Below are 55,549 nucleotides of genomic sequence, written 5' to 3'. Positions count from 1 at the left end.
GGCGCCGGCACACCGGTGCTGGTCGGCGCGCCACGTAACCACTTCCCACTGACCCGCGCGCTGAACTACGTCTTCGTCGCCGGCGGTGTCGGCGTCACGCCGATGGTGTCGCTCGTCGCCGAGGCGCAGCGTACGGGACGCCCGTGGCGCATGCTGTGCCTGGCGCGCACCGAGGCGGACATGCCGTACCTCGCGCAGCTGCGTGACGAATACGGCTCCGCAGCTGCCGGGCGCATCCGCTTCCACGGTTCGGCGCAGGCCGGACGCGTCGACCTCGCGGCGGCGCTGGCCGACCTGCCCCGTGGTACGGCCGTATACGTGTGCGGGCCCGGCAGCCTGGCCGACGACGTCGCCACGGCGGTGGCCGACCAGCCGGCCGTCGACGTCTTCGCCGAGCAGTTCACCGCCCCCGACCTGTCGGACGACACCGCGGCGTCCTTCGACGTCACCCTCGCCACCAGCGGCGAGACCGTCACCGTCGCGCCGGACGCCTCGCTGCTCGACACCCTCGAGGCCCACGGGACGCTGCTGGCGTCGTCCTGCCGCGAGGGTGTGTGCGGCACCTGCGAGGTCGGCGTGGTCTCCGGGGAGGTGGACCATCGAGACAACGTGCTGACCCCGGAGGAGCGCTCCGAGAACGAGTCGATGATGGTGTGCGTCTCGCGCTGCCGCTCCGGGCGTCTGGTGCTCGACCTGTGAGCGCCACGCTGCTGAGCGGTGCCCTGGCGGGGCCGGACGTCCTGGTGGTCGACGGCGTGATCGCCGAAACCGCCGAAACCGCCGAGCCTGCCGAGCGTGCCGAGCCGGCACCAGAGAGCGTCGACGTCTCCGGCTGCCTGGTCACCCCGGGCCTGGTCAACGCCCACCATCACCTGCTGCAGTCGGCGTTCCGCACCCTGCCCGGCACCCGCGACGTGCCCATGGCCCGCTGGCTGCAGGTCATGGCCACGGCCTACCGCGACTACGACGTCGACCCCGACCTCACCCACAAGGCGGCCTCGGTGGGCCTGGCGGAGTCCCTGCTCTGCGGGGTGACCACCGTCGCCGACCACCACCTGACCTGGCCCGCCAGTGTCGACCCGGTCGAGATGGCGCTGGCCACCGCCCGCGCCGCCGACGACCTCGGCGCCCGGCTGTGCTTCGTGCGCGGCACCGCCGGGGACTCCCCGGACGCCGCCGCCGACTCCGTGCGCGCGATCCACCGCGCGTTCAGTGCGTCCGGTGCGTCCGGCGCCTACGGGGAAGGACGCCTGCAGCTCGCCGTCGGACCGTCCGGCGTGCACGCCGACGGCCCCGAGACCTTCGCCGCCCTCGCCGAGGTCGCCCGTGACCTCGGCCTGCGGCGGCGCACCCAGGCCAATGAGCAGGTCGACGTCGCCGTCGCCGCGCAGAAGTACGGCCGCCGGCCCCTCGAGCTGCTCGCCGAGTGGGGCTGGCTGGAACCCGGCGTGACCGTGGCGCACCTCTGCGACGTCACCGCCGACGAGATCGCCGCGGTCATCGCCTCCGGGGCGGCCGTGACCCACGCACCCGGCTGCGACGTGCCCATGGGCTGGGGCGTCGTCCCCGTCGCCGAGCTGCTGGCTGGCGGGGTCGACGTCGGGCTCGGGACGTCCGGCGGCGGCAGCAACGACGGCGGCCACCTGCTCGCCGACGCCCGCCTCGCCGTCCAGGTCTCGGGGCTGGTTGGTGCGCCCGTCACCGCGTCCGACGCGGTCACCATGGCCACCGCCGGTTCCGCCGCCGGCCTGGGGCGTCCCGAACTCGGCACGCTGGTCCCCGGCACACCCGCGGACCTGTGCGTCTGGGACATGGGCGACGTCGCCGACGCCGGCGTCCACGACCCGCAGGGCGGGCTGATCTGGGCCTCTCCTGGACGACGCCCCCGCGACGTGATGGTCGCCGGACGCTGGGTCGTGCGCGACGGCGTGCTGCTCACCGCCGACTCCCGCGGCCTCGCCACCGAGCTCACCGACACACTCACCCGAAGGAGAACACCGTGAACGACTTCCACGTACCCGTCATCGACATCAGTGCCTATACCGGAGAATCTGCGGAGGGGGAACGCGACGCGGTCGCCCGGCAGGTCGACGCCGCCGCCCGCGACGTCGGCTTCATCCAGCTCACCGGCCACGGTATCGCCACCGACACCTGGGACGGGCTCGCCGATGCGCTCGACGCCTTCTTCCTGCGCGACCTGGAGACCAAGAAACGCGTGGTCACCCCGCCCGAGGTCAACCGCGGCTACTCGCCGCCGAAGTCCGAACGGCTGTCCTTGTCCCTCGGTGTGGAGTCCGCCACCGGCATGAACGACTTCTTCGAGGCCTTCAACATCGGCGCACAGGCCAGTGACTTTCCGTCCCTGGCGCTGCCGGAGGCGGACTACCCGCAGAACGTCTGGCCGGAGGAGACACAGGACGCCATGGCGTCCTTCCGCGGCAACCTGGAACGCTGGTTCGCCGAGGCGCAACGCGTCGCCGAGACCCTCACCGTGATCTTCGAGGACGCCCTGGACGTGCCGCGCGGCACCATCACCGGCCTCGCCGACCACTCCATCGACGTGCTGCGCACCATCAACTACGCCCTCGACCCCGGCCAGACCGTGGAACTCGACGGGGAGTTGACCGGCATGGGCGAACACACCGACTACGGCATCGTCACCGTGCTGTGGGCCGACCGCGTGGCCGGGCTGCAGGTCCTCGGCGAGGACGGCGGCTGGCACGACGTGCTCCCGGAGCCCGGTGCGCTGCTGGTGAACCTGGGGGACGTGACCGCCCGGCTCACCAACGACCGGTGGCGCTCCACGCTGCACCGGGTGCGTCCGCCGGTGGTGAACGGGACAATCATGCGGCGGCGCTCCGCGGCGTTCTTCCACGACGGCAACGTCGACGCCGTCGTCGGCCCCCTGCCCGGCATGGTCGACGACGACCATCCCGCACGCTATGAACCGATGACCGTCGGAGAGCACGTGTCCCGCAAACTCGGCGGCTCGCGCTCCCTGGAGTCCAACTCCGCCGACACCTCGCGCGAGTCCGGGCGGGTGCTCGCGTCGCGCAGGTGAGAACCGTTGTGGGTGCCGTGGCGCCGTGATTGCTAGCATTCCCCACGTGAACTCCCCCGAATCCGACAGAGGTGGGCTACCGGTACGCCGGTAGCCCCGATGCCACCAGTTTCCGCGCATCCGAGGCGCCGGTAGTGCCGCTCCACAGCGTCCACTACCCCCTGTTCTTCGGAAGGCTCGTTCATGCCTGCCTTGTTCTATCTCCTTGCCCTGGCCGTGTTCGCCCAGGGCACCTCCGAATTCGTCCTCGCCGGGCTGTTGCCCGGCATTGCCGGTGATCTCGACGTGTCCCTCGGCCAGGCCGGCCTCCTGACCGCGGCGTTCGCGGTCGGGATGATCATCGGCGCACCCACCATGGCCGCGGTGACGCGCCGGTTGTCCCCACGTCGCACGCTCACCGGCTTCCTCCTCCTGTTCATCATCATGCACGTCATCGCCGCGCTGACCGGCAGTTTCGTGGTGCTGCTGGTCAGTAGGATCATCGCCGCGGTGGCCAACGCCGGTTTCCTCGCGGTCGCCCTGTCCACCGTCTCCCGGATCGTGGCACCCGGACGGCAGGCCCGTGCCCTGTCGGTCATCCTCGGCGGCACGACGGTCGCACTGGTCGTCGGCGTTCCCGCCGGCGCATTCGTCGGTGGTGCGGTGGGCTGGCGGGTCACCCTCGCCGCCATCGCCGTGGCGTGCCTGCCGGCGCTGGTCGCCGTGCTCCTCGCGACGCCGGTGCGTCCTGCCGGTGGCGGGGACGGGGAACCCGGTACGCTGCGCGCGGAGCTGAGCGTCCTACGGCATCGGCCCGTCCAGTTGTTCGCGACGTTGGCCGTGCTCGTCAACGCCGCGACCTTCTGCTCCTTCACCTACCTCGCCGTGGTCGCCGACGACTCCGCCGGGCTCAGCGGGGCTCAGGTTCCGGTGCTGCTCGCGCTCTTCGGTACCGGAGCCTTCGCCGGTGTCGCCCTCACCGGTTCCCTCGCCGACGCGCACTGGCGCCTGCTCGTCGCAGTGGCGGGCCCGTTGCTCGTGGTTGGCTGGATCGTCTTCGGTGTGGGTGCCGGCTCCCTGGCTGCCGTTTGGGTGATGGCACCGGTGATGGGCATCCTGTCGTTCACGCTGGGCAGCACGTTGATCACCCGCATCATCGCCACCGCGCAGGACGCACCGACGATGGCAGGCTCCTTCGCCACGGTCGCGCTCAACGTGGGTGCGGTGCTGGGGCCGGTGGCCGGTGGTGTGGCGGTTGACGCCGTAGGACCGCGCGGACCGTTGGTGACCAGCGCGGTGTTCGCGTTGGTGGCCGTCCTCGTGTGGGCGGCGTTCAGCCGGGGAGGACGTCGACCTGCCAGTCGGTGACGTTGGTACGGGTGTACCGCAGGCGGCGCGAGGGCCCCTCGTCGTCGCCCTCCCAGAACAGGTACTCGCGCGGCACCACCGCGAACACCGCCCAGGCGTCCGGCGGGTCCTGTCCGGCCAGGTCGGGGTGCGCGTGGTCGAACTCGGCCCACCGCCGGCGCCGCTCCTCGCGCTCCTCCAACGCCAGGCCCCGGTCGTTCAACCAGGCCAGCAGCTGCAGGTAGCGCGGCTGGCCGGCGTAGACCGCGCGCTCGGTCTCCTCGTCGGTGCGCACCACGTCGCCGACCACGGTGACCTGGCGCGAGGCGTCCTGCGTGAGCACCGTCAGCGACGCCTTCGGGCGCGCGTCAAGGTCACGCACCTGGCGTGACCTGGCGTCCGTGTGGAACAGGACTCCGCCGTCGGCGCGTACGCCGTTGACGTTCACCGTGCGGGTGCGCGGGTAGCCGTCCTCGCCCACCGTGGCGAGCGTCATGAGCGTGGGCGAGTCCTCGAGGTGGTCGATGAAGGTGCGGACCGGGTCAGTCATCGCCGCCCCCGACAGTGCGGACGTCGTACTTGAGCTGCACCATCCCGTTGCCGAAGCTGCGTGACGAGCGCAACGACAGGTCCATCGTGAGATCCGGCAGCATCGCCAACCCGCCACCCACCGTGACCGGGCAGACCAACATGTGGACCTGGTCGACGACGCCGAGGCGCAGCGCCTCGGCGGCCAACGTCGGACCGTCGACGGTGATGTCGCCGGCACCGTCCTTCAACGCCAGGACGTCCTGCGCGCGGAGATCGCGTTCCAGGCGGGTGCGGCTCGTCCATACGTCATCCAGGGTGGTGGAGAAGACGGCCTTCTGCGCCGCGCACCACAGCCGCGCCCACTCCGCCGAGCGCGGTGACTGCGCGGCGGCCGCCGGGTCGGTCTCCCAGACGTGCATCATCTCGTACGTTCTGCGGCCGTGGATGTAGGTGGTGACGTCCGCGGCGTCGGCGTTGATCGCGGCGAGGACCTCCTCGTCCGGCACCGCCCAGTCGAAGTTGCCGTCCCGGTCGGCGACGAAACCGTCGACGGAGACGAGCATCGAGTAGATCAGTTGTCCCATGGCGGGTCTCCCTGGTGTCTCGCGGTGGTGTCTCGAGGTGGTGTCTCGCGTGACCCCGAGCGTACGGGAGGGCGCGGCGGCCAGGCAGGGGCCGTGCCCGCGTGCCGGATACGGTCTTTTCGTGGCAGCGCAGACGCGAATCCGGCACGCGGCGCGGGGTCGGGGATACCGCAGTCGCCGCAGCCCCTACCGCGCGAGGTAGCGTTCCCAGCCGGGGGTCAGCAGGTCGAAGGCGGCGTCGGTGAGGGAGGTGGACTCGCCGGACTCGGCGTTGAGGAGCTGGACCTGCAGGACGAAGCGGCAGAAGGCGCGGATGGTGTCGTCCGGCCCGTCGAGGCCGAGGTCGGCGGTGATGGCGTCGGCGAGGGCGTCCTCGTGGCGCAGCCACATCCGCTGGGCGTACTCGCTGAGGGAGGGGGAGTCGTCGATGAGTTTGATGAAACGTTCGTGGGAGCCGGCGGGTGCGTCGTCGTGCCAGGCGTCGTCGCGGTAGAACTGCCGCAATGCGTCGGGGATGCTCGTGCCGTCCGGCCGGTCGGTGACGGCGGCGATCAGACTCTCGCGCATCTCGTCGTCCTCGTCGACGGCGATGGCCTCCTTGCAGGGGAAGTGGGCGAAGACGGTGGTGGGGGAGACGTCGGCGGCGTCGGCGATCTCGCGGACGCTGACGTTGTCGAAGCCGCGGGCGAGGAAGAGCTCCAGGGCGGCGTCGGCGATGGCGCGTCGGGTGGCGGCCTTCTTGCGCTCGCGTCGGGTGGGGGCGGTACCTCTGCTGTCTTCTGCCATGGGCACCACACTAGCGCCGTAAGTGTAATTGATACAACACTGGATTGACTTCGAAACTGTACCGAGTACAGTTTCGAACCATGACAACCAATGACACCGCGGCGACCTCCCGCTGGGCCTGGCCCATGCTCGTCACCGTCACCATGCTCAACGTGATCGGCATGACCATCGTGCTGCCGATCCTCCCCTTCGTCGTGCGCGACGCCATGCCGTCCTTCGGCACCCTGGCCCTGTGGGTCGGCCTGCTCGAGGCGGTGAACGCGTTGTGCGCCTTCCTCGCAGTCCCCGTCCTCGGCGGGATATCGGACCGGTGGGGACGCCGCCCCGTCATCGTGATCGGGGCCTTCGGCGCGGCCGCCGGATTCCTCATCTTCGCCCTCGGCGGGTTCCTCGCCGGCTCACTCAGCGGGGCGATCTGGCTGCTGCTGCTCGGACGTGTGGTCCAGGGCGTCACCGCCGGTGACATGCCCGCCCTGTTCGCTTACGTCGCCGACATCACCCCGGCCGAGGAGCGTGCGAAGCGGTACGGGATGCTCGGCGCCCTCACCGGCATCGGCTTCATGATCGGGCCGGCCGTCGGCGGTCTGCTCGCCGCGCACAGCGTGGACCTGCCCGTCCTAGCCACCGCCGCGGTGGCGTTGACCGTCGGCGTGGTCACCCTCGTCGCCCTGCCCGAGAGCCACGCCCCGGAGAACAGGACGGACCGGCTCACCGTGGAGCAGATCCACCCGCTGCGCGTCTTCCGGCAGGCCTTCGCCCGTCCGTCGCTGCGTATGCTGCTGACCGGGCTGCTGCTCGTGGCGATCCCGTTCAGCTTCTTCGTCAACAACTACAGCGTGCTGGCGATGGACACGGTCGACTGGTCGCCCACGCAGATCGGACTGCTGAACTCCTGCATCGGGGTGCTCGACATCGTGATCCAGGGCGTGCTGCTCGGCATCCTGCTCAAGTGGGTCGGTGAGCGCGGGGTGATCCTCGGCGGCATCGTGGTGCAGGCACTCGGCGTGCTGGCCCTGGCGCTGCTGGCGTCGGTGCTGCAGCAACCGTGGCTGCTGATCACCGGCACCCTGATGCTGGGTGCGGGCGAGGGCCCGATGACCGCCACGCTCAACGGCGTGCTCTCCACCTCCGTCGGTGACGACGAGCAGGGTTGGCTCGCCGGGGTGACGCAGGGGATGCAGAACGCCGTCGGCGTGGTCGTCCCCCTGGCCGTCGGTGTGCTCTACGGCATCGGCGCGGGCGTGCCCTACTGGATCGCGCTGGTGCTGCTGTGCGCGGCGTTCGTGATCCTGTCGCGCGCCTCCTTCGCCAGCCCGTCCCGCGTGACCCCCGCTGACCCCGCCGGGACTGCAGCCTCCTCGGACGCGGCGGAACCGGGGACGCTGAGCGGGGTCGCGGCTACCGCGTCGTGAGGGGTGAGAGGAGTTCCCCGCCGCGCATGACCGTGGACACCTGGAGGGTGGTGTCGAGCACGACGAGGTCGGCGCGTCCGCCGACGTGCAGGCCGACGGTGGGGAAGCCGACGGCGCGGGCGGGGTTGACCGAGGTCTGCCGGACGGCCTGCAGCAGCGCGGCATCGCGGTCTCCGTCGGCATCTTCCCCATCCCGGGCCGCAGCCCCGTGTTCCACGGCGAAGCGGAACAGCTGGTCCATGGTCGCGGTGCTGCCGGCGATGGTGTCGGTGCCGGCGACGTGCGCCACGCCGCCGGTCACGTCCACGCCGAGGGTGCCGAGACGGTAGGAGCCGTCCGGCATGCCCGCGGCGGCCATGGCATCGGTGACCAGGGTGACCCGGTCCGGCCCGACGAGGTCGCAGACGCCGCGGTAGAGGGAGGGGTGCAGGTGGACGCCGTCGCCGATCATCTCCACGGTCACCCGCGGGTCCTCCACCAGAGCGGTGACGGGGCCGGGTTCGCGGTGGTGGACCGGGCGCATGGCGTTGAACAGGTGGGTTCCCACGCGTGCGCCGGCGTCGATGGCGGCGAGGGTCTGTTCGTAGGACGCGTCGGTGTGTCCGACGGCGGCGACCGCGCCGGCGTCGACGGTGCGTCGCACGGCGTCCAACGCCCCGTCGAGCTCGGGGGCGAAGGTGACCATGCGCACGGTGCCGCGCGCGGCGTCGAGCACACGGGTGAGCTCGCCGGCGTCGGGGTGGCCGGGGTGGCGCAGGGCTGTCGGGTCGTGCGCACCCTTCTTCGCCGGGGAGAGCCACGGCCCCTCGAGGTGGATGCCGCCGACCAGGCCGTCGCGGACGTGAGCCGACAGGACGTCGACCTCGCGCAGCAGCTCGTCGGGGTGCGCCGACACCAGCGACGCCATGATCGTGGTCGTGCCGTGTGCGGCGTGCATCGACACGGCGGTGGCGGTCTCCTCGTCGGTGGCGACGGGGAACGCCCCGCCCCCGCCGCCGTGGACGTGCATGTCCACGAACCCGGGCACGACGGTGACCTCGCCGAGCGCCAGCACGTCCTGCGCCGTCGCGGCGTCCTGCACGTCCTGCGGCGGCGCGCCGGCGCCGAGGGCGCTCACCGTGTCCCCGGTGACCTCGATCCAGCCGGGACGCAGGACCTCGTCGCCGGTGACCAGGACGTCGGCGGTGATGAGCGTGCTCACAGGCCCTGCCAGACGGGCTTGGCGGCGTACGTCGCCCGGTAGTAGTCGGCGAGATGCAGGCGTCCGGCCGCGGCCTCGTCCACCAGGACGGAGACGTGCGGGTGGTGCTGCAGGATCGTCGCCGGCCACAGGGCGCTCACCCCGCCCTCGGCGAGCTGGTGCACGGCCTCGGCCTTGTTCTGGCCGGTGGCCACCAGCACGATGTGGCGGGCCTCCATGATCGTGCCGAGCCCCTGGGTGAGGCACTGGGTGGGGACCTTGGACAGGTCGTCGTCGAAGAAGCGGGCGTTGTCGACACGGGTCTGGTGGGTCAGCGTCTTGATACGCGTGCGCGAGGCCAGGGAGGAACCCGGCTCGTTGAAGCCGATGTGTCCGTCGGTGCCGATGCCGAGGATCTGCAGGTCCACGCCACCGGCGGCACGGATGGCGTCGTCGTAGGCGCGGCAGGCCGTGGGGATGTCCTCGGCCAGGCCGTCGGGGCCCTGCACGGCGTCGTCGGCGAAGTCCACGCGGGAGGTGAACTCGCGCCGGATGACGGTGGAGTAGCGCTCCGGGTGTCCGGCGGCCAGACCCACGTACTCGTCGAGGGTGAAGGCGCGGGCGCGGGCGAAGGAGAGCTCGCCGGCGTCGTGGCGGGCGACGAGGTCGTCGTAGACGGGCAGGGGGGACGACCCGGTGGCCAGCCCGAGGACGGCGTCCGGCTTGCGCTCCAGCAGCGTCGCGACGGCCCTGCCGGCCAGCGCGCCAGCGGCACCTGCGGCGTCGGTGGCGTCCGCGCCGGGCAGGATGATGATCTCCATGGTGGGTTCTCCTACTTCTTCTTCTTGGTGACGGTGAACAGGGGACGCATCGTGGACACCGGGGCGGACGGCTCGGCGAGCTCGTCGACGGTGGCGCCGCGGGCGTCCATCACGACGACCGGCACGACGGTGGGGTACCCGGCGGCCTCGACGGAGGCGACGTCGTAGGTGATCACCGGCTGGCCCTGGACCACACGGTCACCCTTGGCGGCGTGGAGGGTGAACCCCTCGCCCTTGAGCTTCACCGTGTCCAGCCCGAGGTGGACGAGCACGGCGGTCTTGTCGTCGGTCATGATGGCGTAGGCGTGGGGCAGCAGCTGCATGAGCTTGCCGGACACCGGTGCGACGGCCTCGACGATGCCGTCGGTGGTCGTCGGCTCGATGGCCAGGCCCGGGCCGACGGTGCCGGCGGCGAAGGTCTTGTCCGGCACCTCCGACAGGGCGACGGTGCGGCCCTGGACGGGGGCGCGGACCAGCGTGGGTTCGGGGAGTGCGTCGGCGGCGACGGCCTCGTCCGGGGTCTCCTGCTGCGCAGTCTCGACGACGGGCTCTGGTGCAGCGGTGGGTGCCGCGGCCGGCGCGGGGCCGGCGAGCGCGGCCTTGATCTCGTCCTTCAGGACGTCCGACTGGGTGCCGAAGACGGCCTGCACGTTGTTGCCGACCTCCATGACTCCGGCGGCGCCGAGGGCGCTCAGCGCGCCCTTGTCCACGCTGGACTTGTCGGCGACCTCCATGCGCAGACGGGTGATGCAGGCGTCGACGCCGACGAGGTTGTCGCGCCCGCCGAACGCGGCGATGAGCTGCTCGGCACGCTGCGTGCCGGTCGCCGCGGCGTCCTGCGACTCCTGTGCGGCGAGGGACGCCTCGTACTCGTCGTCCGGCACACGGCCGGGCAGACGCAGGTTCCAGCGGGTGATCGCGAAGCGGAACATCACGTAGTAGACCACCGCGAAGATCAGGCCCTGCGCCACCAGCAGCAGGATGTTGTGTGCCGCCGGTGCACGGCCGTAGAGCAACAGGTCGATCAGGCCCGCGGAGAAGGAGAAGCCCAGGTGGATGTCCAGCAGGTGCGCCACCGCCAGGGACAGGCCGGTGAGCACGGCGTGGATCACGTACAGCGGGAACGCCAGGAACATGAACGCGAACTCCAGCGGCTCGGTCACGCCGGTCAGGAAGGCGGTGAGGCTGGCGGCGCCGAAGATGCCCACGGCCACCGTGCGCTGACGCGGCTTGGCCACGTGGATCATCGCCAGGGCCGCGGCGGGCAGACCGAACATCAGGACCGGGTAGAAACCGGAGGTCAGCAGGCCGGCGGACTGGTCGCCAGCGGCGAACCGGCTGAGCTCGCCGGTGACCAGGCCGTTGGCGCCCTCGTAGTCGCCGTAGATGAACCAGATGAAGGTGTTGAGGATGTGGTGCAGTCCCAGCGGGATGAGCATGCGGTTGGCGAAACCGTAGATGAACGCGCCCAGTGCACCCGAGCCGGCGATGAACTGGCCGACGGAGGTCAGGCCGCTGTTGAACAGCGGGTACACGTAGGCCATCGCGAAGCTGACGAAGAGCACCGTGAGCGACACGACGATCGGCACGAAGCGCCGTCCGCCGAAGAATCCCAGGTACGGGGGCAGTTCGATGTTGTGGTACCTGTCGAACAGCCAGGCGGTGATCAGGCCGACGATGATGCCGCCGAAGACGCTGTAGTCGATCATCGCCTGGTCGCCCGCGGCGTCCTCCACGCCCTCCAGGACGACGGGGGACATGGAGTCGAAGACGGAGGTCATCACCAGGTAGCCGGCGACGGCGGCCAGGGCGGTGGAACCGTCGGCCTTCTTCGCGAAGCCGATGGCCACGCCGACGGCGAAGAGGATGGCGAGGTTGCCGAAGATCCCGTCACCGGCGGCGCTCATCGAGTCGAAGAACGGGCCGATGACGGGGATGTCGGTGCCGCCGAGCATGTCGTCCTGCCCGAGGCGCAGCAGGATGCCGGCGGCGGGGAGCAGGGCGATCGGCAGCATGAGGCTCTTGCCGAGCCTCTGGAGTTGGGCGAACCCGGGGATGCGCAGGCCGCCGCGCTTCTCGGCTGGGGTTTCGCCGGTGGGTGGTCGGGGAGTGAGGACGGGCATGGGATTCTCCTCGCGTGGGTGGGGCCCAGGGTGGGCCAGTACCGCCAATATTGGACTAGACCAATTCGCGGTGTCAAGGGTCACGCCCGCGGGTGGATTGCCCGGGCTACACCCGCCCCCGGTACGGTGGTCGCATGAAGGTGCCCAAGTACTACCTGGTCAAGAGTCAGATCCTCGAGCTCATCGACGACCTCGATCCGGGCACCGCCGTCCCCACCGAACGCGAACTGGCCGAACGTTTCGGCACGTCACGCACCACCGTGCGCCAGGCCATCGGCGAACTCGTCTCCGACGGACGCCTGGAACGCACCCAGGGCAGCGGCACCTTCGTGGCCTCCCCGAAGATGATGCTGCTGCCGCAGGTCTCGTTCTCCAGCAACGCCGAGTCCGAGGGTTGGCGTCCCGGGCGCGTGGTGCTCTCGGCGCGCTGTGAGCAGGCGTCCGACAGCGTGGCCGAGCACCTGCGGCTGGAGGACGGTGCACTGATCACCCGCTTCGAGGTGCTGCGCACCGTGGACGGCGAACCGCTCGCCCACGAGACCGTGCACCTGCCCGGCGACCTCACCGAACTGACCGACCGCCTGGAGGCGCAGGACTCGCTGTACCGCATGCTCGCCGAGGAGTACGAGATGGGCATCGTCGAGGTGGAGGACGTGGTGGAGACCGTGCCCTGCAACCCGGTGCGTGCCGACCTGCTCCGGGTGGCGACGGGGCTGCCGCTGCTGCTCGTCCACCGCACCGGCTTCGGGGAGGACGGCTCGCGGGTGGAGTGGACGGAGTCGGCGTTCCGCGGCGACCGCTACCAGTTCGTGTCGCGGCGGCGGCTGGGCGGCCGCTAGAAAGTGTTACCACTTTTCGGCGGCCCCGTTTTTCGTGACCTGGGGTTTTGTCGTCCGGCGTCCCGGAAAAGTGGTAACACTTCTGCGGGACTGGAGTGTTGAGGCTACTGTGCGACCTTGCCGACGTTGAAGACACTGTCGCCGGCGATGATGCCGGCACCGAGCAGGGTCAGAGCTGTGTCGTCAGGCCCGCGCAGCTTGCGCCACACCACCCGGGTCGCCAAGGCGATGAGGACGAGCCACCCGGCCTGCGGGGTTGCCACGAGCAGTCCCGTGGCGAACAGGACGCCCATCTGCCGGGTGGATCCGCCCAGTAGCTGGATCGCTGCCCCCGGGATCGCCCACATCGCCATGGTCTTCGCAATGTCCGGGTCGGAGATACCCGCGGTGATCGTGTCGGCAAAGACGGTGGCGGACGGTGGGATGCTTCCGTCCGCGAAGAGCCCCTGCCAGGAAATTGCGACGACGCCGATTGCCACGACGATGGCGATGATTGACGCCTTGAGCTGTTCACGACGTCCGGCGAGTTCGTACTCCCGCCACGGTCGGGTCTCCCGACGCAGAATCCAGCCGGCCTTGTAGTCGTAGCCCATGTCCGCGAAAGCAGGACCGGTGGCGGAGCAGTACGCGACGAGGATGACCAACGGGACTGTCGGAATGCCGAGGAACAGTCCGAAGATCAGGAAGATCAGGGTGACGGCGAAGGCGGGGAACCAGCCGGCATGCATGGCGGCCAGGCCGACGATCAGCTCGTGGACCATGGCAGCTGCACCGGCGAAGAGAATGAACCCGAGCAATCCCCATCCGGACAGGTCGGAGGTTGCACCTCCGATGAGGGCGATGAGCAGCGCCCCTAGGACGAAGAGAATGTAGCCCGTGCTGATCGCGCGGCCAAGGGCGGCATCGGTGATGGTGTACCCGAGGGTCTCGTCCTTCGCGACTTCGTCGAGTCGGGCAGCCTCGGAGCGCTTTCCCGATGCTGTCCGGGACTTGAAGATGATCCAGACGACCTGCAACAACGCGACCACGCCGGCGCCGATCATGAAACCGTGAGCGACGTAGAGCTCACTCAGGTTGATTCCCCACAATGCCGGCGCGTACTGCGCGATCAACAACCCGAATGCGAACATCAGCAGGGCCCAGAGGTTGCCGATCAGCGCGACACCGGCCGCCGACATCGGCAAAGAGAGAAGCGAACCACCGATACCGACGACGGCACCGCCGAGGAGGATGAAGACGCGACGACCTCCGAGGACTCCGGCGCGAATGGTCTCCGCCGAGGCGACCCCGGGCGGCCACGGGGCAGATGCGGGCATGAACCGAGAGCCGAAAGCACGGAACAGCACGAACACGTCGACCGCGACTCCGATGGAGCATCCGAGAAGCATCGGCCACACGAGTTCGGGTTGACCGAGTGCATACGGGACGGCGATGGGCGCGAGCAGTGCGTTCGCTGCTGCGAATGTCGCCGTTGAGATGGCGGTCTGCAGCAGGTTCTGCCGGTGAGGGTTCCTGAACTTACGTAGCCCGGCGAACGACGCCCTGCCGATCATCATGGCGATGACAGCGCCAATGACACTGGTGTTGGCGGAGATTCCCAGCGTGGTGATCAGGTGGACACCGATGATCGCGCCGAGGAGGCTCAGAAGGATGCAGAGGATGAATACACCGGGTTCATAGGCACGGGGATGCTGTGGCGGTGCAGTAGGGGTGGCAGTGGTGTTGTCTGCTGCGGGTGGGGTTTCCATGATGGCTCTTTCTCGCAGGGGAGGGGTGGCCCGGGCGCGCGTGTGGTCGCGCGCCCTGAACGCCCTATTGTTGGAAGCGGTCCATGGGGCCGTAGCGCTCGGTCAGGGTGGCGACCTCGTCGGAATCCACGAAGCTCACCTCGCCCCGGCCGAACTGTTTCGCAGCCTGAACGGCGAAGCGGGTGGCGTCGAACAGGGCGGACTCGTAGCTGGCACCCGTGGATGATCCTGGGACTACGGCCTTGGCGGTGAGCGCGACGCCCACGACCGGGGCATCTGTGGCGACCGTCGGCTGCATGATCGAGTTGAAGTGCCTCAGCCCATTGTCGTACGGGGTGATGTCCTGTTGCGACAGAGGGAACGTCCTCGCGGGCTCGCCCGTCGCATACTCCAGCAGTGTGACCAGGTCATTCGCGACCGGCAGCAGGTAGCCAGCCTGGGCGGTCGGGGAGATCGCCACACCGCGGTGGTTGATCAGCCGATTTCCCTTGGACGTGTCGAAGGACAAGATCGCGTCCATTGAGTTGTCGACCTCGTGGGTGTTCATGACGTCCGAGGACACGGGGGTGCCCATGAAGTCGACGGGCTCCCTCGGCGTGATGCTCACATGCGTCGCCACATGGGTGGTGATGACGACGTCCCCGTCTGGTCGGCCTCCGGCGGCCGCAAGTCGGATGAGCCGCAGGGCCGCCGCCAGTACGACGATCGACCCGTCGGCGTCAGAGACGTAGCCGATCCGCTCCGGTTGTGCCTGCTGGGCGCCGAGTCTGCCGACCAGTCCGAGGGTCGGCGAGTCGCCTCCGGCTGAGGCGCCGGAGATCCCCGGGACCGTGATCTTCAGGAAGTCGCAGAACTTCGAGGTGTCCTCCGGCTCGTCGTAGCTGACCCGTTCCACGTTGACGCGGACGCCGGGCGCGGCTGGCGCGCGGAGCAGGTCGGCGATCCGCTCACCGGTGAGCCCCGGGTCGTCCATGAGGTCGCAGACGTCCATGATTTCGCGAAGTGACATCAGTTGGCCGGTCCTTTCAGGTCGGAGAGGGGGAAGCGCTTGTTCCGCGCGAGGGGGGTCGGCTCGACACCGTGGGAGAAGACGAGTGCGTCGCGCTCTCCGAGGACCTCGCCGTGGGTGCCGTCGACCAACAGGGCGCCACCTTCGTAGAGCCCCAGCACTTCCTCGGTCGGGTTGATCTCCGTGAACTCCAGCAACCTCTCCTCCCTGCTCTCTCCGTTGTGGCCCTGCGGCTTGCCGGGGATGAAGTGGGGGTTGATCTGGAAGGGGACGAGTCCGATGGAGGCTAGCGTCGGGGGTTCGACGATGGGCATGTCGTTCGTCGTGCGGATGGTGGGGGTGGCGACGTTCGTCCCCGCGCTCCAACCGATGTAGGAGGCATGGCCGCCGCCGACCCGGTCCCGGATCGCGTCGACGAGACCGGCCTCGTAGAGCCGACTCAACAGGGCGAAGCTGTTGCCCCCGCCGACTGCGACGACGTCGGCGTCGTTGACGGCGGCTACGGGGTCGTCGAAACGGTGTACCGAGGTCAGCTCGGCGTCTGCAGCGAGGAATGCAGGGGATGCCAGGTCCTCGTAGGCGTCGTAGCTAAATGACACCGCCGCGTAGGGGATGAAGAGGACCTTGCGGCTCGTCCCCTCCAGGATGGTGCGGAGCTGCGTGTCGGCGTGCTCCAGGTATCCCAGATTGTCCTTCCGGGAACTGCTCATGAGAAGTGCGCGAGTCATGCGGTTAGTCCTTCCACGTTGAGATCGCGTCGACGAGACGGTCGATCTCCTGGCTGGTGTTGAAGTAGTTGAGTGAGATCCGGGCCATCTTCTCGATGCCGTATTCCGCGAGGATCGGGCCCGCCATGAAGTGTCCTGACTCGATGATGATGCCGCGGTCTTCCAGCGACTTTGTGAGCTGGTCTGAATCGACGCTGCGGAGGTTGAAGGGGATAATTCCCAGGCGGCGGGAGTCGTCCTCGGGGCCATAGATGTCCACGTTGCCGAGGGCGCGGAGTCGGCCGGCTGCGTAGTCCGTGAGTTCACGGACCGTCTGGTGGATGTGGTCGATGCCGACGTGCTGGGCGGCCCCGACTGCACCGCCGAGGGCGAGGACGGCGGGAACGTTGGGGGAGCCCGCCTCCAGGCGTCGGGCGGTCGTGGGGAAGGCCACGTCGCCGGTGACGGGATCGATGCTGGAGTTCCACCATCCGGCGAGCGTCGGCCGGAGTTGCTCCACGAGGGAGGAACGTACCGCGAGGACTCCCGACCCTTCGATGCCGCGTAGCCCCTTGCGGGTGCACGCGGAGATGAAGTCGCAACTCCAGTCGTCGAATCCCAGCGGGACGATGCCGAGCGACTGCGCGGCGTCGACGTGGGTGAGGACGCCGCGGGCGGCGGCGACCTCGCAGATGGCCCGGACAGGCTGGACGACACCGGTCACGTTCGACTGGGATGCGAAGGTGATCAGCCGGGTGCGGTCCGTGATCGCTCGGGCGATCTGCCCGGGGTCGAGGACGCCGGTGGCCCCTGCTTCCACGGTGACGACCTTGACCCCGACCTCCTGCTCGAGAAGTCGCCAGATGGCAACGTTGCTCAACATCTCGGTGTCGGGGACGATGATCTCGTCGCCCTCGTCCCACTGCAGTCCCCGGGCTACGAGGCAGATGGCCTCGGTGCCGTTGCGGGTGAAGGCAATCTCCTCGGGTCCGGCCTGGAAGAGGGTCGCGGTCTCGGCCCGGATCTCCTCCACCCGTGCGTAGATCTCGCTCCTGAACTGGGGAAGGTAGGGGCCGACCTCCCCGGTCTTCCTGAGGTAGTTCACGGCCGCGTCGACGGCCTCCTGAACGGGTGGCGCTGCGGCTGCCGTGTCGAAGTACGCGTAGTCCGTGTACGGTTCGTCGGCTGAGTTCACGTCGGTCACGGAGAACTCCTTCCTTGGTGTCGTAGGTCTCTTCCGGTGGGTGCCACCGGTCTGGATCACTTCATAGCCTCCGGTACCGGTTTCCTAAGAGCAATAGGTTTCCCGCTATGCGGTAAGTTGGTTACATGACCGACACACTGAAGAGTGCGGAACGTGTCCTCGCGACACTTCTGTTGTTCGACGCCGACCGGCGTGAGGTCGGTGTCTCTGAGCTGGCACGTCACCTCGGGTGCTCGACGTCGACGGCGATGAGAACGATCGACACACTCACTGCGATGGACTTCCTGCGCCGGGATCCGAGACGGAGGACCTACAGGCTCAGCGGCCGGGTTCTGGGGCTCGCGCGGACCTGGCATGGGACGGCATCCCTGGCCAACCAGACCAGGGCGGTCGTTGCGAAGTTGGCGGAGGACACGGGGCTCACCGCGACTTTCGCGGTCGCCGACCATGCGCATATGCGGGCCGTGGTGGCGGTCGATGGAGTGGAAGGACCGTTGCGGAACTACCCGATGACCGGCGAACTTTTCCCTGCGCATGTGGGGGCGATCTCGAAGGCCTACTACGCGTTCCTTCCGTCGATCATGCGGAACCAGCTCACCGGCAGTCGGCCGATGGCGCATTACACGGACAAGACCAGGACCGCCGTGACGGACATTGAGGAACAGTTCGCTGAGATCCGGAAGAACGGCTATTGCTCGACGAAGGGGGAGTATGACGCGGACGTGTCCGCGCTGGCGATGCCCATCAGGACGACGAAGGACCCGCTCGGCTCGGTGTCCGTGGCGACGAAGGGGGACCTCGAGATCACCGAGCGGCTGCTGGACCGGGTTGCCGAGGCGGCGAAGGAAATCGGAGGCCTGCTGGGGCGGCGGCAGTGACTACCGAAAAGTGGTAACACTTCCGGCCGGTGGCCTAGGGCCTCAGCCTTGGCGACCCATCTTCTTGACCCGGAGCTTGGCGAGGATGCCCACGACCATGAGCAGCAGGCCGGCGGCGAGGAATCGCTCCGGCAACACGCTGGCCACGCCGAGGATCACGATGATCAGGCCGAGGATCTCGGCGACCCAGGCCAGCGCGTTCATTCGTCCGGCGGTCATGGTGGTCCTCTCGGCAGGCGGGGTCCGGCGCACGGGCCGGGTGACTGGACCAGGGTAGCAAGGGGGAGCACGCACGCATCATCACCTGCGCTTATGGTCCTGGCGGGAACCTAAACACTGACGGGCACGCTGCGCGCGCGCTGGTGAGAATGAGGAGCATGATTCGACTCAAGGTTCTCCGTCGGGCAGTCGCGCTGTCCCTCGCCGGGCTTCTCGTCCTGTCCGGCACCGCCCATGCCGTCCCTGCTGCTGCCCCCGCCTACGCCGACTACGCCGGGGGAGGACGCTACAGCGTCTCCGAGTCCGGCCAGTGGGCGCCGCCACCCTTCGGCCCCGGCGGTGTGCCGGTGCTCCAGTTCGGCCACCGGGACTACGTCCCGCGGTCGTCCGACCCGAACCAGAAGTTCCCCTTCGTCCTGATGACCGCCGGCGTGGGCGGCGACGGGCGGTACTTCGGGGAGAGCTACGCGAAGAAGCTGGCGTCCCGCGGGTATGCGGTGCGTATCGGCTACGGTGCGGCGAACCTGACCTTCGTCACCCCGGAGGCGCACCTGAGCAGCCTCGGACTGGAGATCACGCAGGGACGCGCCGGGGAGCTGGCGCGTCGGGCGGACTTCTCCCGCAGTGCGCTGGTCGGCTACTCCGCCGGTGCGGGAGCCTCGATGTGGGCGTCGGCGACGCAGGGTGGGGTGGCCCCGGCCCTCGGCGCGCAGATCCCCGGGTTCCGCCTGGCGGGCGCGGTGGCGATGGGGCTGCCGGCGAACTACTACGCCGCGGAGCCGCTGGTGCCGGACAACCTGCCGTTCCTGATCATGTACGGCGAGAACGACGCCTATGGTCTGGGCGGGGTGTCGCACCAGGCGATGCACGCGCTCGCCGAGAACAAGCACCAGACCATCGTCGGCGTGCGCGGCACCGACCACCTGGGCCCGGTGACCGGTGCGCCGGTGGACTACCAGGGCCGGTTCTTCACGCTGATGACCGCCTGGCTGGACGGCAACTTGCGTGGCGACCAGGGTGCCCGCGAGGGTTTCCGGGTCAAGGACCGCAACCTGGTCCGCGCCGACTACTACACGGTCTACGACCAGACGGCCCGGGCGCGACGCTGACTTCCGGCCCCTCGTCGGTTTGCGTCACACACTCAAACAAGTACAGTTAAGTACCTAAACTAGTTGTAGGAGCTCGAGTGACCTTTCCGCAGACGTTGTCCCTGGTGTTGTTGATCGTCGTCCTGCTGTTGGCGGTGTGGAAGAAGGTCAACATCGGCACGCTGTCCCTCGGGGCGGCTTTCGTGCTGGTGCTGGTCTCCGGCGCGGACACGGGTGAGATGTACGAGGCGTTCCCCGCCAGCCTCGTGGTGCTGATCATCGGGGTGTCCCTGATGTTCAGCCACCTGCAGCTCAGTGGTTCCATCCACTGGGTGATCGACGGGGCGTTCCGTGTCGTGGGCGACCGCAAGGCGCTGATCCCCTGGGTGGGGTTCCTGCTGGGCGGGTTCCTGTCCACGGTCGGTGTGTTCAGCACGGGGCCGATCGCCGTCCTCGTCCCGCTCGTCGCGTTCATCTCCGTGAGCTACCGGGGCACCTACCTGATCAACGAACTCGGTGTCATCCTGGGTGCGGTCGCGCTCGGGATGTCCCCGCTGAACCCCACGGGTGCCACGATCAGCCGGCTCGCGTCGGACGCCGGGGTGTCCTACTCCGAATGGGGCCTGTGGGCCGTGGCGGTCGTCGTGACCGCGGTGGCTCTCGCCGTCCTGCAGGTCGTCTTCGCCGCCCTGGGACGCAAGGGGAAGCTCCTCATCGAGCCGCAGGCCGCGCAGGTCGAGGAGGGCAAGGGCCCCGCGCAGGTGAAGAACAAGGTCTACGCCGTCAGCTCGCTGGTGGGCCTGGGTATCTTCGTCGTCTGCGTCGTGGTGTTCGGGTTGGACGTCGGTCTCACGTCCATGGCGGTCGCCGCCGTGCTCCAGCTGGTCTTCCGGCCGTCGCAGGACGGGATGTTCGACCAGGTGCCGTGGAGTGCCGTCCTGCTGATCGGCGGTCTGCTCACGTACCTGGGGCTGCTGCAGTCGACCGGCACGATCGACGCGATCCAGGACGCCCTCGGTGGTGCGGCGGCCGGTGCGCTGCTGCTGCTGGTGCTGGCGTACCTCACCGCACTGCTGTGCAACGTGGAGTCCTCGGCCCTCGGCGTGCTGAGCATGACGATGCCGCTGGTGTTCGGCTTCTTCGGCGATTCGCCGGCGATCTTCTGGGTCGTTGCCGCGGTCGCGATCCCCTCCGGGCTCATGGTCATGAACCCGATCCACATCGCCGGCACGCTGGTGGTGGGCAACGCCGAGGTGAAGCGGCAGAACGACGTCTTCAGGGCCTTCATGGTCACCGCCCTCTGCATGACGGCGGTGGTCCCGGGCGTGCTGTGCATCCTCCCGCTGGTCGTCGGGCTGTGACTCGTGCAGGATGAGCGCCATGGCAAACACGGTGGCAAACGAGATTCGCGTGTCGGTGATGCGCGGTGGCACGAGTCGGGGCGTCTTCCTGCGTCTACGTGACCTGCCGCGGGACGCCGGCGCCCGCGACGCCCTGTGCGTGGGCCTGACCGGCGGCCCGGACCCGCTGGCCGTCGACGGGCTGGGCGGCGGGGCGTCGTCGAACACGAAGGTGATGGCGGTCGGTGTGCCGGACGATCTGGCCGGCCTGCCGTGGCACGGTTCCTGCCCCGGCGACGTGGACCTCGTCAGCGTCTTCGCCCAGCCCGCGGTCGACTCCACCACCGTGGACTGGACGGGCAACTGCGGCAACCTCAGTGCCGCGGTGAGCGCTTTCGCGCTGGACGCGGGGCTCGTCGGACGGCGCGGTGACCGCACGACGCTGCGGGTCTGGAACGCCAACACCGGTGCGGTCTTCGTGCTGGACCACGCGCTGGAGGACGGGAGGCTCCCGCGCGACGGCGACTACGAGATGTCCGGCGCCGGGCGTCCCGGGCCCCGTATCGACCTGAGTTTCCTGGAGCCCGGCGGTGAGACTACCGGGTCGGTGCTCCCGCTGGGGCCGGTGACGGTGCTCGACGGCGGCGTGCGCGCCACCCTGGTGGACGTCACGAACCCGCTGGTCATCGTCGACGCCCACGAGGTCGGCGTGGATGTGACACTCAGCCGGGACGAGCTCAACACCGACGCCGGGATGCTGGAACGCATCGAGCGCCTACGGCAGGACGCCGCGAGGCGCATGGGGCTGCCCGAGAGTGCCGTCGTACCGAAGGTCGCGTGCGTGGCACGCGGGATGCGCGGTGCCGACCTGGACGTGCGTGTGACCTCGATGGGCGTCGTCCACCATGCGGTTCCGGCGACGGCGGCGCTCGCCCTGGGTTCTGCGGCGGCGTTGCCGGGGACGGTGATGGACGCCGTCCTGCCGGGCGGGACGCAGGCGGAGACCACCATCCGGCACCCGAAGGGGACGGTCACCGTCCTGGCGGAGACGGCCGACGGGGTGCTGGTGTCGGCCGGGATGGCGCGCACCGCGCGCACCATCATGACGGGGACGGCGTACCTGCCGGGGTAGGCGGGCGCGCCGTCAGGCCTGGCCCGGCTGCTCGGCCCGCAACCGCTGCAGCCATTCCTGCAGCAGGCGGGTCTCGGCGGGGCCGAGGGTGTCCGGGTGGGCCGCGGCGAGTTCCGCGACCGTGGACAGTGCGTGGGAGGACGCCGCGTCGTCCTGCTCCGCAGCGCCGGTGATGGCGCTGATGACGCCTTCGCGGACCGCCGCGGAGAGCGCGGGGTCGGGGGCGTCCTGCACGATCTGGCGCAGGGTGACGCCGACGTTCGTCGCCAGGATGTGCTCCGTCGCCTGGGCCGGGGGGACGCAGAGCCGGCCCTGGTCGGCGGCCTGGGTCGCCAGTCCGAGCAGGATCTCGGTGGGTCGCGACTGCGCGGCGGGGGCGTGGCCGGGCTGCACCTCGCCGTACATCAACGCGTAGAAACCGGGGTTCCTGAGCCCGAAGGCCACGTGGGCGTCCCAGCCGGTGCGGATGTCCTGGATCGGGTCGCCGGTCCACTCCATCGCCTGTTTCTCGGCGATGTACATGTCGAAACCGTGCTCGACCACGGCATCCGCCAACCCCTGCTTCGAGCCGAAGAAGTGGTATGCGGTCGGAAGTTTCACGCCCACGGTGTCGCACACCGCCCGGAGCGAGAAACCTTCGCCGGGGGAGTTGGCGATCAGTTCCGCCGCAGCGGAGATCAGCTTCTCCCGCGTTCCCGTCGACACGTCCGTGCTCATGCTGCTACCGTAGCGCACGTATCGACGATATAGGATCCTATATCGACGATAGGAGCGGCGACGATCGTGCCACTCCGGACGTACACGAGAACCAGGAAGGGAAGACACCATGGCAGACCACACGCTCAAGGGCAGGAACGTCCTGATCGCCGGCGGCGGCAAGAACCTCGGCGGGCTGGTGGCCCGGCAGTTCGCGGCCGAGGGCGCGAACATCGTGATCCACTACAACTCCGACTCCAGCCGCGGGGAGGCGGAGGAGACGCTGGCGGCGGTCGAGGAACAGGGCGTACGTGCCGGACTCGTCCGCGGTGACCTCACCTCCGCCGCGAACGTCGGGACGCTGTTCGACGAGGCGGAGGACCTGCTCGGCCCGGTCGACGTGGCGGTCAACACCGTCGGCAAGGTCCTGCGCAAGCCCATCGTGGAGACCACCGAGGACGAGTACGACGCGATGTTCGACATCAACTCCAAAGCCGCCTTCTTCTTCCTCAAGGAGGCGGGACGACGCCTCGCCGACGACGGGAAGATCATCACCGTGGTCACCGCGCTGCTCGCCGCCAACACCGACGGCTACTCGACCTACGCCGGCGGCAAGGCCCCGGTGGAGCACTTCACCCGCGCGGCGTCCAAGGAGTTCGCCGACCGGGGGATCTCGGTGAACGCCGTGGCACCCGGGCCGATGGACACACCGTTCTTCTACGGGCAGGAGACCCCGGAACGCGTGGAGTTCCACAAGTCGCAGGCGCTTGGTGGCCAACTCACCAAGATCGGGGACATCGCACCGATCATCCGGTTCCTGGCCAGCGACGGCTGGTGGATCACCGGGCAGACCATCTTCGCCAACGGCGGATACACGACCCGCTGAGAAAGGCGTTGACGATGACGGACGTGGACAGTAGTGGGGCGCCGGACAGGCACTGCATGCCGGAACCGATCGCGTCGTTCTTCGACTCGGTCAACGCCCATGACGGGCAGGCGTTCCTGGACGCCTTCACCGAGGACGGAGTGGTCGACGACTGGGGTCACCGGGTCACCGGGCGGGACGGTATCGACGCCTGGAGCGCGGTGGCGTTCATCGGGTCGAAACCGACCTTCGTCGCCGAGGACGTGCTCATCGCCGACGGGCGGGTGATCGTCGACGGTGACTGGCGCTCCGGCTACGTCAGCGGCCCGTCCCGCTTCGACTTCGAGATCACCGGAGGCAAGATCGCCAAGATGACCATCAGCGAGGGATGATCCGCGGGACGGGTGGGGCGCCTACTTCTTCACCGAGTACAGGCGCTTGTTCACGAACTCGTCCATGCCCAGCGGGCCGAGCTCACGGCCGTAACCGGAGCGCTTCACCCCGCCGAAGGGCATCTCCTCGGTCTCCGGGGCGGGCTGGTTCACGCCGACCATTCCGGCCTCCAAGCCCTCGGCGAACTTCTCGGCGCGTCCCTCCTCGGTGGCGTAGACCGAGGAGCCCAGGCCGTACTGGGTGTCGTTGGCCAGGGTCAGGGCCTCCTCGTCGGAGGACACCTTGTACACCTGTACCACCGGGCCGAAGAACTCCTCGTAGTAGATGTCGGAGCCGACCTCGATGTCGGTGATCACCGCCGGGGACACGAAGAACCCGTCGGCGTGCTCACCACCGACGCGCTCGCCGCCGGTGCGCAGCGTCGCGCCGGACTCCACGGCGGTGCCGATCTGCGAGACGATCTTCTCTGCGGCACCCTGCGAGGACATCGGGCCGAACGCGGTCAGCACGTCCTCGACCTTCGCGGGGTCGGACGGCTTCAGCGCGCCGATGATGTGCACGGCCTCGTCGACGAACTCGTCGTAGACGTCCTCGTGCACGATGATGCGCTTGTTGGAGTTGCAGGCCTGGCCGGTGTTCTCCAGGCGGATCTCCAGGGCGTTGCGCGCCGCGGCGCGGATGTCGTCGCTGGACAGGATCACGTAGGGGTCGGAACCGCCGAGCTCCAGCACGGCCTTCTTCAACGCCGCACCCGCCTGCGCGGCGATCGCGGCGCCGGCACGCTCCGAACCGGTCAACGAGACACCCTGCACGCGAGGGTCCTCGATGATCGTGGAGGTCTGGTCGTGGGTCGCGAAGATGTTGGTGTACACGCCTTCGGGCACGCCAGCCTCATCCATGATCTTCTGGATGGCCAGGGCGGACTCCGGCACGCTCTCGGCGTGCTTGAGCAGGATCGTGTTGCCCAGCATCAGGTTCGGCGCGGCGAAACGGGCGACCTGGTAGTAGGGGTAGTTCCAGGGCATGATGCCCAGCAGTGTGCTCACCGGCCGACGCTGCACCACGCTGCGCGACTCGGCGGTGTCCTCGATCACGAGGTCCTCGGTGAGCTTCGCGGCGTGGGTGGCGTAATAGCGGAAGATGTCACCGCTGAACTCGGCCTCCCCGGGGGCCTCGGCGACGGGCTTGCCCATTTCGCGGGTGATGATCGCGCCCAGTTCGTCCTGCCGCTCGGCGAACAGGTCGGCGACACGGTTGACGATCGTTGCGCGCTCCTCGAGGCTCGTCGCGGCCCAGGACGCCGCGGCGGCGTGGGCGGAGTCCAGGGCTGCGCTGATCTCGGCGTCGGTGGCGTGGTCGTGCTGGGACAGGACGGTGCCGGTGGCGACGTCAATGCTGCGGTAGGGGTTGTTCATGGGAATCTCCTTCAGTTCGTTCTGGTCGTTTTCTAGTTGGTGGCTGCGGCGTACACGCGGTCCCCCAGGACGTACGTGGCGACCACGTTCGCGTCGAGGACCTCGCGGGGCTCGACCGTCAGCGGGTCGACGTCCAACTCGATGAAGTTGGCCTGGAAACCGGCCCGGACGAACCCGGTGGAGTCCATGTGCCCAGCGTAGGCACCTCCGGCGGTGAGTGCAGACAGCGCCTCGGCCGGGGTGAAGGCGCGTTCCGGGTGGTACGGCGGCAGCGACGGGGACAGCGACGACCCGCCGGTCAGGGCGATGTACAGGTTCGGCAGCGCCTCGTGCGGTGCGGTGGGCGCGTCGGTCCCCAGGGTCATGGGGATGCCGGACTCCCGGATCTTGTGCCACGGGAACCCGCGTTCCTGGCGTTCGTCGCCGAGGACCGCCTTCCAGTTCTCCAGGATGGCCGGGTCGCTGTGCACCGGCTGCATGGATGCCACGGCACCGAGTTCCGCCATGCGGTGGATCGTCGCGTCGGTCACGCTCTCCAGGTGTTCGATGCGGTGCCGACGTGACCGGATGTCGCTGCCGTTCTGCGCGGCACAGTGCTCGAGCACGTCGATCGCGATCTCGCTGGTGCGGTCGCCGATGGCGTGCATGGCGATCTGGAGTCCGGCGGCGTCGACCGCCGCGGCGACCGGTTTCATGCTCCCGGCGTCCCAGATGGGGTCGGCGTTGGTGCCGTCGGCGTAGGCGCAGCACATGGTGGCGGTCCTCGCGTCGATGACGCCGTCCATGATGAACTTCACCCCGGCGATGCGGAACCATCCGGACTCGCCGCCGGCCTCGAGTTCCTCGCGCAGCGCCACCACCCGGTCGACCTGTGCGAGGTTCTCCGCGGGGTCGTCCTCGGCGATCATCAGCACGTGCCCGGTGATCGGGAACGGCAGACGGCCGTCACGTTCGATGATGGCGCGTACGGCGGCGACCTCCGGTGCGGTCAGCGCCATGTCGGTGACACCGGTGACCCCGGACCCCAGGTAGGCGTCGAAGGCCAGCCGCAAGGAGGCGACCCGGTCGTCCAGGGTGGTCATGCTGTCGAGGAAGTCCCAGGCGTACTTGCGTCCGGCGGTCTCGTAGAGCAGCCCGGTCGCCTCGCCGTCGGCGTCGCGTGCGATCTCGCCGCCGACCGGGTCAGGGGTGTCGCGGTCGATGCCGGCCTCGCGCAGGGCCGCGGAGTTCAGCCAGGTGGAGTGCAGGTCGTTGGCGTCGAGGTAGACGGGGACGTCGGGGAGGACCTCGTCCAGCATCGCGGCGGTGGGGTGGGTGTCGCCGACGGCGTCGAAGAGCCAGCTGACGCCGAGCACCCGGGGAGCCTCCGGGTTGTCGCGGCGCCAGGCGAGCAGCCGGTCCTGGATCTCGGCCAGGGAACGGCAGTCGCGCAGCTGCGCCTTGCCCAGTGCGGTACCGAAGGACGCCAGGTGCGTGTGCGAGTCGATGACGCCCGGGGCGACGAAGCGTCCTGCGAGGTCGACCTCGGTGACCGCGGCCGTCGCGGCAGTGACGGCGTCCCGCACCTCACCGAGGGTGCCGACCGCGGTGAACCGGCCGTCCTCGACGGCGAAGGCCTCGGCGGTCGGGGCGTCCGGCGCACCGGTGAAGACGGTGGCGTTGCGGTAGATGGTGCTCATGCTGGTGTTCCTAACGGGAGGTGGGGGCGTTGCGGTAGAGGACGGTGTAGACGAGGGCGCTGACGACGATGCCCGCCGGGATCGACAGGTCCATGCCGGTGAGGCTGGAGACCGGGCCGACGAAGACGTCGGTGCTGATGCACAGCAGCGCGGCGACGCCGCCCACGGAGACGCTCGCCAGGCCGTTCCAGTTCCAGCCGTCGCGGAACCAGAAGGGGCTGTGCGGGGAGTCGTCGAGCAGCGTGGGGCCGTCGTACCGGTTGCGCCGCAGGACCACGTCCGTGGCAAAGACGGTGATCAACGGGCCCGAGGCGATGACGATGAGCTGCAGCAGCAGCGACACCGAGGTGGTGAAGTCGTAGACGGCCACGGACACGACGGTCAGCAGCGTGCCGATCACGGTGATGATCAGGGTGGACGGGATGCGCTTCAACGGGATGCCGAGGGCCTGCAGGGACAGGCTCGCGCTGTAGGTCGTCATGCCGTTGAGGCCGATGGCGGCGACGATCACGCCGAGGGTGAAGACGGGGAAGAACCAGGACGGCATCGCCGACTCGAAGGCCCCCAGCGGGTCGCCGATCATGTCGAAGCCCGCGCCGGTGGCGATCAGGGCACCGACCATGGTGAAGATGATCCCGGCGCTCGCCCCGCCGCACCCGGTCGCCGCGGCGGTCTTCCACTTCGGGGTGTCGCTCGGCAGGTAGCGGGCCATGTCGGGGCTGTTGAAGAAGGACAGCGGGGCGGACGCGAGGATCGTCACGCCGATGCTCATCGCGGCGGCCAGCTCCATGCCGCCGAGCTGCTCGGCGGGACGGTAGCTGAGGTCGAAGTGGGGGATCATGAACGCGGTGGCCAGCAGGAACACCACGGCCAGGGCGTTGGCGACGTACGGGTAGAGCCGGGTGATCAATCCATGGCCGTAGATGCCGACCAGGGCGGTGACCCCGGAGATCACGATGACGACGGCGACGTCGACGGCGACGCCGGAGGGTACCCCGAAGCGGTTGAGCAGGCCGACACCGTTGACCGAGGCTGCCGACCAGGTCAACGACAGGTAGACCGCGGAGAGCAGCCACCCGTAGAGCCCGACGATGATCTTGTTGCCCCGGATGCCGTACATTGCGCGGGTGATCACCGAGCCCGAGGTCCCGGCCGCCGGCCCACTGACGGCGAGGATGCCGACGAGGATCCACCCGAGGTTCGCGATGACCGTGACGGCGAGCGCCTGCCAGAGACTCAGGCCCAGTCCGGCGACGAGGACCGCGCCCAGGGTGATGGTGAGGAAGCTGATGTTGGGGGTCGCCCACACCCAGAACAGTGACCCGGGGTGACCGCCCCGCTCGTCCTCGGTGATGTACTCGATCCCGCGTGTCTCGGCACCGTGCACGGACACGTCGGGGTCGCTCTGGGTGGTGGCCGGGGTATGTGTGGTGTCGGGGATGTCGGTGGTGTCTGGCTTCGGTACCAGTGCGGTCATGGGAGGGACCTTTCGGTGGGGCCGGTGGTGACGGCCGCGGTGGTGGTTGAGGTGGTGGTGTTGGTGGTGGTTCGTGCCGGCGGGACGCGCCGGGTGCCGGACGGGGCGGTGGCCTCGACGGCGGCGCCGAGGGCGAGCAGGCGGTTGTCGTCCCAGGCGCGTCCCGCCAGGGTCAGGCCCACCGGCACGCCGGAGGTAGCGGAGGTGCCGGAGCCACCGGTGCTCCCCATCGGCACGGTCACCGTGGGGATGCCGAGGTGCCGCGGAACGAGGTTGCCGTTGGCGACCCACACGCCGTTGCGCCAGGCCAGTTCGGCGGAGGCGGGGTCGGTGTCGGCGTCGGACGGGCCCACGTCGGCCATGGCGGGGAAGACCACGGCATCCAGGCCGAGGTCGTCCATCCACTGCTCCAGGTCGACCCGGCGGGTCTCCTCCAGGCCGCGCACACCGTCGGCGAGCAGCGAGAACGAGGGGTTGTGGAGAAGGTCGTCCGGCCCGGTGTAGCCGAGCCCGGCGACGAGGGCGGGGTAGGTGGCGATGTCGTCGTCGAAGCCGTCGTAGCGGTCCGGCAGGGCACCGTCGGGGTGGGGGAAGATCATCGAGCCGTCCTGCGGGACCAGTGCGCTGAGCGAGTCCAGCGCGGGGTCGCCGTTGGCCTGCAGGAAGTCCTCCCACGCCCAGGCGGCGAGCGCACCGACCTCCAGGTCCAGGTAGGCGGGGTCGAGCAGTCCGCGGGTGGACACCGTCGGCGCGCCGGGCCGGTCGCCCTCGTAGTTGCTGACCACGGGGAAGTCGACCTCGACCACGGTCGCGCCGGCCTCCTCGAGGTCGGCGCGCAGCGCCTCCCACGCGGTGAGGACGTCCGGGGACGTCTCGATGCGGCGTCCCATCGGACCGCCGACCCCGGTGTCGCCGGTGCGGTCGCCGCCGGTGCCGGCGGCAGCGTCGGCGTTGACGTACATCGCCGGCACGCCGAGGCGCACACCGGCGAGGTCCCCGCCGGTGGCGGAGGCGAGCGTCCGGTAGCTTTCCGGACGCACCGCGGAGGACGCCGGGACGTGGACCCAGGGTTGCGTCCTCCAGAAGTCGCCGCGGGTGGTGTGGTCGTCGGCGACGACCACGTCGAGCACCTCGGCCATGTCCGCCATGGAGCGGGTGTGCGGCACGACGACGTCCATGGTCGGGACAAGCGGCCAGTTCCCGCGCGTGGAGATCACCCCGCGCGAGGGGGTGTAGGCGCACAGCGCATTGCACGACGCCGGTGCCCGGCCGGACGACCAGGTCTCCTCACCGAGGCCGAAGGCGGCGAACTCGGCGGTGGTCGCCGTGCCCGAACCGTTGGACGACCCGGAGGCGAAGGCGCTGGTCAGGTAGGACGCGTCGTAGGGGCTCTCGGCGCGCCCGCGCAGGCCGCGCTGCATGCCGCCGTTGGCCATCGGCGGCATCGTCGTCAGTCCGAGCAGGACGGCGCCGCCGCCGCGCAGCCGTTCGACGGTGAAGGCGTCGCGCTGTGCGACGAGGGTGGCGAAGGCGGGGGAGCCGGCCGAGGCGGTGAGGCCACGGGCCAGGTAGGACTCCTTGGCGGTGTAGGGGATGCCGTCGAGCGGACCGAGGAGGGTGCCGGTGCGGCGTCGTTCGTCGGAGGCGCGGGCGTCGGCCTCGGCGTCCGGGTTGTCGACGATGACGGCGTTGAGCGGCACACCACCGTCGGCGGCGTGTGCGCCGTGTTCGCTGTTGCCGGCCGGACGGTCGTGGCGGGCGATGCGTGCGCGGTAGGCCGCGACCAGGCCGACGGCGGTGGTGCTGCCGTCCTCCAGGGCGGCGCGCAGTTCGGCGATGGACCTGCCCGTGACGTCGAAATCGTCGGTCATGTCAGTCACGCTCCACCGCCGGCTGCTGCTGGGTGATGCAGTGGATGCCGCCGCCGAAGGCGAAGATGTCGCGGGCGTCCACGAGCTCCACGGTGCGCCCCGGGTAGGACGCCGCGAGGATGCCGCGGGCGCGCTCGTCGGCGACCTCGTCGCCGAAGGCGCAGAGGATGACGGCGTCGTTGCAGACCAGGTGGTTGATGTAGGAGTAGTCGACCCAGTCGCCCTCGTCGTCGCGCAGGACGGCGGGGGCGGGCAGGTCCACGATGCGCAGGGGCCGTCCGTCGGCGTCGACGGCGTCCTCGAGCACGGCGCGCAGCTGCCGGGAGACCTCGTGGTCGGGGTGGTCGGGGTCGTCCTGGCGATGCAGCAGGACGTGGCCGGCCTCGGTGAAGCAGGCGACGATGTCGACGTGGCCGCGGGTGCCGAAACCGTCGTAGTCGCGGGTCAGCCCGCGCGGCAGCCACACCGCGTGGCGGGTGCCGAGCCGGGCGTGGACCTCCGCCTCGACCTGCTGCTTCGTCCACCCGGGGTTGCGGTCCGGGTCGAGCTGGACGGTGTCGGTGAGCAGGACGGTGCCGCGTCCGTCGACGTGCAGGCCGCCGCCCTCGGCGACGAGGGGGGAGTCGACGACGGGGATGCCGGCAGCGCCTGCGACGGCCGTGGCGAGGTGGGCGTCCTTCCCCCAGGCGGCCCACTGCTGGGCGCCCCAGCCGTTGAAGATCCAGTTCACCGCGCGCAGGGACCCGTCGTCGTCGAGGACGAAGGTGGGCCCGGAGTCGCGCATCCAGGCGTCGTCCAACGGCGCGGTGGTGACGGTGACGTCGGTGCCGAGCATCTCGCGGGCGACGTCCTCGTCGGACGGGTCGGCGACGACGGTGACCGGCTCGTGGCGGGCCACGGTGCGGGCGACCGTGCACCAGGCGCGGCGGGCGCGGGCGAGATCGCCTGATTCACCTGTACCAAAGGTGTCGTTGGCGGTGGGGAAGGACATCCACGTGCGTTCGTGCGGTGCCCACTCCGCGGGCATGGTGGTGGTCGTGGTCATGGAGCCGGCTCCTCGGTCGGTTCGGCAGCAGGTTCTGCATCCGGCTCCTCGGCGGGGTCGGCACTGTCGCTGGTGGACTCGGACACCGGCAGGGTCTCCCCGCGGAAGAAGGCGGGGTGGCGCAGGCGCGTCCAGAACATCAGGGCCACGCCGATGAGCAGCACGCCCACGCCGAGGATGAAGACCATGCCCACCCCGGCGATCGAGTTGCCGGAACCGTAGTCCGGGTCGAGGGAGTCCACCGCGGTCTGCACGAACATGACCAGCAGGAACACCCCACCGAGCAGGGGGAACAGGAAACGGAAGACGATGCTGCGCGGGGACACGAACAGTTCCCGGCGGAAGTACCACACGCAGGCCAGGGCGGTGATGCCGTAGTAGAAGCAGATCATCAGGCCCAGTGCGGTGATCGTGTCCCACAGGGCGTTCTCGCTGATCAGCCGGGTGACGGTGTAGAACACGCCGGCGGCCACCGCCGAGGCCACCGTGGCGACCGAGGGCGTGCGGTAGCGCGGACTGATCTTCGAGAACACCGGCGGCAGCGCCCGGTAGTAGCCCATGGCCAGCATGGTGCGTGACGGGGAGATCATCGTGGAGTTCAGCGAGGAGAACGAGGAGGTCAGCACGGTGATCGACATGAGGATCGCGAACGGTCCCATCACCGGGGAGGCCAGGGCGGCGAACAGCGACTCCTGGTTCTCCGGGTTGCCCGCACCCAGGCCCTCGGTGCCGGTGCCGGCCCAGGCGACCACGCCCACCGCGCACAGCGTGTACAGGGCGATGATGATCACCACGGTGATCGTGGACGCCCGGCTGGCGGTGGTCTTCGGGTCCTTGGTCTCCTCGTTCATGGTCAGGGTGGTGTCCCAGCCCCAGAACATGAAGATGGACAGTGAGATACCGGCGGCGATCACGGAGAAGTCCTCGATGCCGGCGGGGTTGAACCACTCCAGGCTGACCGGGGTGGGGTCGAAGGAGCTGCCGTTGTTGGCCTGCACGATCGCGGACACCGCGAAGGCGGTGAGCACGACCAGCTGGATGGCGACCAGGATGTACTGCAGCATCTTCGTGGAGCCCAGGCCACGGTAGGAGATCCAGGCGGCGATCGCGATGAACACCAGGGTGGTGGGGATGTTGACCCACAGGTTGCGGGTGAGGTTGGCGATGTCGTCGTTGCCGAGGATCTGGCCGAGCAGGATGTAGAGGAAGTCCACGGCCACGGCGGCGAGGTTGGACAGCACGATCACGGTGGCGGCGATCAGCCCCCAACCGCCCATCCAGCCGACCCACGGGGAGAAGGCCTTCGTGGCCCAGGTGAAGGAGGTGCCGGAGTCGGGGAAGCGGGAGTTGAGCTCGCGGTAGCCGAAGGCGACGAGCAGCATCGGCAGGAAACCCAGGAGCAGGACGGCCGGCACGTGCGCGCCGACCTCCGCGATGGTCGGCCCCAGCCCCGAGGTCAGGGTGTAGGCCGGTGCGATGCAGCCGATGCCGATGACCACGGTGCCGAGCACCCCGATCTGGCCCTTGGCCAGGCCCTTGTCGCTGGGCAGTGTGCTGCTGGATGTGGTTCCGGCGGTGGTGCCGGACGTCTCGTTGGTTGCGGTACTCATGGCAGTCTCCCGGTGGTCGGGTCGCCGGCACCGCTGTAGGCGGTGTAGCCGGCGGGGATCACCACCACCGGGACGGGGGCGACGCGCAGCATCTTCTTCGCCGTGGAGCCCAGGAACATGCGGCCGTGGGCGGCCAGGCGGGAGGACGCGACGAGCACGATCTCGTCCGGGTGCCAGGACAGTTCTGCCATGGCGGCCGGGACGTCGCGTCCGGTGGCGATGTGGGTGGTGGCGTGGCCGTCCTCGACGAGTTCGGCGGCGTCCTCGGCGAGTCGCCGGGACGCGTAGGTCTGCAGGTCGTGCAGGACGCCGCTGGTCACCGCCGACGCGTCCTGCGGTGCCGTGCGGTCGGCGATGTCCTGGGTGACCAGGGAGACCAGGCGCAGCGGGATGTGGCGTGAGCGTGCGGTGGCGATGGTCTCTCCGACGAGGTCGGTGGCGCCGCGACGCGGGCCGAACATGGCGGTGACGTGGCCGAGTGGCCCGGGGTGGTTGTAGCCGGTGGGTGCCAGGGCCACCGGGACGTCGGCGGTGTGCAGCAGGTTGGTGGCCATGGTGCCGAGCCGGTGGCGGTGCAGGACCGCACCGGGGCGCGGGCCGACCACGATCAGGTCCCCGCCGAGGCGGTGGGTGGCCTCGAGCAGTCCCTCGGGGACGGACGGGTGGCTGATCAGGTGGGTGGAGCACCGGACGTCGTCGGGCACGGTGGTGGCGGCCTCGTCGAGCCAGTCCTGCAGCTGCCTGTTGCGGATCCTCTCGTAGTTCCCGTCGTAGGGCAGGGAACTGGTGAAGGGGTTGTCCGCCGGGATGATCATTACCAGGTGCAGGCGGGCGTCGCGCTCGCGGGCGATGGCGGTGCCCAGGTGGAGGGCGTCGCGACCGCTGGAGGTCGCGCTGTATCCGACGACGATGTTGGTGGTCATGCCCCTCAGAGCTCCTCGAGGATGCTCGTGGCCACGGCCTCGCCGATGCGTACGGCGCCGTCGACGTGCTGGTAGCCCTCGGCGGCGATGTCGGAGCAGGCGTAGTGGATCGGGCCGGTCGGACGGTTCTGCAGGTGTCCCCAGCGGTGCAGTCCGCCGAGGTCGTAGCTGGTGGCGTAGGCGCCGCGGGTCCACTCCTCGGCGGCCATGTCGGAGAGGTAGAAGGCGATGGGCTCCATGGTCTCCGGCCCGAGGTAGTCGGCCATGGCAGACAGGATGGCCTCCTTGCGCTCGGCCTCGGACAGGGCCCACATCTGCTCGGCGTAGACGTCGGAGATGAAGCCCACGAGGGTGCCGTTGGTGTCCTCGACGGGGTTGCCGTCGGCGTCGGCCTGCACGTTGGTGTTGTCGTAGACCTCCTGGACCAGGCGTCCACCGCCGAAGGAGGTGCCGGACAGGCCCTTGTCACGCCAGAAGGGGGTCTCGTAGACGGCGTGGATCTTGATGACCAGGCCCATGGAGATGTGCTGGTGGGCGATGTGCTGCTCGCGGGGCATCGGCGGCACGTACTGGATGCGGTTGTACAGGTTCGGCGGCACGGCCAGCACCACGTTGCGGGCGTGGACGGTCGCACCGTCGGCGACGACGGTGACGTCGCCGGGGGCACCGTCGGCGCCGGGCGCGCCGTTGCGGACGTCGGCGGCGATGCCGTTGGCGGCGTCCTGCGTGTCCGGGTCGACGGTGGACCAGGTGACCTCGCGCACGGGGGAGGACAGCACGATCTCGCCGCCGAGCCCGCGGATCTTCTCGGCGAGGGTGAGTGAGACCGACTGCATGCCGCCGACCACGCGGCGGTCGAGGATGAAGTCCTCGTCGACGAGGTTGGAGAAGGAGCCGGCGGAGGCTGCCATGAGCACGGCCTGCAGGGTGGAGAACGCGTAGGACGGCTTGGTGAGCATGCCGGAGGCGACGTAGATCGACACGTTGTCGATGGCCTCGGGGTCGTCGCTGTGCTGGCCGAGCCAGTCGCGGAAGGGCACGGTGTCGAGTTCCTGCGCACGCTCGGCGGCCCACGGGGCCTCGGCGCCGACCTCCTCGGTGAGGTCGTCCATGAGCTTGATGAGCTTGTCCATCTCGGCCTCGGTGTGCTCCGAGCAGGGGAGGCGGTCACCCTCGTAGGTGTGGCGGGAGCCGTCGGGGGAGACGTAGACGGACTTGCCTTCGCGGTAGCGCGGGTAGGTGTCCAGGCCGAGTTCGTCGACGAGTTCGGTGAGTCGGGTCTGGTCGGGGGAGATCCACTGGCCGCCGATCTCGATGAAGTGGGGTGCGCCGTCGGCGTCGAGGGCGGCGCCGTTCCAGGTGCGTCCACCGACCCGGTCGCGTGCCTCCAGGACGGTGACGGACCTGCCGGCCTTGGCCAGGGTGTAGGCGGCGGTGAGTCCGGCGGGACCGGCACCGATGACGACGACGTCGCTCTCACGGGTGGTGGGGCTCATGAATGTGTCCTCCTTGTTAAATGAATCACGTTCGTTTAACGAGACCGTACAGCTCTCACCGGGTGCGCGCCAGACCCTGGGGCCGAAAAATATGCCCGGTGACGGGTGCCACGGGGCCTCCCATTTCCCATGAGCGTCCGTCACCTGGGATAATGCGGGTTTAGACGCGAATGTAAAATACCTGTGACATCGCGGGCCGGACCGGGCCCGGGCGGTGGTGTAGACGACTGGAGAGGGCGGAATGGTTGTGACGGACGAACAATCGCCGCGGGGCAGGGGCCGACGCGCCGGGCGTCCGTCCGCCCCGGTGCTCGACCGGGACCGCATCGCCGAGACCGCACTGGCCCTGGTCACCGACGAGGGCCAGTCACGCCTGACGATGAAACGACTCGCCGACCGTCTCGGTGTGGCCGTCTCGGCCCTGTACAACCACATCCGCAACAAGGCGGACCTGCTGCTGCTCGTCGAGGACGCCGTGATGTCCGGGGTGGACGCCTCGGCGCTCGGCGCGCTCACGGAGGCGGACGGTGCTGTCGGTGCTGTCGGTGCTGCCGCCGGGCTGCCGGACGCCCTACGGCACTGGGCGCGCTCCTACCGGGAGGTCTTCGCCGCCTTCCCCGAGCTCGTCCCCCTGATCGCCACGATGCCGGTCTCCGGCGCGCCGGCCACGCGGCGCATGTACGACACCGTGGCGTCCGGCCTGGTGGCGGCCGGTGTGCCGCGCGACCGGGTGGTGTCGGTGGTCATCGCCTTCGAGTCCTTCCTCTACGGTTCGGCGATGGACGCCAACGCACCGACCGAGATCTTCTCCTCGGCGCCGGAGGAGACCGACGCCCCGGTGTTCCAGGACGTGGTAAGCGCCTTCACCGTGCGGGTCTCCGACGACTCCGACGGTCGGGGGACGGCGAACCCCTACGCCGACGACCCCTTCGAGTGGGGGCTCGAGGCACTCGTCGCGCGCGCCGTCGCCCTGGCGGACCCGCACTCCGGCACCGACGTCATCTGAGCCGCCCTCCAGGCAGGAAAACTGCCGAAACATTACCTGGGCGGTGGTTCAGATGACATGGCCCTGCCTGCCGACCCCCGACGCCCCTGCCACTCAGGCGCCCGCGGCGTCCTCGATGCTCTTGCCCGCGCGCAGGTCCGCCATCAGGGTGATCAGGTCGTAGGCCACGTGGGACGCCGAGACGCCGGTGATCTCGGCGTGGTCGTAGGCGGGGGCGACCTCCACCACGTCGGCGCCGACGATGTTGAGGCCGCGCAGACCGCGCAGGATCTCCAGGAGCTCGCGACTGGTCATTCCGCCGGCCTCCGGGGTGCCGGTGCCTGGGGCGTGGGCGGGGTCGAGCACGTCGATGTCCACCGAGATGTACAGCGGGCGGTCGCCCACGCGGGTGCGCAGCCGGTCGACGATCTCGTCGACGCCCTGGCGGAACACGTCCGAGCTGGTCAGGATGCCGAAGCCGAAGCGACGGTCGTCCTCCAGGTCCTTGCGTCCGTAGAGCGGGCCGCGGGTGCCGACGTGGCTGATGGCCTCGGTGTCGATGACCCCCTCCTCCGCGGCACGGCGGAACGGGGTGCCGTGCGTGTAGTCCGCGCCGAAGTAGCTGTCCCACGTGTCGAGGTGCGCGTCGAAGTGCAGGAACGCCACCGGCTGACCGGCCCGCTTCGTCGCCGCGCGCAGCAGGGGCAGGGCGATGGTGTGGTCGCCGCCGATGGTCATCAGCGAGCTGCCGTCGGCGGTGAGCTCCAGGGCGTCGTTCTCGACGGACTCGATGGCCTCGTCGATGTTGAAGGGGTTCACCGCCATGTCCCCGGCGTCGGCCACCTGGACCTGCGCGAACGGTGAGGTGTCCGTGGCCGGGTTGTAGGGACGCAGCAGACGGGAGGACTGGCGGACGTGCCCGGAGCCGAACCGGGCGCCGGAGCGGTAGGACACGCCGGTGTCGAAGGGAACGCCGACGACCTTGATCCCGGCCTCGCGTCCGTCCGCGACGACGTCGCGGAGCCGGGGCAGCAGGGCGAAGGTCGACTCGCCGCTGTAGCGGGGGACGAGGGAGGAGTCGACGGGGCCGATGTTGCCGTTGTCGATGACGCGCGGGGTGTTCAGCATGGTGTGCCTTTCGTGGTTTTTAGGGTGCGGTCGTTCTCGTGTGGTGGTTCAGGTGTTCGCGAGGATCCACAGCACCGTCGCCGGTTCGGCGGACGGGTTGCGCCAGGAGTGCGGTTCGGAGCCGGGCAGGGTGGCGGTGTCCCCGGTGCGCAGGTGGATCTCCTGGTCGGGGGTCTGCAGGGTGAACTCCCCGGCGATCACGTGCACGGACTCCACGGTGCAGTCCATGGTGTAGAGCTCGGACTCGCCGGAGCCGTGCCCCTCGACGACGGCGTGCAGGATGCGCAGCTCATGGCGTCCACGCGGGGTCACCAGGCGTTCGGTGATCCCCTCACCGCCGAGGTCCACCAGGGGCGCCTCGTCGAGGTGGACGACGTCGGTGTCCGGGGTGTCCAGGATCGCGCCGGGGGAGACACCCAGCACCTCGCAGATGGTGACCAGGGAGGCCACCGAGGGGCTGGTCACGTCGCGTTCCACCCGGGAGAGGAACCCCTTGGACAGTCCGGTGGCCTGGGACACCTGGTCCAGGGTGATCCGGTTCTGCTGCCGCAGGGCGCGGAGCCGCCTGCCCGGTTGTGAGCTGTATCCGCCGGACTCGACGGGGAGTGACTTCACGACTCCGCACCTCCTGCTTGATCAGGTTCGCCACATTGGCGATGTTGTCTACTGCGAACTTCCTGTTGCCAGTGAGGCAACTACCGATTAGCCTAGGCCCCCACAACCGATCAATCAAGGGACGTACGCCACCCCGCCACCATCGTGAGGTCTGCATCACAGCACACCCCACCGTCGGTGACGAGGGTCCCGGTCGGCCGATCACCTCGACAGGAGAACCCCCAGTGAACTGGTTAAACACCGTCATTATCGTGCTCTACCTTGCAGTCATGCTGCTGTTCGGCTGGTGGGGGCAGCGCCGCGTCACCGACCGCTCGGACTACCTCGTGGCCGGACGCCGCCTCGGACCCGTCTTCTACGCCGGCACCATGGCGGCGGTCGTCATCGGCGGAGCCTCCGCCGTCGGTGGCGTGGGGCTGGGCTACCAGTTCGGCATCTCCGGGTTCTGGCTGGTCACGGCGATCGGCATCGGTGTGCTGATCCTCAGCCTCGCCTTCGCGCCACTGCTGCAACGCCTGCGGATCTACACCGTCACCCAGATGCTCGGCCTGCGCTACGGCGGAACGACCACCCGCGTGGCCTCGGTGGTGATGCTGGGCTACACGGTGATGCTCACCGTGACCTCGACCAGTGCCTACGCCTCGATCTTCATGGTGCTCTTCGGCTGGGACCGCTGGTTGGCCCTGGTCGTCGGTGGCGGCATCGTGCTGTTCTACTCCAGCACCGGCGGCATGTTGTCGATCACCCTGGCGGACATGGTGCAGATCGTGGTCATCACCGTCGCCGTGTTCGGGCTGATGCTCCCCATGTCCTTCAGCCAGGTCGGCGGGTTCGCCGGCATGCGCGACCGGCTCGGCGACGAGTTCTTCGACATCGGCGGCATCGGGTTGCAGTCGATCGTCACCTACTTCGTCATCTACACCCTGGGACTGCTGATCGGGCAGGACATCTGGCAGCGGGTCTTCACGGCCCGGTCCCCGCAGGTCGCGCGGTGGGGAGGCACGGCGGCCGCGGTGTACTGCATCCTCTTCGCCGTCGTCGGGGCACTCGTCGGCATGGCCGCGGCGGTGCTGCTGCCGGGCATCGCCGACCGCGACGACGTCTACGCCCAGGTCGCCACGGAGATCCTGCCGGCCGGCCTCGGCGGCATCGCCCTGGCCGGCGGCCTGGCGGCGATGATGTCGACCGCCTCCGGCGGACTCATCGCCGCGTCCACCGTCGCCCGGGAGGACGTCGTCCCGCTGATCCGCGACCTGTTCGGCCGGCCGGCACCGGCGTCCCCGTCGGACGCGGTGGCGGACGCCGAGGCCGCCGAGGTGCGCGGAAACCGACTGTGGGTGCTGGGGCTCGGTGTCCTGACACTGGGCATCGCCATGGTCGTGCCGGACGTGGTCGCCGCCCTGACCATCGCCTACGACCTGCTGGTCGGTGGTCTGCTCGTGGCGATCATCGGCGGCATCGTCTGGCGACGGGGCACGGGCAAGGGCGCGATGTGGTCGATGGTCGCCGGCACGGTCGGCACCCTCGTGACCATGGTCGTCATGGAGGTCAACGCCGAGGAGAGTCTCGGCGGCGTGCTGGCCAACGAACCGATCTACGTGGGGTTGGTGGCCTCCTTCGTCGTCTACGTGGCCGTCTCCCTGGCCACGCCGCCGACGGACCCGCAGGTGCTGGAGAAGTGGACGGCACGCATCAAGGGCGCGGAACACGAGAACGAGAAGAGCAACAGGACCATGAAGGAGACGGTGAAGTAGCGATGATTGAAAACAAGACCGACAACCAGACCCGCATCGGCGGGGACGTGGTGCTTGAGACCCTGACCGCCCTCGGCGCCCGCGGTGTGATCGGGCTCCCCGGGCAGCACGCCCTCGGCCTGTTCGACGCGCTGCGCCGCTCGGACCTGCCGTACCTCGGCGCCAGGGTGGAGAACAACGCCGGCTTCATGGCGGACGGCTTCGCCCGGGTTACCGGTACCGTCGCACCGTTGCTGCTGTCCACCGGCCCCGGTGCACTGACCTCCCTGGCGGCGCTGCAGGAGGCCGCGGCCTCCTCCATCCCGGTGCTCGCGCTGAGCGCGCAGGTCCCCGTCGCCGGTCTCGGCGGCGGACGCCACGGCTACCTCCACGAGCTGCCCGAGCAGTCCGACTCCTTCCGCGGGGTCGTCAAGCACGTGGTCACGGTGCGTGCCATGTCGCAGATCCCCACCGCGGTGGCGGACGCCTGGCGTATCGCCGAGTCCGCGCCGAAGGGACCGGTCCTGGTGGAGGTCCCGCAGGACATCCTGCTGGCCGACGCCGCACGTACCGTCCCCCCGTTGACGGGCGACGCACTCGCCGCACGCGCCGAGCCGTCCTCCCTGGACCCGGTGCCCGAGATCGCCGACTACGCTGCCGACCTGCTCGTGAACGCCGAGCGTCCGGTCATCTTCGCCGGCGGCGGTGTGGTGCGCGCCGGCGCGCGGGAGGAACTCGTCACCCTGGCCGAGCGCCTCGATGCGCCGGTGGTGACTACCGTCGGCGGCAAGGCCGTGCTGCCGTGGGACCACCCGTTGTCGGCACGGTCGTGGATCGAGGACATCGCCACCACCGAGTTCCTCGAGGACGCCGACGTGCTGCTTATCGTCGGCAGCGGCGTCGGCGAGTTGTCCAGCAACTACCACACCTTCGCCCCGCGCGGCCGGGTCATCCAGGTCGAGGCCGATCTCGGCAAGCTCGGCTCCAACCACGACGGCGTCGGCATCCACGCCGACGCCCGCGCGGCGCTAGCCCTGCTCGACGGCTACGTCGAGGCGTCCGGGAGAACATCCGACGCCACCCGCCGTGCCGCGGCCACCGACCGCATCGACGGGCTGCTGGGCACCGTGGACAGGCGCATCGCCGGACAGGGTCTGGAGAAGGAACGCGCCCTGGTCAGTGGGCTGCGCGAGGCGGTGCCGGACGACACCCACGTCTACTGGGACATGACTGTGCTGGCCTACTGGGCATGGTCGGCGTGGGACGTCCGCGACGACGACTTCGCCTCCGCCCAGGGCGCCGGCGGGCTGGGCTACGGCTTCCCCGCCGCCCTCGGCGCCGCCTTCGCCCGACGCATCACCGCCCGGGACGCCGCGGCGTCCGTGTTGGCGGTGTCCGGCGACGGCGGCGCGCTCTACGGCATCGCCGAACTCGCGGTCGCCGCGCAGAACAACCTGCCCGTCGTGTGGTTCATCGTCGACGACGGCGGCTACGGCATCCTGCGCGAGTACATGGAGGGCGCCTTCGGCACCGCCACCGCCACCGAACTCGCCCGTCCCGACTACGTGGCGTTGGCCCAGTCCTTCGGCGTCACCGCCGAGACCACCACCGTCGGTGACGCGCCGGACGCCGTCGCCCGCGCGCTGGCGTCCGGCGAACCGCGGGTCGTCGTCCTGCCGGCCGTGCTCGACCTGTTCGCCCCCACCCACCTCGACCGGCTCGCCGAGAGCAAGGAGAACAATTCATGACCCGACCACTGGTTCTCTTCACCGACGAGACCGACCTCGACCCCGTGCCCGGACGCACCCTGCTCGAGGACGCCGGCTGCGACACCGTGCTCGCCGACCTCCCCGTCGGCGACGGCGTCCAGGAGTTGCCGGACGGTGCGGAGCGCGCCGTCGGCCTCGTCGTCGGCTACGCCCGGATCGACAAACCGTTGCTCGACCGGCTGCCGGACGTCGGCGTGATCGCCACCATGAGCGCCGGCACCGACATGATCGACGGGGAGGAGGCCACCCGCCGCGGCATCCGCGTGGTCAACCTGACCTCCGCGGCCACCGAGGAGGTCGCCGCCCACGCCCTCACCCTGGCCCTGGCCGTCGAACGGCACCTGCGCGAGAGCCTCAGGGTCACCGCGGAGGGCGGCTGGACCGACGACGTGGACGCCGTGCCCCGTCGACTCAGCGGTCTGACCCTGGGCCTCTACGGGTTCGGACGCATCGCCCGCCGCCTCGCCGAGATCGCCGGTCCGTTGGTCGGTCGCGTCATCGCCCACGACCCCTACGTGGAGACCGCGCCCGACGGTGTGGAGCTCGTCGACCCGGACCGTCTCCTGGAGGAGTCCGACATCCTGTCGCTGCACCTGCCGCTGACGGAGGACACCCGCGGGGTCGTCGACGCGGCCGCCCTGGCACGTATGCGCCGTGGTTCCACCCTGGTCAACGTGTCACGCGGCGAACTGGTCGTGGTGGACGACCTCGCGGCGGCGCTGGACTCCGGACAGCTGACCGGCGCGGGCCTCGACGTGCTCCTCGGCGAACCGCCGGCCGCGGACGCCCCGGAGCGCACGGACCCGCGCATCCTCGTCACCCCGCACGTTGCCTTCCTGTCGGAAGGGTCCCTGGAGCACTACGTGCTCGACCCCGCGCGCAACGTCCTCGACTGGCTGCGCTCCTCCGGCCGGCTCTGACGCGGCACCGACGTCACCTGGGCAGCGGCTCAGATGACATGACGGTGTCGGTGGCCCCGCCAGTGAGCACCGCGAGTTTCCCGGCGGCCTCGGAACCGGGAGCGGCGGTGAAGATCACCAGGTGCAGCCCGGCACCGCCGCCACTGTTGACGTCCACGACGTCGCAGTCCAGCTCCACGGCCCCGACGTCCGGGTGCACCACGGTCTTGCGCTGACCACCGTGGTCACCGACCGCCGCGGTGTCCCACATCGTGGCGAAGGTGTCGCTGTGCGCGCGCAGGGTGGCGACGAGGGTCGTGAGGTCCGGGTCGGTGGGGTGCAGGGAGTGCACCCGGCGCAGGTCGGCGGTGAGCGAGGCACGGTAGGCGTCGAGGTCGGGGTGGTGGACGCGGTCGCCGTCGCCGAGGAAGTGGCGCCACACCAGGTTGTCGTTCATCGCCGGCTCGCCGGTATTTGTCCCGTCCCCGGTCAACGCGGCCCAGGGGGCGTTGTGGTCGAGCCGGGTCCAGGTGGCGTCGAAGACGCCGACGGGTGTGTCGTCCAGCCGGTCGAGCAGCCTGCGCACGCTCGGGGTGATCGTCCGGGGCACCAGGGCGCGCACGTCCCCGGTGTGCCCGGCGACGCGCAACGCCACCGCGGTCTCGTCGTCGGACGCCCGCAGCGCGCGTGCCAGGGCGCGCACCACGTCGGCGGTGGGGCGGGCGCGTCCCTGCTCGATGCGTTTGACGTAGTCGGCGGAGACCCCGGCGAGCCAGGCGACCTCCTCGCGACGGAGTCCGGGGGTGCGGGTGGAGTGGTCGCCGAAGGGCGAACCGACGTCGGAGGGTTGCAGTCGTCCCCGCCAGGCGCGCAGCAGGGCGCCGAGTTCGTCGGTCCCGTTCATGGGGTTCAGGGTACCGCGCGTGCGACGCGGGCGAAGGGGGGACGAACGGGGCCAGGCTGTTCCACCGCGCGGCGGGCAGTGTCGAGGAGGTACGGGGAACCGAGACACCAACACCCAAGGAGCACCATGTTTCTCATCACCGGGGCCACCGGCAACGTCGGCGGCGAGCTCGCCACCATCCTCGCCGGGCAGGGCCACGCCGTGCGCGCCTACGTGCGCAACCCCGCCCGGGCGTCCCACCTGCCGGAGGAGGTGGAGCTCGCCGTCGGTGACCTGGACGACGCCGAGGCGCTGCGTGCCGCCTGCGAGGGTGTCGACACCGTCTTCTTCATGCAGGCCGCACCGTCGCCGACCCAGGCGGAGACGCTGGTGGACGTGGCGACGGTGGCCGGGGTGACCCACGTCGTGGTGCTGTCCTCGATCGGCACGGTGCTGCACCCGATGCCGGTGATCGGGGCGGCGATCGACGCCCGCGACGAGGTCCTGCGCAGCTCGTCGTTGGAGGTCACCTACCTGCGTCCCAACACGCTGACCACGAATGCGCTGTGGTGGCGCGAGGTCATCACCGCCGGACGGCCCGTCCCCGACCCGACCGGCGAGGGCCTGACCGGCCCGGTCGACCCGTACGACATCGCTCGTGTCGCCGCGGCGGTGATGACCGACCCGACGCACCGCGGTCACGGCTACATCCTCAACGGTCCGGAGGCGTTGAGCACGCGTGAGCAGGTTCGGATCCTCGCCGACGTGCTCGGACGCGAGATCGCCGTCGCCGACTGCACCCCCGGCGAGCTCGCCGAGGCGTCCATCGCGGCCGGCACCCCCGAGCCGCAGGCCCGTGGCCTGCAGGACCTGCAGGAACTGTTCCGCGCAGGACGCTCCGGCGTGCTCACCGACGACGTCCGTAACGTCACCGGCGTCGCGCCGCGCAGCTTCCGCCGATGGTGCGAGCTCCACCGCGACGACTTCGGGGTGTAGGCGGGACGTGGCGGTTGCTCGTTGCTCTCCGCGCCTACGCCCTGGATGACCCTGCGGTACGGGTGACGGCGACGAGGAGCAGCTCGGCCCGAACGACCGGGTCGTCGAGGTCGACCTCGCAGATCTGCGCGATGCGGTCCAGGCGGGTGCGTACCGTGTGCCGGTGCACGCCCAGGGTGTCGGCGGCGGTGGCGACCTTGCCTCCGGCGCGGAGCCAGGCCAGCAGGGTGTCCGTCAGCTCGTTGCTGGTCTCGCCGCCGGGCGCCTCGCCGCGCAGGCGGTCGACGGTCTCGCCGGCGCGGCGGTCCAGCGCGTCGCGTACCGCCGGCTGCTCCAGCCAGTCCGCCCCCGCCCCGTACGGGCCCACGTGGCCGCCGGGTGTCAGGGTGCGGGCGGCGGTCTCGAGGCGTCGCACACGATCCATGGTCACCTCGCCCCAGGCCACGGATTCGCCCACGGCGACGCGGACGCGTGCGGCGGCCGGGCCGAAACCTCCGACGATGTCGGCGACGCGGCGCGACCCACGGAACAGCAGCAATGCGGTGGTGGCGTCCAGCCCGGTGACGAACAGGTGGCGTCCCGCCCGCGCGGAACGCCGGTCGGCCTCAGCCAGGGCCGCGTCCAGCTCCCGGGGTCGGTCGGCGGTGACCACCGTGGGGCGTACCCGCCCGTCACCGTCGGACGCCTCGTCGAGGATTCCGCCCACCGGCCTCGTGCCGTCCTCCCTGCGCACGCCCAACAGCAGCTGGATGGCCAGGGTGTTCAGCTCCGTGCGGCTGCGCCGCAGGTAGGCGGGGCGTTGCAGCAGGATGTCCGCCAGGCCGGCGGCGTGCTTGAGCACCGCCCGGTCATGCGGGGAGAACGGGTGGGACGCCAGCACCGTGATCAGGTGGAAGCGTTCGCCCTGCGGCGTCATGCGTTGGGTCAGGCGCCAGGTGCCGGCGCCCGTCTCCGTGCGTGCGTCCGCACCACTGTCGCGTTGCCGGCGCGCGGTCGCGACCGCGGACAACGCCCCGGCGTCCTGCCGGCCGTGCAGCCTTCCGTCGTCGTCGGTGACCGCCACCGCGGCGTCGAGGTGGTGGGAGGTCGCGGTGAGCAGGGCGTCCAACCCGCCGTCGACCGCGGCGGTGCTCAACTTCTCCTGCACCACGACCAGGCGTTCCTGCTCCCGGCGGCCGCGACGGGCACGCTCCTCGAGCACCGTGTTGAGGATCGAGATGAACGCGGTGTGGCGCGGTACCTCGATCACCGCGATGCCGTGCTCGCGCGCGGTCGTGACCAGGGAGGGCGGCACGGTGGGGAAGAACAGGCCCGTGCCGAAGCCGATGGCGGTGACCTGCGCCTCGGCGAGGCGTCGGACGTAGTCGGGGAAGGGGTCGTCCCGGCCCACGCGGTCCGGGGTGAGGGCCACGCCGACGGTGAGTACCACGGCGTGGGGCTGCAGGAACTCTCGCGGGTCGGTCAGCTCGGTCGGCTGGATCACCGAGAAGCCCGCGCCTGGTACACCCGTGCCGGCGACCGGTCGCAGGTCGAGGTCGCGTTGGGCGTGCAGCCAGGCCAGGGTCAGGTCGTCGGACATGGCCATACTGTACATTCTGCAACGAGAAGTTCGACAGGTAGGCCATGTCGTCCACGTCACGTCGGCACGCATAATGGCGGCAACGGAAGAACGAGACAGACGAGACAGAAGAGACAAGGAGCTCCCCCATGCAGGACCTCACCTACCGCCTCCCGCAGGAGCGCACGACCACCACCACCGCGCCCGGCCCGCAGAGCGAGGCGCTGGCCGCCCGCCGCGACGCGGTCGTCCCGCGCGCCGTCACCCCGAACCTGCCGCACTACGTCGTCGACGCCGACGGCGGCGTCCTGCTCGACGCGGACGGCAACTCCTTCGTCGACTTCGCCTCGGGTATCGCCGTGACCACCGTCGGTGCGTCCAACCCGGCCGTCGTCGAGGCCGTCAGCGACGCCGCGGCGCACTTCACCCACACCTGCTTCATGATCTCGCCCTACGAGTCCTACATCCGCGTCGCCGAGAAGCTCGCCGAGATCACCCCGGGCGACCACGACAAGCGCACGGTGCTGTTCAACTCCGGCTCCGAGGCCGTGGAGAACGCCGTGAAGATCGCCCGCAGCTACACCGGACGCGACGGCGTGGCCGTCTTCGACCGCGCCTACCACGGCCGTACCAACCTGACGATGGCCATGACCGCGAAGAACATGCCCTACAAGTCCGGCTTCGGGCCCTTCGCCTCCGAGGTCTACCGCGCGCCGGTGTCCTACCCGCTGCGCGACCACCTCACCGGCGCCGAGGCCGCCGAGCGCGCCATCACCGCGCTGGAGCAGCAGGTCGGCGCGTCCAACCTGGCCTGCGTGGTCATCGAGCCGATCCAGGGCGAGGGCGGGTTCATCGACCCGGCCGAGGGCTTCCTGCCCGCGATCGTCGAGTGGTGCCGCGCCAACGACGTCGTCTTCGTCGCCGATGAGATCCAGGCCGGCATGTGCCGCACCGGCGACTGGTTCGCCTCCGACCACGAGGACGTCGTCCCCGACCTGGTCACCATCGCCAAGGGCGTGGCCGGCGGCATGCCGCTGTCCGCGGTCGTCGGACGCGCCGAGATCATGGACGCCCCGCACCCCGGCGGGCTCGGCGGCACCTACGGCGGCAACCCCGTCGCCTGCGCCGCCGCGCTGGCCTCCATCGACCAGATGGAGGAGCTCGACCTCAACGGCCGCGCCCGTGAGATCGAGCAGATCGTGCGCGAGGTGCTCGAGCCGCTGGTCGGCGAGTCGGCCGGTGCCGGTCTGGCCGAGGTCCGCGGCCGTGGCGCGATGATCGCCCTGGAGTTCGTCGACGCCGACGGGCGTCCGGACGCCGCGACGACCAAGGCCGTCGCCGAGGCGTGCAAGGCCCGCGGCGTCCTGATCCTGACCTGCGGGATGGACGGCAACGTCGTGCGCCTGCTGCCGCCGCTCGTCATCGGCGAGGACCTGCTGCGCGACGGGCTCGGCGTGCTCGCCGACGCCATCCGCGACAACGGTGTAGGCAAGTAGACGAGAAGAACACAGGAGGAACAACCATGAACAACCGCGTACTCCCGTCCGACCTGACCGACCTGCTCGCCACCCAGGTGAAGGACGCAGCAGCCACCTTCGACGTCGAGGACCCCGCCACCGGCGAGGTGCTCGTCACCGTGCCCGACCGCTCCGCCGATGACGCCGTCGACGCGCTGAGCAGCGCCGTCGAGGCGCAGAAGACCTGGGCGCGCGTCGCCCCGCAGCGTCGGGCGGACGTCCTGACCCGCGTCTTCGACATCGTCAACGAACGCGCCGAGGACTTCGCCACCACCATGACCCTGGAGATGGGCAAGCCCCTCACCGAGGCCCGTGGCGAGGTCACCTACGGCAACAGCTACTTCCGCTGGTTCGCCGGCGAGGCCGTGCGCATCCCCGGCCGCTTCACCCAGGCACCCGCCGGCAACGGCCACATCCTGGTGTCCAAGCACCCGGTCGGCCCCGTCCTGGCGATCACCCCGTGGAACTTCCCGCTGGCCATGGCCACCCGCAAGATCGCCCCGGCGCTCGCCGCGGGCTGCCCCGTGGTGGTCAAGCCCGCCAAGGAGACCCCGCTGACGATGATCCTCGTCGGCGAGGTCATCAAGCAGGCCCTCGCCGAGGTCGCCGGTGACCTGGGCGACCTGTCCGGGCTGGTCACGATCGTGCCGTCCACCCACTCCGGGGCGATCTCCGAGACGCTGATGGCCGACGACCGGCTGCGCAAGGTCACCTTCACCGGCTCCACGCCGGTGGGTGCCACCCTGGTGCGCCAGTCCGCCGACCAGCTGCTGCGCACCTCCATGGAGCTCGGCGGCAACGCGCCGTTCGTCATCGCCGCCGACGCCGACCTGGACCTCGCGCTGACCGGCGCGATGGCCGCGAAGATGCGTAACGGCGGCGAGGCCTGCATCGCCGCGAACCGTTTCCTCGTCGACGCGTCCGTCGCCGAGGAGTTCACCCGCCGGCTCACCGAGTCGATGTCGCAGGTCACGATGGGCCACGGCATGGACGAGGGCACCACGCTGGGGCCGATGATCACCGCCAAGCAGCGCGACGGCATCGCCGCCCTGGTCGACGAGGCCGTCGCCGCCGGCGCGACCGTCACCACCGGCGGGCAGGTGCCGGACGGCCCGGGGCACTTCTACCCGGCCACCGTCCTCACCGACGTCCCGGCGGACACGCGCATCATGCACGAGGAGATCTTCGGCCCCGTCGCCACGGTCACCACCTTCTCCACCCTGGAGGAGGGCGTGGCGATGGCCAACGACACCGAGTTCGGCCTCGCCGCCTACGGTTTCGCCGCCTCGCTGGAGAACGCGCAGTACCTGGCCGCGAACCTCGAGGCCGGCATGGTCGGCATCAACCGGGGCGCGATCTCGGACGCTGCCGCCCCCTTCGGCGGTGTGAAGCAGTCCGGCTTCGGCCGTGAGGGTGGCACCGAGGGCATCGAGGAGTACCTCGAGGCCAAGTACGTGGCCCTGAACTGAGGTCCGCTCCCGCAGAGGGGCGAAGATCGAGCGTGGGATGGTTGAATCACCGGATTCAACCATCCCACGCTCGATTTCCGCCCCTGTGCCTTCCGCCGCGTCGGGCAAGCCAGTAGCAACACCTCTTGCCCACGAGAAATATTGATGCCGGGTATTCCTTTTCCCCTGCGCACGGTGTTAGTTAGTAGAACTACCGACCGACACCGGTCCCACAACTGAAAAAAGGAGTCACCATGCCCACCCCTCCCATGTCCAAGCGCCTCTGGGCCGAGTTCCTCGGCACCTTCTGGCTCGTCTTCGGCGGCTGCGGTTCCGCCGTGCTCGCCGCGAAGGTCCTCTCCGACGAGTCGGGCAGCACGATCAACATGGGCATCGGCTTCGTCGGTGTCGCACTCGCCTTCGGCCTGACCGTGGTGACCGCGGCCTACGCCGTCGGCCACATCTCCGGCGGCCACTTCAACCCGGCCGTCACACTGGGCTGCGCGGTCGCCAAGCGCGTCGAGTGGTCCGCCGTGGTGCCGTACTGGGTCACGCAGGTCGTCGGCGCCACCGTCGCCGGCGGCGTCCTGTGGGTCATCGCCGACGGGAAGGACGGCTTCAGCGCCAGCGGTTCCGGGTTCGCGACGAACGGTTACGGCGAGTTCTCGCCGGACGGCTACTCGATGCTCGCGGTGCTGGTCACCGAGGTCGTGCTCACCGCCGTGTTCCTCTGGGTGATCCTCGGGGTGACCTCGAAGAAGGCCCCGGCCGGTTTCGCCCCGCTGGCGATCGGTCTCACGCTCACGCTGATCCACCTGATCTCGATCCCGGTGTCCAACACCTCGGTGAACCCGGCCCGTTCGCTGGGTGTGGCGTGGTTCGCCGGCGGCGACGCGCTCGGCCAGGTGTGGCTGTTCATCCTCGCTCCGCTGGTGGGTGCGGCGATCGCGGGCGTGAGCTACGCCTTCCTCACCGGTGACGAGGACGACGAGCACGCCGAGGAGGAGGCCCGCGTCGGCGCGGGTGCCTGATCAGTTACGGCGGCAGCAGTCACCGCAGCTATAGCCGTCGGCGGAGCCAGGCGGAGAACTGGTCGACGACGACCACCAGGACGAGCACCATGATGATGTAGGTGAACATCTCGTCGAACTGGAAGGTCTTGATCGACCGGTTGATCAGCAGCCCGATGCCGCCGGCGCCGACGAGTCCGAGCACCAGGGAGCTGCGCACGTTCACGTCGAAGCGGTAGAGCAGCAGTCCGGTGAGCTGGGGCAGGGACATCGGCAGGGTGGCGTGCGCGATCTGCTGCAGGCGGGACGCCCCGGCGGTGCGTAGCGCGGTCTGCGGCCCCTGGTCGGTCTCCTCGACGGCCTCGGCCCAGAGTTTCCCCATCACTCCGGTGTTGTGCAGGATCAGCGCCATCACGCCGGCGAAGGGCCCCAGGCCCACGGCGGTGACGAGGATCAGGGCGAAGACGATGTCCGGGACCGCGCGCAGGAAGGACAGGACGCTGCGGCACGCCTGGTAGACCGCCCGGTTGGACGTCACGGTGCGCGCGGCACCCATGGCGAGCACGAAGGCGAAGGGGATGGAGAAGGTCGTGCCGAGCAGGCCGATCCACAGGGTGGTGAGCAGGCCCTGCAGGCCGGGGAGCACCACGGAGTCCCAGGAGAGGTCCGGGGGCACGGCCTCGACGAAGAAGTCGACGATGTTCGACCAGCCGGCGACGAGCCGTTCGAGGTAGAACTCGGTGCTGTCCACCGCGATCCAGTGCACGGCGACGAGGGCGGCGATCGCCGCGGCCCAGGTGAGCGTCCTGCGGCGGGTGTCGCGCGGCGGGACGGGGGACGGCGCGACGAGCGCGGGGGACGCGGGGGACGGGGAGGAGGGGGCGGACGGGGGCGGGGAGGTGACGGTCATGCGGGGGCCTCTGTCGTGTCGGTGGCGGTGGTGTCGGCGGTGTCGGTGGCGTAGAGCCGGGAGATGGTCGCCAGGTCGGTCTGCGCGGCGGGGCGGTTGAAGGCGACGCGCCCCTGGCGCAGTCCGACGACGGTGTCGCAGTAGTCCAGGGCGAGTTCGGGCTGGTGGACCACGCACACGCAGGTGATGCCGGCGCTGCGGGCGATGTCGCGCAGCAGGGCCATGACCTGGTGGGCGGCGGTGGGGTCGAGGGCGGAGGTCGGTTCGTCGGCGAGGATCACCGTGGCGCGCTGGCACAGGGCGCGGGCGACGGCCACGCGTTGCTGCTGCCCGCCGGACAGGGAACCGGCCCGGTCGTGGGCGCGGTCGGCCAGGCCCACGCGCCGCAGGCAGCCCATCGCCTCCTCGCGCAGGGTGGCGGGGAAGGTCAGGGTGCTCAGTCCGCGCCAGCGCGGGACGTGGGCCAGACCGCCGGCGCAGACGTTGTCGAGCACGCTGCGCCGGGGCACGAGGTGGACCTTCTGGAAGATCATGGCCGTGCCCACACCGGAGGGCACGGACACCTCGCCGCGGCCGTGGGTCTCCAGGCCGGCGATGATGCGCAGGGCGGTGGACTTGCCGCTGCCGTTGGCGCCGAGCAGGGCGACGGTCTCGCCGCGGTGGGCGTCCAGCGAGACGTCGTGCAGGACGTGGTTGTCGCCGAAGCTCTTGGAGATGTGGGTGACGCGCACGAGCCGGTCGGCGGCGACGTCGGGCGGGGTGCTGGTGTCGGTGTCGGTGGGGGTCATTCGACGTCCTCGGGGGTCATGCCGAGCTCGTCGGCGAGGTGGAAGAGGGAGCGGTAGTCGTCCTTGGCCACCGCGACGAGCGGGCCGGGCGGGTCGATGTCCAGGAATCCGGCGACGGCGGTGAGGGTCTCGGGGTCCAGGCTGGTCAGCGCCTCGCGTAGGTTCTCCTTGAGTTCCGGGTTGGCGTCGCCGGCGATGGTGATCGGGTCGTTGGGGATGGGGTCGGACGACCAGATCTGCCGGAAGTCGTCCGGGTCGAAGGTGCCCTCGGCGCTGGCGCTGCCGACGGTCTGGGAGTTGATCTGGGCGGCGTCGACCGCACCGTTCTTCAGCGCGAGCAGGGCCTCGGGGTGGCCGCCGGCGTAGTCCATGGTGAGGTCGTCCTCGGTGAGCCCGGCGTCGGAGACGGCCATGCGGGGCAGGGCGTCGCCGGAGGTGGAGCCCACGCCGCCGAGGGCGAGCTGGCGTCCGCGCAGGTCCTCGACGGTCTTCACGGGGGAGTCCTCGGCGACCCAGATGCCGGCGGTGTAGGTGGAGAGTCCGCCGTCGGCGTCGCCGAAGGAGACCACGGGTTCGGCGTCGGCGATGCGGTCGGCGAAGACGTAGCCCAGGGGGCCGAACTGGCCGAGGGTGAGCGAGCCGTTGCGCATGGCCAGCACCTCGGCGGAGTAGTCCTCGACGATCTGCACGTCGACCTCGCAGTCGAGCGTCTCGCCGAGGTCGTCGGCGATGACCTGGTAGGCGGGTTCGAGTTTGTCGGGTGCCTCGTAGGGTTCGATGCCGAAGGCGATCGTGCCGTTGGGGCAGGTGGGGTCGTCGGGTCCGTGCCCGCCGGGCGCGCAGGCGGTGGTCGCGGCGAGCAGGACGGCGCAGGACGCGGCGAGCGCCGCGCGGTGCGCGGTGGTGGGCATCAGGCGGCCTTTCACAGTCTTCACAGTGTTCACCGCGCCGCGGCGACGGGCGCGCCGCCGAGGATGCGCTCGGCGAGGCCGAAGGACAGGGTCATGCCGATGCCGGAGGTGACGACGGCGACGGTGGTGCGCTCGTCCGGGTGGTGCAGGACGAGGTTGGTGGTGGGGGAGTCGGCGTAGCGGCCCTGCCAGCGCTGGCGCACCACCGGCTGGTTGATGCCCAGGTAGGCGGTGGTGCGGTCGAGCAGGAGCTGGGACTGGGCGGCGTCGATGAAGGGTTCGGGGCTGTCGTCGTAGTCGTGGGAGTCGCCGACGAGGATGCCGCCGGGCACGGCGGTGGCCATGACGTTGGCGACGGCCTCGGTGAGGGCGGGCTCGCGCGCGGCGAGTTCGGCGCGCAGGGCGTCCACCCCGGGCATCGCGGCGATGCCGTCGTAGCGGGTCATGGAGGTGCCGGTGAGCATCGCCAGGTCGTCCGGCGTGCCTGCGGGCCGGTCGATGAGCGCCATGGTGAGCGTGCAGGTGCGGATCTGCCTGTCGGTGACGAGGTCGGGGAGGATGTCGTTGACGTCGTTGCCGGGGCAGACGACCACGCGGGGTGCGCGGAAGGTGCCGCGGCTGGTGTGGACCTCGCCGTCGGCGACGGTGTGCACGAAGGTGCGCCAGATGAAGCGGACGCCGCGTCCGGCGAGGTACTGGGCGAGGGCGGGGGCGGCCTCGCGCGGGTCGACGCGCATGTCGCGCGGCAGGTGCGCGCCGCCGATGCAGGCCAGGTGCGGGTTGCCGAGGCGGGCGCGGACCTCCTCTCGGTCGATGAGGCGGACGTCCTGCGCGCCGCGGTGGGCGTGGAACTCCTGCAGGACCTGTATCTCCGCCCCGGTGACGGCGGGAAGGACGGTGCCGGGGCGGGTGGCGCGGAAGCCGGCGTCGGCGGCGGCGGCCGTCCAGCCGGCGGCGGAGGTGGCGGCGAGGTCCTGGAGGGTGTCGTCCTGCGCGGTGAAGCAGGCGTGGCCGAAGTTCTGGACGGAGGCGCCGACGGGGCGGTCGGAGCGGTCGATGACGTGGACGGTGAGGCCCTGGCGGTGGGCGCGCCAGGCGGTGGCGAGGCCGAGGATCCCGGAGCCCACGACGATGAGGTCGGCGGTGTAGGTCATGGTGCTCATTGTGGGGCGGGGCCGTAGACCTGTCCACACTTGTACGGACAAGTTCATGAACAGTTCACGTGTTCACGGCACGTTCAGTACATGTTGGCGTGCTGTTCCGCTGGCGGAGCAGACAAACACCAGGTGGATGCTGCTAGTATCCGTGGACATGAAACCCGACCCCGCGCCGAACCTGCACGTACAACTTCAGGACTACCTGCGCGAGATGATCACCTCCGGCGAACTGCGCCCCGGCGACGCGATCCCCAGCGAGGCCGAGCTGTGCCGCCGCTTCAACTCCTCACGCAGCCCTGTGCGTCAGGCCGTCACCGCGCTGCGCACCGAGGGGCTGATCTCCGGCGGGCAGGGCCGACGCTCCATCGTGCAGTCCCCGGCCAGCTCGCAGAGCTTCACCACCCTGCTGTCCTTCACCGAGTGGTGCCGCTCCCTCGGCGCGGTCGCCGGGCAGCGCACCCTGGAACTGGCCCAACGTCCCGGCACCGACGAGGTCACGGAGGCCTTCGGTCTGGAGCCCGGCACGCGCGTGGTGGAGGTCCTGCGCCTGCGCAGCATGGACGGCGAGCCGGCGATGCTGGAACGCGCGGTCTTCCCGCCGGACGTCGGACGCCACCTCTTCGACTTCGACACCGACGCCGGCTCCATCTACGAGCACCTCACCGACGCCGGCGTCGAGCTCTACCGCGCGGAGAACCGGATCGACGCCCTCGCCGCCCCGGACGTCGACGCCGCGCACCTCGGCGTGGCGTCCGGCGCCCCGCTGCTGCGCGTGCAGCGGCGCACCAGCGACCCACGCGGACGCCTGCTCGAGATCGCCGACGACCGCTACCTTCCCGACCGCGCCGCGTTCACCGTGGTCAACACCCGTTCCGGCGCCGCCGGGCTCTCCCGACTCCCCACCCACGACAGGACCGCATCATGACCCTCATCGTCTGCGACATCGCCGGAACCACCGTCAACGAGGACGGCATCGTCTACCGCCAGCTGCGCGAGTGCGTGGAACGACGCGGCGTGTCCGTCACCGCCGCGCAGGTCAACGCCGTGAAGGGGACGGAGAAGCGCTCCGCGATCGCCACGCTGCTCGGCGGCGCGGGGGAGGCGGACGGCACAGGGGACGCGGGGAACGTGGACGACGCCGTGGTGGACGCCGTGTTCGCCGACTTCATGGAGGGGCTGCGCCGCGAGTACGCCTCGCACCCACCGCGTCCGATCGACGGGGTGGAGGAGGCCCTGTCCAGGCTGCGGGAGGACGGCGCGGGCATCGCGCTGACCACCGGTTTCCAGCGCCCCATCGCCGACATCGTGCTCGCCGCCTGCGGCTGGAGCGTCCGCGACGACGCGCCGGACGCAGCGCAGGACGCCGGCGCGCCCGAGGCGTCCGGCTTCGTGGTGGACGCCCTGGTCACCTCGGACACGGTCGCCGCGGGGCGTCCGGCGCCGTACCTGATCCACCACGCCATGGAGATCACCGGCGTGACCTCGGTCGACGACGTGGTCTCCGTCGGCGACACCGTGGCTGACCTGCGCGCTGCGGCGAACGCGGGGGTGCGCGGCGTCGGCGTGCTGACCGGCTCGGTGGACCGGGCGGTGCTCGCCGCCGAACCCCACGCGCTGATCCTCGACAGTCTCGCCGACATCCCGGCACTGCACGAGGTGCCCGCCACCCGTCGTGCCGACTGATAGCCTGCCGCCAGTCCCCGCCCGATCTCGGGCGCCCGCGACCAGGGAGGACGCCATGAGCGAGCGCACCCGCAAGCGAGATTCCCTGCTATTCCCGTGGG

51 protein-coding genes (2 of these 51 running past the window's edge) are annotated in these 55,549 nt (G+C 70.1%); 23 read left to right on the top strand and 28 right to left on the bottom strand.

The genetic code is table 11. From position 1 onward, the window contains the following. The 4 genes from ACT3S3_RS02155 to ACT3S3_RS02140 form a co-directional block, all read left to right on the top strand. On the top strand, window positions 1-699 hold the 3' portion of the coding sequence (locus tag ACT3S3_RS02155; protein ID WP_301443610.1) for a PDR/VanB family oxidoreductase. The gene continues 264 nt to the left of window position 1, outside the view; only the last 699 of its 963 coding nucleotides appear in the window; its start codon lies off the left edge, out of view; the stop codon is at window positions 697-699. Next, a complete protein-coding gene (locus ACT3S3_RS02150; protein ID WP_444626160.1) occupies window positions 696-2,003 on the top strand; it encodes an amidohydrolase family protein in 1,308 nt (435 codons plus the stop codon). The genes ACT3S3_RS02155 and ACT3S3_RS02150 overlap by 4 nt, the downstream gene beginning before the upstream one ends. Beyond that, complete coding sequence (locus ACT3S3_RS02145; protein WP_301443609.1) at window positions 2,000-3,061, top strand: isopenicillin N synthase family dioxygenase; 1,062 nt, start codon at window positions 2,000-2,002, stop codon at window positions 3,059-3,061. The genes ACT3S3_RS02150 and ACT3S3_RS02145 overlap by 4 nt, the downstream gene beginning before the upstream one ends. Before the next feature lie 183 nt (window positions 3,062-3,244). Then, window positions 3,245-4,408: a Cmx/CmrA family chloramphenicol efflux MFS transporter gene (locus ACT3S3_RS02140; RefSeq protein ID WP_444626159.1), complete on the top strand. Its 1,164-nt coding sequence runs from the start codon at window positions 3,245-3,247 to the stop codon at window positions 4,406-4,408. On the opposite strand, the gene ACT3S3_RS02135 is transcribed toward ACT3S3_RS02140, so the two are convergent. The 3 genes from ACT3S3_RS02135 to ACT3S3_RS02125 all read right to left on the bottom strand — a co-directional run bounded on the left by ACT3S3_RS02135 (window position 4,374) and on the right by ACT3S3_RS02125 (window position 6,288). After that, on the bottom strand, window positions 4,374-4,937 hold the full coding sequence (locus tag ACT3S3_RS02135) for a pyridoxamine 5'-phosphate oxidase family protein (RefSeq protein ID WP_444626158.1): 564 nt from the start codon (window positions 4,935-4,937) through the stop codon (window positions 4,374-4,376). The two genes, ACT3S3_RS02140 and ACT3S3_RS02135, sit on opposite strands and share 35 nt — an antisense overlap. After that, the gene (locus ACT3S3_RS02130; protein ID WP_301443870.1) at window positions 4,930-5,502 is read right to left on the bottom strand and encodes a dihydrofolate reductase family protein; all 573 of its coding nucleotides are present in this window, start codon (window positions 5,500-5,502) and stop codon (window positions 4,930-4,932) included. The genes ACT3S3_RS02135 and ACT3S3_RS02130 overlap by 8 nt, the downstream gene beginning before the upstream one ends. 186 nt (window positions 5,503-5,688) lie before the next feature. Further along, complete coding sequence (locus tag ACT3S3_RS02125; RefSeq protein ID WP_444626156.1) at window positions 5,689-6,288, bottom strand: TetR/AcrR family transcriptional regulator; 600 nt, start codon at window positions 6,286-6,288, stop codon at window positions 5,689-5,691. A gap of 80 nt (window positions 6,289-6,368) precedes the next feature. On the opposite strand from ACT3S3_RS02125, the gene ACT3S3_RS02120 reads away from it, so the two are divergent. After that, complete coding sequence (locus tag ACT3S3_RS02120; RefSeq protein ID WP_444626154.1) at window positions 6,369-7,700, top strand: MFS transporter; 1,332 nt, start codon at window positions 6,369-6,371, stop codon at window positions 7,698-7,700. Here ACT3S3_RS02120 and ACT3S3_RS02115 read toward each other — a convergent pair. From ACT3S3_RS02115 to ACT3S3_RS02105, 3 genes are read right to left on the bottom strand one after another with little or no spacing between them, the layout of a single operon-like run. After that, window positions 7,687-8,901, bottom strand: a complete 1,215-nt coding sequence (locus ACT3S3_RS02115) for an N-acetylglucosamine-6-phosphate deacetylase (protein ID WP_441588363.1) — start codon at window positions 8,899-8,901, stop codon at window positions 7,687-7,689. The two genes, ACT3S3_RS02120 and ACT3S3_RS02115, sit on opposite strands and share 14 nt — an antisense overlap. Continuing rightward, window positions 8,898-9,701 (bottom strand): glucosamine-6-phosphate deaminase, encoded by an 804-nt coding sequence (nagB, locus tag ACT3S3_RS02110; protein WP_444626151.1) that lies wholly within the window; start codon window positions 9,699-9,701, stop codon window positions 8,898-8,900. Before nagB ends, ACT3S3_RS02115 begins: the two co-directional genes overlap by 4 nt. Window positions 9,702-9,712: 11 nt before the next feature. Continuing rightward, window positions 9,713-11,824: a glucose PTS transporter subunit IIA gene (locus ACT3S3_RS02105; RefSeq protein ID WP_444626150.1), complete on the bottom strand. Its 2,112-nt coding sequence runs from the start codon at window positions 11,822-11,824 to the stop codon at window positions 9,713-9,715. Between the two features lie 134 nt (window positions 11,825-11,958). On the opposite strand from ACT3S3_RS02105, the gene ACT3S3_RS02100 reads away from it, so the two are divergent. After that, window positions 11,959-12,663: a GntR family transcriptional regulator gene (locus ACT3S3_RS02100; protein ID WP_441588365.1), complete on the top strand. Its 705-nt coding sequence runs from the start codon at window positions 11,959-11,961 to the stop codon at window positions 12,661-12,663. A gap of 104 nt (window positions 12,664-12,767) precedes the next feature. Here the strand turns inward: ACT3S3_RS02100 and ACT3S3_RS02095 are convergent, their stop codons facing one another. The 4 genes from ACT3S3_RS02095 to ACT3S3_RS02080 all read right to left on the bottom strand — a co-directional run bounded on the left by ACT3S3_RS02095 (window position 12,768) and on the right by ACT3S3_RS02080 (window position 17,331). Next, window positions 12,768-14,411 carry an OPT/YSL family transporter gene (locus tag ACT3S3_RS02095; RefSeq protein WP_441582197.1) on the bottom strand — a complete coding sequence of 548 codons (1,644 nt, stop codon included), beginning with the start codon at window positions 14,409-14,411 and terminating at the stop codon, window positions 12,768-12,770. 64 nt (window positions 14,412-14,475) lie between these two features. Beyond that, window positions 14,476-15,420 (bottom strand): DUF1177 domain-containing protein, encoded by a 945-nt coding sequence (locus ACT3S3_RS02090; RefSeq protein ID WP_441582198.1) that lies wholly within the window; start codon window positions 15,418-15,420, stop codon window positions 14,476-14,478. Beyond that, complete coding sequence (gene pepE, locus ACT3S3_RS02085; RefSeq protein ID WP_301443908.1) at window positions 15,420-16,148, bottom strand: dipeptidase PepE; 729 nt, start codon at window positions 16,146-16,148, stop codon at window positions 15,420-15,422. The genes ACT3S3_RS02090 and pepE overlap by 1 nt, the downstream gene beginning before the upstream one ends. 4 nt (window positions 16,149-16,152) lie before the next feature. Beyond that, the gene (locus ACT3S3_RS02080) at window positions 16,153-17,331 is read right to left on the bottom strand and encodes an aminotransferase class V-fold PLP-dependent enzyme (protein ID WP_301443909.1); all 1,179 of its coding nucleotides are present in this window, start codon (window positions 17,329-17,331) and stop codon (window positions 16,153-16,155) included. Between the two features lie 125 nt (window positions 17,332-17,456). On the opposite strand from ACT3S3_RS02080, the gene ACT3S3_RS02075 reads away from it, so the two are divergent. Then, window positions 17,457-18,209, top strand: coding sequence for an IclR family transcriptional regulator (locus ACT3S3_RS02075; protein WP_301443910.1), 753 nt, complete (start codon window positions 17,457-17,459; stop codon window positions 18,207-18,209). Window positions 18,210-18,251: 42 nt separating this feature from the next. On the opposite strand, the gene ACT3S3_RS02070 is transcribed toward ACT3S3_RS02075, so the two are convergent. After that, window positions 18,252-18,428, bottom strand: a complete 177-nt coding sequence (locus tag ACT3S3_RS02070; protein ID WP_301443911.1) for a hypothetical protein — start codon at window positions 18,426-18,428, stop codon at window positions 18,252-18,254. Window positions 18,429-18,586: 158 nt separating this feature from the next. Between ACT3S3_RS02070 and ACT3S3_RS02065 the strand changes: the two genes are divergently transcribed. The 3 genes from ACT3S3_RS02065 to ACT3S3_RS02055 all read left to right on the top strand — a co-directional run bounded on the left by ACT3S3_RS02065 (window position 18,587) and on the right by ACT3S3_RS02055 (window position 21,988). Beyond that, on the top strand, window positions 18,587-19,537 hold the full coding sequence (locus tag ACT3S3_RS02065) for an alpha/beta hydrolase family protein (RefSeq protein ID WP_444626146.1): 951 nt from the start codon (window positions 18,587-18,589) through the stop codon (window positions 19,535-19,537). A gap of 77 nt (window positions 19,538-19,614) precedes the next feature. Beyond that, complete coding sequence (locus tag ACT3S3_RS02060; RefSeq protein WP_444626144.1) at window positions 19,615-20,877, top strand: SLC13 family permease; 1,263 nt, start codon at window positions 19,615-19,617, stop codon at window positions 20,875-20,877. A gap of 19 nt (window positions 20,878-20,896) precedes the next feature. Further along, window positions 20,897-21,988 carry a PrpF domain-containing protein gene (locus tag ACT3S3_RS02055; RefSeq protein WP_444626142.1) on the top strand — a complete coding sequence of 364 codons (1,092 nt, stop codon included), beginning with the start codon at window positions 20,897-20,899 and terminating at the stop codon, window positions 21,986-21,988. A 12-nt stretch (window positions 21,989-22,000) separates the two neighbouring features. Here ACT3S3_RS02055 and ACT3S3_RS02050 read toward each other — a convergent pair whose 3' ends face one another. Then, window positions 22,001-22,705 carry a TetR/AcrR family transcriptional regulator gene (locus ACT3S3_RS02050; RefSeq protein WP_301443903.1) on the bottom strand — a complete coding sequence of 235 codons (705 nt, stop codon included), beginning with the start codon at window positions 22,703-22,705 and terminating at the stop codon, window positions 22,001-22,003. 109 nt (window positions 22,706-22,814) lie between these two features. On the opposite strand from ACT3S3_RS02050, the gene ACT3S3_RS02045 reads away from it, so the two are divergent. After that, window positions 22,815-23,570 (top strand): SDR family oxidoreductase, encoded by a 756-nt coding sequence (locus ACT3S3_RS02045; protein ID WP_441588413.1) that lies wholly within the window; start codon window positions 22,815-22,817, stop codon window positions 23,568-23,570. Between the two features lie 56 nt (window positions 23,571-23,626). Further along, window positions 23,627-23,941 (top strand): nuclear transport factor 2 family protein, encoded by a 315-nt coding sequence (locus tag ACT3S3_RS02040; RefSeq protein WP_441588414.1) that lies wholly within the window; start codon window positions 23,627-23,629, stop codon window positions 23,939-23,941. Window positions 23,942-23,962: 21 nt separating this feature from the next. Here ACT3S3_RS02040 and ACT3S3_RS02035 read toward each other — a convergent pair whose 3' ends face one another. The 8 genes from ACT3S3_RS02035 to ACT3S3_RS02000 are packed head-to-tail and all read right to left on the bottom strand — an operon-like array spanning window position 23,963 to window position 35,458. After that, entirely contained in the window at window positions 23,963-25,357 is a 1,395-nt protein-coding gene (locus tag ACT3S3_RS02035; RefSeq protein ID WP_444626139.1) for an aldehyde dehydrogenase family protein, read from the bottom strand. Between the two features lie 32 nt (window positions 25,358-25,389). After that, a complete protein-coding gene (locus ACT3S3_RS02030; protein WP_444626137.1) occupies window positions 25,390-27,036 on the bottom strand; it encodes an amidohydrolase in 1,647 nt (548 codons plus the stop codon). A gap of 10 nt (window positions 27,037-27,046) precedes the next feature. Continuing rightward, complete coding sequence (locus ACT3S3_RS02025; protein WP_444626135.1) at window positions 27,047-28,513, bottom strand: purine-cytosine permease family protein; 1,467 nt, start codon at window positions 28,511-28,513, stop codon at window positions 27,047-27,049. After that, window positions 28,510-30,384, bottom strand: coding sequence for an amidase (locus tag ACT3S3_RS02020; protein ID WP_444626134.1), 1,875 nt, complete (start codon window positions 30,382-30,384; stop codon window positions 28,510-28,512). The genes ACT3S3_RS02025 and ACT3S3_RS02020 overlap by 4 nt, the downstream gene beginning before the upstream one ends. A gap of 1 nt (window position 30,385) precedes the next feature. Continuing rightward, window positions 30,386-31,429, bottom strand: coding sequence for an agmatine deiminase family protein (locus tag ACT3S3_RS02015; protein ID WP_301443067.1), 1,044 nt, complete (start codon window positions 31,427-31,429; stop codon window positions 30,386-30,388). Beyond that, complete coding sequence (locus tag ACT3S3_RS02010; protein ID WP_441588373.1) at window positions 31,426-33,039, bottom strand: APC family permease; 1,614 nt, start codon at window positions 33,037-33,039, stop codon at window positions 31,426-31,428. The genes ACT3S3_RS02015 and ACT3S3_RS02010 overlap by 4 nt, the downstream gene beginning before the upstream one ends. Beyond that, the gene (locus ACT3S3_RS02005; RefSeq protein ID WP_441582210.1) at window positions 33,036-33,962 is read right to left on the bottom strand and encodes a universal stress protein; all 927 of its coding nucleotides are present in this window, start codon (window positions 33,960-33,962) and stop codon (window positions 33,036-33,038) included. Before ACT3S3_RS02005 ends, ACT3S3_RS02010 begins: the two co-directional genes overlap by 4 nt. Before the next feature lie 5 nt (window positions 33,963-33,967). Beyond that, entirely contained in the window at window positions 33,968-35,458 is a 1,491-nt protein-coding gene (locus ACT3S3_RS02000; RefSeq protein ID WP_444626131.1) for a flavin monoamine oxidase family protein, read from the bottom strand. Between the two features lie 247 nt (window positions 35,459-35,705). Between ACT3S3_RS02000 and ACT3S3_RS01995 the strand changes: the two genes are divergently transcribed. Further along, a complete protein-coding gene (locus ACT3S3_RS01995; protein ID WP_301443071.1) occupies window positions 35,706-36,464 on the top strand; it encodes a TetR/AcrR family transcriptional regulator in 759 nt (252 codons plus the stop codon). Window positions 36,465-36,557: 93 nt separating this feature from the next. Here ACT3S3_RS01995 and speB read toward each other — a convergent pair whose 3' ends face one another. Together speB and ACT3S3_RS01985 are read right to left on the bottom strand one after the other, a co-directional pair. Then, window positions 36,558-37,571, bottom strand: a complete 1,014-nt coding sequence (gene speB, locus ACT3S3_RS01990) for an agmatinase (protein WP_301443072.1) — start codon at window positions 37,569-37,571, stop codon at window positions 36,558-36,560. Between the two features lie 48 nt (window positions 37,572-37,619). Further along, window positions 37,620-38,186, bottom strand: coding sequence for a helix-turn-helix domain-containing protein (locus ACT3S3_RS01985; protein WP_301443073.1), 567 nt, complete (start codon window positions 38,184-38,186; stop codon window positions 37,620-37,622). 269 nt (window positions 38,187-38,455) lie between these two features. Between ACT3S3_RS01985 and ACT3S3_RS01980 the strand changes: the two genes are divergently transcribed. The 3 genes from ACT3S3_RS01980 to ACT3S3_RS01970 are packed head-to-tail and all read left to right on the top strand — an operon-like array spanning window position 38,456 to window position 42,608. Then, window positions 38,456-39,940, top strand: coding sequence for a sodium:solute symporter (locus ACT3S3_RS01980; RefSeq protein WP_441582244.1), 1,485 nt, complete (start codon window positions 38,456-38,458; stop codon window positions 39,938-39,940). Between the two features lie 2 nt (window positions 39,941-39,942). Beyond that, window positions 39,943-41,667, top strand: a complete 1,725-nt coding sequence (locus ACT3S3_RS01975; RefSeq protein WP_444626130.1) for a thiamine pyrophosphate-binding protein — start codon at window positions 39,943-39,945, stop codon at window positions 41,665-41,667. Continuing rightward, a complete protein-coding gene (locus tag ACT3S3_RS01970; protein ID WP_301444116.1) occupies window positions 41,664-42,608 on the top strand; it encodes a C-terminal binding protein in 945 nt (314 codons plus the stop codon). Before ACT3S3_RS01975 ends, ACT3S3_RS01970 begins: the two co-directional genes overlap by 4 nt. A gap of 13 nt (window positions 42,609-42,621) precedes the next feature. On the opposite strand, the gene ACT3S3_RS01965 is transcribed toward ACT3S3_RS01970, so the two are convergent. Beyond that, window positions 42,622-43,491: a helix-turn-helix transcriptional regulator gene (locus ACT3S3_RS01965; protein WP_301444115.1), complete on the bottom strand. Its 870-nt coding sequence runs from the start codon at window positions 43,489-43,491 to the stop codon at window positions 42,622-42,624. Window positions 43,492-43,617: 126 nt separating this feature from the next. On the opposite strand from ACT3S3_RS01965, the gene ACT3S3_RS01960 reads away from it, so the two are divergent. Then, window positions 43,618-44,466, top strand: a complete 849-nt coding sequence (locus tag ACT3S3_RS01960) for an NAD(P)H-binding protein (RefSeq protein WP_444626128.1) — start codon at window positions 43,618-43,620, stop codon at window positions 44,464-44,466. Between the two features lie 34 nt (window positions 44,467-44,500). Here the strand turns inward: ACT3S3_RS01960 and ACT3S3_RS01955 are convergent, their stop codons facing one another. Continuing rightward, the gene (locus ACT3S3_RS01955; RefSeq protein WP_301443752.1) at window positions 44,501-46,045 is read right to left on the bottom strand and encodes a PucR family transcriptional regulator; all 1,545 of its coding nucleotides are present in this window, start codon (window positions 46,043-46,045) and stop codon (window positions 44,501-44,503) included. A 128-nt stretch (window positions 46,046-46,173) separates the two neighbouring features. Between ACT3S3_RS01955 and gabT the strand changes: the two genes are divergently transcribed. The 3 genes from gabT (at window position 46,174) to aqpZ (ending at window position 50,020) form a co-directional block, all read left to right on the top strand. Beyond that, entirely contained in the window at window positions 46,174-47,520 is a 1,347-nt protein-coding gene (gabT, locus tag ACT3S3_RS01950; protein ID WP_301443751.1) for a 4-aminobutyrate--2-oxoglutarate transaminase, read from the top strand. Between the two features lie 26 nt (window positions 47,521-47,546). Beyond that, on the top strand, window positions 47,547-49,010 hold the full coding sequence (locus tag ACT3S3_RS01945) for an NAD-dependent succinate-semialdehyde dehydrogenase (RefSeq protein ID WP_301443750.1): 1,464 nt from the start codon (window positions 47,547-47,549) through the stop codon (window positions 49,008-49,010). Window positions 49,011-49,243: 233 nt separating this feature from the next. Continuing rightward, window positions 49,244-50,020: an aquaporin Z gene (gene aqpZ, locus ACT3S3_RS01940; protein WP_301444281.1), complete on the top strand. Its 777-nt coding sequence runs from the start codon at window positions 49,244-49,246 to the stop codon at window positions 50,018-50,020. A gap of 28 nt (window positions 50,021-50,048) precedes the next feature. Here aqpZ and phnE read toward each other — a convergent pair whose 3' ends face one another. From phnE to ACT3S3_RS01920, 4 genes are read right to left on the bottom strand one after another with little or no spacing between them, the layout of a single operon-like run. After that, entirely contained in the window at window positions 50,049-50,909 is an 861-nt protein-coding gene (gene phnE / locus ACT3S3_RS01935; RefSeq protein ID WP_441588456.1) for a phosphonate ABC transporter, permease protein PhnE, read from the bottom strand. Further along, the gene (locus tag ACT3S3_RS01930) at window positions 50,906-51,697 is read right to left on the bottom strand and encodes a phosphonate ABC transporter ATP-binding protein (RefSeq protein WP_444626125.1); all 792 of its coding nucleotides are present in this window, start codon (window positions 51,695-51,697) and stop codon (window positions 50,906-50,908) included. Before ACT3S3_RS01930 ends, phnE begins: the two co-directional genes overlap by 4 nt. Further along, window positions 51,694-52,608 (bottom strand): phosphate/phosphite/phosphonate ABC transporter substrate-binding protein, encoded by a 915-nt coding sequence (locus ACT3S3_RS01925; RefSeq protein ID WP_301444022.1) that lies wholly within the window; start codon window positions 52,606-52,608, stop codon window positions 51,694-51,696. The genes ACT3S3_RS01930 and ACT3S3_RS01925 overlap by 4 nt, the downstream gene beginning before the upstream one ends. Window positions 52,609-52,637: 29 nt before the next feature. Next, window positions 52,638-53,762 carry a TIGR03364 family FAD-dependent oxidoreductase gene (locus ACT3S3_RS01920; RefSeq protein ID WP_444626123.1) on the bottom strand — a complete coding sequence of 375 codons (1,125 nt, stop codon included), beginning with the start codon at window positions 53,760-53,762 and terminating at the stop codon, window positions 52,638-52,640. A 157-nt stretch (window positions 53,763-53,919) separates the two neighbouring features. On the opposite strand from ACT3S3_RS01920, the gene ACT3S3_RS01915 reads away from it, so the two are divergent. The 3 genes in view from ACT3S3_RS01915 to ACT3S3_RS01905 are tightly spaced (at most 55 nt apart) and all read left to right on the top strand, a layout consistent with a single transcriptional unit that may run on beyond the window. Then, window positions 53,920-54,690: a GntR family transcriptional regulator gene (locus tag ACT3S3_RS01915; RefSeq protein WP_301444020.1), complete on the top strand. Its 771-nt coding sequence runs from the start codon at window positions 53,920-53,922 to the stop codon at window positions 54,688-54,690. Then, window positions 54,687-55,448, top strand: a complete 762-nt coding sequence (locus ACT3S3_RS01910; protein ID WP_441582223.1) for an HAD family hydrolase — start codon at window positions 54,687-54,689, stop codon at window positions 55,446-55,448. The genes ACT3S3_RS01915 and ACT3S3_RS01910 overlap by 4 nt, the downstream gene beginning before the upstream one ends. Before the next feature lie 55 nt (window positions 55,449-55,503). After that, window positions 55,504-55,549, top strand: the 5' portion of a protein-coding gene (locus tag ACT3S3_RS01905; RefSeq protein ID WP_441582224.1) for a hypothetical protein. 248 nt of this gene lie beyond the right edge of the window; the window shows 46 of its 294 coding nt (coding positions 1-46); its start codon is at window positions 55,504-55,506; its stop codon lies beyond the right edge, outside the window.

This window comes from Corynebacterium sp. AOP40-4SA-5 (genome assembly GCF_052377355.1).
Lineage (GTDB): Bacteria > Actinomycetota > Actinomycetes > Mycobacteriales > Mycobacteriaceae > Corynebacterium.
The sequence above is the reverse complement of the archived record's forward strand: the minus strand, read 5'-3'. Positions and strand labels throughout refer to the sequence as shown.

Excerpts from the sequence above, each read along its gene's own strand:
- ACT3S3_RS02140 (WP_444626159.1), top strand. The coding sequence starts at position 3,245 with ATGCCTGCCTTGTTCTATCTCCTTGCCCTGGCCGTGTTCGCCCAGGGC.
- ACT3S3_RS02135 (WP_444626158.1), bottom strand. The coding sequence starts at position 4,937 with ATGACTGACCCGGTCCGCACCTTCATCGACCACCTCGAGGACTCGCCC.
- ACT3S3_RS02130 (WP_301443870.1), bottom strand. The coding sequence starts at position 5,502 with ATGGGACAACTGATCTACTCGATGCTCGTCTCCGTCGACGGTTTCGTC.
- ACT3S3_RS02125 (WP_444626156.1), bottom strand. The coding sequence starts at position 6,288 with ATGGCAGAAGACAGCAGAGGTACCGCCCCCACCCGACGCGAGCGCAAG.
- ACT3S3_RS02120 (WP_444626154.1), top strand. The coding sequence starts at position 6,369 with ATGACAACCAATGACACCGCGGCGACCTCCCGCTGGGCCTGGCCCATG.
- nagB (WP_444626151.1), bottom strand. The coding sequence starts at position 9,701 with ATGGAGATCATCATCCTGCCCGGCGCGGACGCCACCGACGCCGCAGGT.
- ACT3S3_RS02105 (WP_444626150.1), bottom strand. The coding sequence starts at position 11,824 with ATGCCCGTCCTCACTCCCCGACCACCCACCGGCGAAACCCCAGCCGAG.
- ACT3S3_RS02100 (WP_441588365.1), top strand. The coding sequence starts at position 11,959 with ATGAAGGTGCCCAAGTACTACCTGGTCAAGAGTCAGATCCTCGAGCTC.
- ACT3S3_RS02095 (WP_441582197.1), bottom strand. The coding sequence starts at position 14,411 with ATGGAAACCCCACCCGCAGCAGACAACACCACTGCCACCCCTACTGCA.
- ACT3S3_RS02090 (WP_441582198.1), bottom strand. The coding sequence starts at position 15,420 with ATGTCACTTCGCGAAATCATGGACGTCTGCGACCTCATGGACGACCCG.
- pepE (WP_301443908.1), bottom strand. The coding sequence starts at position 16,148 with ATGACTCGCGCACTTCTCATGAGCAGTTCCCGGAAGGACAATCTGGGA.
- ACT3S3_RS02075 (WP_301443910.1), top strand. The coding sequence starts at position 17,457 with ATGACCGACACACTGAAGAGTGCGGAACGTGTCCTCGCGACACTTCTG.
- ACT3S3_RS02070 (WP_301443911.1), bottom strand. The coding sequence starts at position 18,428 with ATGACCGCCGGACGAATGAACGCGCTGGCCTGGGTCGCCGAGATCCTC.
- ACT3S3_RS02065 (WP_444626146.1), top strand. The coding sequence starts at position 18,587 with ATGATTCGACTCAAGGTTCTCCGTCGGGCAGTCGCGCTGTCCCTCGCC.
- ACT3S3_RS02055 (WP_444626142.1), top strand. The coding sequence starts at position 20,897 with ATGGCAAACACGGTGGCAAACGAGATTCGCGTGTCGGTGATGCGCGGT.
- ACT3S3_RS02050 (WP_301443903.1), bottom strand. The coding sequence starts at position 22,705 with ATGAGCACGGACGTGTCGACGGGAACGCGGGAGAAGCTGATCTCCGCT.
- ACT3S3_RS02045 (WP_441588413.1), top strand. The coding sequence starts at position 22,815 with ATGGCAGACCACACGCTCAAGGGCAGGAACGTCCTGATCGCCGGCGGC.
- ACT3S3_RS02040 (WP_441588414.1), top strand. The coding sequence starts at position 23,627 with ATGCCGGAACCGATCGCGTCGTTCTTCGACTCGGTCAACGCCCATGAC.
- ACT3S3_RS02035 (WP_444626139.1), bottom strand. The coding sequence starts at position 25,357 with ATGAACAACCCCTACCGCAGCATTGACGTCGCCACCGGCACCGTCCTG.
- ACT3S3_RS02030 (WP_444626137.1), bottom strand. The coding sequence starts at position 27,036 with ATGAGCACCATCTACCGCAACGCCACCGTCTTCACCGGTGCGCCGGAC.
- ACT3S3_RS02025 (WP_444626135.1), bottom strand. The coding sequence starts at position 28,513 with ATGACCGCACTGGTACCGAAGCCAGACACCACCGACATCCCCGACACC.
- ACT3S3_RS02020 (WP_444626134.1), bottom strand. The coding sequence starts at position 30,384 with ATGACCGACGATTTCGACGTCACGGGCAGGTCCATCGCCGAACTGCGC.
- ACT3S3_RS02015 (WP_301443067.1), bottom strand. The coding sequence starts at position 31,429 with ATGACCACGACCACCACCATGCCCGCGGAGTGGGCACCGCACGAACGC.
- ACT3S3_RS02010 (WP_441588373.1), bottom strand. The coding sequence starts at position 33,039 with ATGAGTACCGCAACCAACGAGACGTCCGGCACCACCGCCGGAACCACA.
- ACT3S3_RS02005 (WP_441582210.1), bottom strand. The coding sequence starts at position 33,962 with ATGACCACCAACATCGTCGTCGGATACAGCGCGACCTCCAGCGGTCGC.
- ACT3S3_RS02000 (WP_444626131.1), bottom strand. The coding sequence starts at position 35,458 with ATGAGCCCCACCACCCGTGAGAGCGACGTCGTCGTCATCGGTGCCGGT.
- speB (WP_301443072.1), bottom strand. The coding sequence starts at position 37,571 with ATGCTGAACACCCCGCGCGTCATCGACAACGGCAACATCGGCCCCGTC.
- ACT3S3_RS01980 (WP_441582244.1), top strand. The coding sequence starts at position 38,456 with ATGCTGCTGTTCGGCTGGTGGGGGCAGCGCCGCGTCACCGACCGCTCG.
- ACT3S3_RS01975 (WP_444626130.1), top strand. The coding sequence starts at position 39,943 with ATGATTGAAAACAAGACCGACAACCAGACCCGCATCGGCGGGGACGTG.
- ACT3S3_RS01970 (WP_301444116.1), top strand. The coding sequence starts at position 41,664 with ATGACCCGACCACTGGTTCTCTTCACCGACGAGACCGACCTCGACCCC.
- ACT3S3_RS01965 (WP_301444115.1), bottom strand. The coding sequence starts at position 43,491 with ATGAACGGGACCGACGAACTCGGCGCCCTGCTGCGCGCCTGGCGGGGA.
- ACT3S3_RS01960 (WP_444626128.1), top strand. The coding sequence starts at position 43,618 with ATGTTTCTCATCACCGGGGCCACCGGCAACGTCGGCGGCGAGCTCGCC.
- ACT3S3_RS01955 (WP_301443752.1), bottom strand. The coding sequence starts at position 46,045 with ATGTCCGACGACCTGACCCTGGCCTGGCTGCACGCCCAACGCGACCTC.
- gabT (WP_301443751.1), top strand. The coding sequence starts at position 46,174 with ATGCAGGACCTCACCTACCGCCTCCCGCAGGAGCGCACGACCACCACC.
- ACT3S3_RS01945 (WP_301443750.1), top strand. The coding sequence starts at position 47,547 with ATGAACAACCGCGTACTCCCGTCCGACCTGACCGACCTGCTCGCCACC.
- aqpZ (WP_301444281.1), top strand. The coding sequence starts at position 49,244 with ATGCCCACCCCTCCCATGTCCAAGCGCCTCTGGGCCGAGTTCCTCGGC.
- phnE (WP_441588456.1), bottom strand. The coding sequence starts at position 50,909 with ATGACCGTCACCTCCCCGCCCCCGTCCGCCCCCTCCTCCCCGTCCCCC.
- ACT3S3_RS01930 (WP_444626125.1), bottom strand. The coding sequence starts at position 51,697 with ATGACCCCCACCGACACCGACACCAGCACCCCGCCCGACGTCGCCGCC.
- ACT3S3_RS01925 (WP_301444022.1), bottom strand. The coding sequence starts at position 52,608 with ATGCCCACCACCGCGCACCGCGCGGCGCTCGCCGCGTCCTGCGCCGTC.
- ACT3S3_RS01920 (WP_444626123.1), bottom strand. The coding sequence starts at position 53,762 with ATGACCTACACCGCCGACCTCATCGTCGTGGGCTCCGGGATCCTCGGC.
- ACT3S3_RS01915 (WP_301444020.1), top strand. The coding sequence starts at position 53,920 with ATGAAACCCGACCCCGCGCCGAACCTGCACGTACAACTTCAGGACTAC.
- ACT3S3_RS01910 (WP_441582223.1), top strand. The coding sequence starts at position 54,687 with ATGACCCTCATCGTCTGCGACATCGCCGGAACCACCGTCAACGAGGAC.